At 53.6% G+C, this 54,435-nt stretch carries 53 protein-coding genes (1 of these 53 cut by a window edge); 21 read left to right on the top strand and 32 right to left on the bottom strand.

Features of this window, described 5'->3' with window-relative positions:
* Positions 1–135: 135 nt before the first annotated feature.
* From NYR02_RS07165 to NYR02_RS07155, 3 genes are read right to left on the bottom strand one after another with little or no spacing between them, the layout of a single operon-like run.
* Entirely contained in the window at positions 136–1,941 is a 1,806-nt protein-coding gene (locus NYR02_RS07165; protein WP_260975680.1) for an acyl-CoA dehydrogenase C-terminal domain-containing protein, read from the bottom strand.
* 50 nt (positions 1,942–1,991) lie between these two features.
* Positions 1,992–2,399 carry a hypothetical protein gene (locus NYR02_RS07160; protein WP_260975679.1) on the bottom strand — a complete coding sequence of 136 codons (408 nt, stop codon included), beginning with the start codon at positions 2,397–2,399 and terminating at the stop codon, positions 1,992–1,994.
* Between the two features lie 49 nt (positions 2,400–2,448).
* Complete coding sequence (locus NYR02_RS07155) at positions 2,449–4,173, bottom strand: AMP-binding protein (RefSeq protein WP_260975678.1); 1,725 nt, start codon at positions 4,171–4,173, stop codon at positions 2,449–2,451.
* Positions 4,174–4,305: 132 nt separating this feature from the next.
* On the opposite strand from NYR02_RS07155, the gene NYR02_RS07150 reads away from it, so the two are divergent.
* The 7 genes from NYR02_RS07150 (at position 4,306) to NYR02_RS07120 (ending at position 11,031) form a co-directional block, all read left to right on the top strand.
* Positions 4,306–5,382 carry an AraC family transcriptional regulator gene (locus NYR02_RS07150; protein ID WP_260975677.1) on the top strand — a complete coding sequence of 359 codons (1,077 nt, stop codon included), beginning with the start codon at positions 4,306–4,308 and terminating at the stop codon, positions 5,380–5,382.
* Positions 5,383–5,448: 66 nt separating this feature from the next.
* The gene (locus NYR02_RS07145; RefSeq protein ID WP_260975676.1) at positions 5,449–6,513 is read left to right on the top strand and encodes a fatty acid desaturase family protein; all 1,065 of its coding nucleotides are present in this window, start codon (positions 5,449–5,451) and stop codon (positions 6,511–6,513) included.
* A 125-nt stretch (positions 6,514–6,638) separates the two neighbouring features.
* Entirely contained in the window at positions 6,639–6,893 is a 255-nt protein-coding gene (locus tag NYR02_RS07140; RefSeq protein WP_260975675.1) for a DUF2789 domain-containing protein, read from the top strand.
* An 8-nt stretch (positions 6,894–6,901) separates the two neighbouring features.
* Positions 6,902–8,044 (top strand): FIST signal transduction protein, encoded by a 1,143-nt coding sequence (locus tag NYR02_RS07135; protein WP_260975674.1) that lies wholly within the window; start codon positions 6,902–6,904, stop codon positions 8,042–8,044.
* The gene (locus NYR02_RS07130; protein ID WP_260975673.1) at positions 8,029–9,969 is read left to right on the top strand and encodes a putative bifunctional diguanylate cyclase/phosphodiesterase; all 1,941 of its coding nucleotides are present in this window, start codon (positions 8,029–8,031) and stop codon (positions 9,967–9,969) included. The genes NYR02_RS07135 and NYR02_RS07130 overlap by 16 nt, the downstream gene beginning before the upstream one ends.
* 33 nt (positions 9,970–10,002) lie before the next feature.
* On the top strand, positions 10,003–10,467 hold the full coding sequence (locus NYR02_RS07125) for a 3'-5' exonuclease family protein (RefSeq protein ID WP_260975672.1): 465 nt from the start codon (positions 10,003–10,005) through the stop codon (positions 10,465–10,467).
* 75 nt (positions 10,468–10,542) lie between these two features.
* Positions 10,543–11,031 (top strand): P-loop nucleotide/nucleoside kinase family protein, encoded by a 489-nt coding sequence (locus tag NYR02_RS07120; RefSeq protein WP_260975671.1) that lies wholly within the window; start codon positions 10,543–10,545, stop codon positions 11,029–11,031.
* A gap of 139 nt (positions 11,032–11,170) precedes the next feature.
* On the opposite strand, the gene NYR02_RS07115 is transcribed toward NYR02_RS07120, so the two are convergent.
* The 3 genes from NYR02_RS07115 to pdhA are packed head-to-tail and all read right to left on the bottom strand — an operon-like array spanning position 11,171 to position 14,514.
* Positions 11,171–12,361, bottom strand: a complete 1,191-nt coding sequence (locus tag NYR02_RS07115; protein WP_260975670.1) for a dihydrolipoamide acetyltransferase family protein — start codon at positions 12,359–12,361, stop codon at positions 11,171–11,173.
* A 46-nt stretch (positions 12,362–12,407) separates the two neighbouring features.
* Positions 12,408–13,433 carry an alpha-ketoacid dehydrogenase subunit beta gene (locus NYR02_RS07110; protein ID WP_260975669.1) on the bottom strand — a complete coding sequence of 342 codons (1,026 nt, stop codon included), beginning with the start codon at positions 13,431–13,433 and terminating at the stop codon, positions 12,408–12,410.
* Between the two features lies 1 nt (position 13,434).
* Complete coding sequence (pdhA, locus tag NYR02_RS07105) at positions 13,435–14,514, bottom strand: pyruvate dehydrogenase (acetyl-transferring) E1 component subunit alpha (RefSeq protein ID WP_260975668.1); 1,080 nt, start codon at positions 14,512–14,514, stop codon at positions 13,435–13,437.
* Positions 14,515–14,984: 470 nt separating this feature from the next.
* Here pdhA and NYR02_RS07100 point away from each other — a divergent pair, with 470 nt between their 5' ends.
* Positions 14,985–15,533, top strand: a complete 549-nt coding sequence (locus tag NYR02_RS07100; protein ID WP_260975667.1) for a YaeQ family protein — start codon at positions 14,985–14,987, stop codon at positions 15,531–15,533.
* A 55-nt stretch (positions 15,534–15,588) separates the two neighbouring features.
* On the opposite strand, the gene NYR02_RS07095 is transcribed toward NYR02_RS07100, so the two are convergent.
* Genes NYR02_RS07095 through NYR02_RS07080 form a run of 4 tightly spaced genes read right to left on the bottom strand, consistent with a single transcriptional unit; the run spans position 15,589 to position 18,348 of the window.
* Positions 15,589–16,341 (bottom strand): substrate-binding periplasmic protein, encoded by a 753-nt coding sequence (locus NYR02_RS07095; RefSeq protein ID WP_260975666.1) that lies wholly within the window; start codon positions 16,339–16,341, stop codon positions 15,589–15,591.
* A gap of 24 nt (positions 16,342–16,365) precedes the next feature.
* Entirely contained in the window at positions 16,366–17,208 is an 843-nt protein-coding gene (locus NYR02_RS07090) for a M90 family metallopeptidase (RefSeq protein WP_260975665.1), read from the bottom strand.
* Between the two features lie 19 nt (positions 17,209–17,227).
* Positions 17,228–17,863 carry a hypothetical protein gene (locus NYR02_RS07085; protein ID WP_260975664.1) on the bottom strand — a complete coding sequence of 212 codons (636 nt, stop codon included), beginning with the start codon at positions 17,861–17,863 and terminating at the stop codon, positions 17,228–17,230.
* A 5-nt stretch (positions 17,864–17,868) separates the two neighbouring features.
* Positions 17,869–18,348, bottom strand: coding sequence for a BamJ family beta-barrel-assembly machinery protein (locus tag NYR02_RS07080; protein WP_260975663.1), 480 nt, complete (start codon positions 18,346–18,348; stop codon positions 17,869–17,871).
* 101 nt (positions 18,349–18,449) lie between these two features.
* On the opposite strand from NYR02_RS07080, the gene NYR02_RS07075 reads away from it, so the two are divergent.
* A complete protein-coding gene (locus tag NYR02_RS07075; protein WP_260975662.1) occupies positions 18,450–19,247 on the top strand; it encodes an alpha/beta hydrolase in 798 nt (265 codons plus the stop codon).
* A gap of 40 nt (positions 19,248–19,287) precedes the next feature.
* Here the strand turns inward: NYR02_RS07075 and NYR02_RS07070 are convergent, their stop codons facing one another.
* Positions 19,288–20,028 carry a DUF599 domain-containing protein gene (locus tag NYR02_RS07070; protein ID WP_260975661.1) on the bottom strand — a complete coding sequence of 247 codons (741 nt, stop codon included), beginning with the start codon at positions 20,026–20,028 and terminating at the stop codon, positions 19,288–19,290.
* A gap of 257 nt (positions 20,029–20,285) precedes the next feature.
* Between NYR02_RS07070 and NYR02_RS07065 the strand changes: the two genes are divergently transcribed.
* Positions 20,286–20,489 (top strand): hypothetical protein, encoded by a 204-nt coding sequence (locus NYR02_RS07065; protein ID WP_260975660.1) that lies wholly within the window; start codon positions 20,286–20,288, stop codon positions 20,487–20,489.
* 81 nt (positions 20,490–20,570) lie between these two features.
* Here NYR02_RS07065 and NYR02_RS07060 read toward each other — a convergent pair whose 3' ends face one another.
* From NYR02_RS07060 to NYR02_RS07040, 5 genes are read right to left on the bottom strand one after another with little or no spacing between them, the layout of a single operon-like run.
* Positions 20,571–21,110, bottom strand: coding sequence for a DUF6942 family protein (locus NYR02_RS07060; RefSeq protein ID WP_260975659.1), 540 nt, complete (start codon positions 21,108–21,110; stop codon positions 20,571–20,573).
* Entirely contained in the window at positions 21,107–21,817 is a 711-nt protein-coding gene (gene arsH / locus NYR02_RS07055) for an arsenical resistance protein ArsH (protein WP_260975658.1), read from the bottom strand. The genes NYR02_RS07060 and arsH overlap by 4 nt, the downstream gene beginning before the upstream one ends.
* A 25-nt stretch (positions 21,818–21,842) precedes the next feature.
* Positions 21,843–22,874 carry an ACR3 family arsenite efflux transporter gene (gene arsB / locus NYR02_RS07050; RefSeq protein WP_260975657.1) on the bottom strand — a complete coding sequence of 344 codons (1,032 nt, stop codon included), beginning with the start codon at positions 22,872–22,874 and terminating at the stop codon, positions 21,843–21,845.
* A 3-nt stretch (positions 22,875–22,877) separates the two neighbouring features.
* On the bottom strand, positions 22,878–23,342 hold the full coding sequence (locus NYR02_RS07045) for an arsenate reductase ArsC (protein ID WP_260975656.1): 465 nt from the start codon (positions 23,340–23,342) through the stop codon (positions 22,878–22,880).
* A gap of 18 nt (positions 23,343–23,360) precedes the next feature.
* Positions 23,361–23,699, bottom strand: a complete 339-nt coding sequence (locus NYR02_RS07040) for a metalloregulator ArsR/SmtB family transcription factor (protein WP_476756255.1) — start codon at positions 23,697–23,699, stop codon at positions 23,361–23,363.
* Between the two features lie 229 nt (positions 23,700–23,928).
* On the opposite strand from NYR02_RS07040, the gene NYR02_RS07035 reads away from it, so the two are divergent.
* Together NYR02_RS07035 and NYR02_RS07030 are read left to right on the top strand one after the other, a co-directional pair.
* Positions 23,929–25,209, top strand: coding sequence for a saccharopine dehydrogenase family protein (locus tag NYR02_RS07035; protein WP_260975655.1), 1,281 nt, complete (start codon positions 23,929–23,931; stop codon positions 25,207–25,209).
* Positions 25,210–25,307: 98 nt separating this feature from the next.
* A complete protein-coding gene (locus tag NYR02_RS07030) occupies positions 25,308–26,168 on the top strand; it encodes a PA4780 family RIO1-like protein kinase (RefSeq protein WP_260975654.1) in 861 nt (286 codons plus the stop codon).
* A gap of 129 nt (positions 26,169–26,297) precedes the next feature.
* Here the strand turns inward: NYR02_RS07030 and NYR02_RS07025 are convergent, their stop codons facing one another.
* The 3 genes from NYR02_RS07025 to NYR02_RS07015 form a co-directional block, all read right to left on the bottom strand.
* Complete coding sequence (locus tag NYR02_RS07025) at positions 26,298–26,507, bottom strand: cold-shock protein (RefSeq protein ID WP_145468155.1); 210 nt, start codon at positions 26,505–26,507, stop codon at positions 26,298–26,300.
* A gap of 232 nt (positions 26,508–26,739) precedes the next feature.
* Positions 26,740–27,693: a glutathione S-transferase family protein gene (locus NYR02_RS07020; protein ID WP_260975653.1), complete on the bottom strand. Its 954-nt coding sequence runs from the start codon at positions 27,691–27,693 to the stop codon at positions 26,740–26,742.
* Positions 27,694–27,763: 70 nt separating this feature from the next.
* Positions 27,764–28,210, bottom strand: a complete 447-nt coding sequence (locus NYR02_RS07015; protein WP_260975652.1) for a DoxX family protein — start codon at positions 28,208–28,210, stop codon at positions 27,764–27,766.
* Between the two features lie 129 nt (positions 28,211–28,339).
* On the opposite strand from NYR02_RS07015, the gene NYR02_RS07010 reads away from it, so the two are divergent.
* Positions 28,340–29,239, top strand: coding sequence for a LysR family transcriptional regulator (locus NYR02_RS07010; protein WP_260975651.1), 900 nt, complete (start codon positions 28,340–28,342; stop codon positions 29,237–29,239).
* Between the two features lie 64 nt (positions 29,240–29,303).
* On the opposite strand, the gene NYR02_RS07005 is transcribed toward NYR02_RS07010, so the two are convergent.
* From NYR02_RS07005 to NYR02_RS06995, 3 genes are all read right to left on the bottom strand, one after another.
* The gene (locus tag NYR02_RS07005) at positions 29,304–31,337 is read right to left on the bottom strand and encodes a bifunctional 2',3'-cyclic-nucleotide 2'-phosphodiesterase/3'-nucleotidase (protein WP_260975650.1); all 2,034 of its coding nucleotides are present in this window, start codon (positions 31,335–31,337) and stop codon (positions 29,304–29,306) included.
* A gap of 267 nt (positions 31,338–31,604) precedes the next feature.
* Positions 31,605–32,540: an MBL fold metallo-hydrolase gene (locus tag NYR02_RS07000; protein ID WP_260975649.1), complete on the bottom strand. Its 936-nt coding sequence runs from the start codon at positions 32,538–32,540 to the stop codon at positions 31,605–31,607.
* A 103-nt stretch (positions 32,541–32,643) separates the two neighbouring features.
* A complete protein-coding gene (locus NYR02_RS06995; RefSeq protein ID WP_260975648.1) occupies positions 32,644–33,192 on the bottom strand; it encodes a PadR family transcriptional regulator in 549 nt (182 codons plus the stop codon).
* 113 nt (positions 33,193–33,305) lie between these two features.
* Here NYR02_RS06995 and NYR02_RS06990 point away from each other — a divergent pair, with 113 nt between their 5' ends.
* Entirely contained in the window at positions 33,306–35,330 is a 2,025-nt protein-coding gene (locus NYR02_RS06990) for an NADPH-dependent 2,4-dienoyl-CoA reductase (RefSeq protein ID WP_260975647.1), read from the top strand.
* A 76-nt stretch (positions 35,331–35,406) separates the two neighbouring features.
* On the opposite strand, the gene NYR02_RS06985 is transcribed toward NYR02_RS06990, so the two are convergent.
* From NYR02_RS06985 to NYR02_RS06960, 6 genes are all read right to left on the bottom strand, one after another.
* A complete protein-coding gene (locus tag NYR02_RS06985; protein ID WP_260975646.1) occupies positions 35,407–36,729 on the bottom strand; it encodes a deoxyguanosinetriphosphate triphosphohydrolase in 1,323 nt (440 codons plus the stop codon).
* A gap of 713 nt (positions 36,730–37,442) precedes the next feature.
* Complete coding sequence (gene guaA / locus NYR02_RS06980; RefSeq protein ID WP_260975645.1) at positions 37,443–39,023, bottom strand: glutamine-hydrolyzing GMP synthase; 1,581 nt, start codon at positions 39,021–39,023, stop codon at positions 37,443–37,445.
* A 66-nt stretch (positions 39,024–39,089) separates the two neighbouring features.
* On the bottom strand, positions 39,090–40,574 hold the full coding sequence (guaB, locus tag NYR02_RS06975) for an IMP dehydrogenase (RefSeq protein WP_260975644.1): 1,485 nt from the start codon (positions 40,572–40,574) through the stop codon (positions 39,090–39,092).
* 53 nt (positions 40,575–40,627) lie between these two features.
* Entirely contained in the window at positions 40,628–41,593 is a 966-nt protein-coding gene (locus tag NYR02_RS06970) for an alpha/beta hydrolase (RefSeq protein WP_260975643.1), read from the bottom strand.
* Entirely contained in the window at positions 41,581–43,434 is a 1,854-nt protein-coding gene (locus tag NYR02_RS06965) for an Lnb N-terminal periplasmic domain-containing protein (RefSeq protein WP_260975642.1), read from the bottom strand. Before NYR02_RS06965 ends, NYR02_RS06970 begins: the two co-directional genes overlap by 13 nt.
* Before the next feature lie 126 nt (positions 43,435–43,560).
* Positions 43,561–44,034, bottom strand: a complete 474-nt coding sequence (locus NYR02_RS06960; RefSeq protein WP_260975641.1) for a DUF3015 family protein — start codon at positions 44,032–44,034, stop codon at positions 43,561–43,563.
* A 205-nt stretch (positions 44,035–44,239) separates the two neighbouring features.
* Between NYR02_RS06960 and xseA the strand changes: the two genes are divergently transcribed.
* The 4 genes from xseA to NYR02_RS06940 all read left to right on the top strand — a co-directional run bounded on the left by xseA (position 44,240) and on the right by NYR02_RS06940 (position 48,035).
* The gene (xseA, locus tag NYR02_RS06955; protein ID WP_420864300.1) at positions 44,240–45,658 is read left to right on the top strand and encodes an exodeoxyribonuclease VII large subunit; all 1,419 of its coding nucleotides are present in this window, start codon (positions 44,240–44,242) and stop codon (positions 45,656–45,658) included.
* Positions 45,659–45,660: 2 nt separating this feature from the next.
* Positions 45,661–46,551, top strand: a complete 891-nt coding sequence (locus NYR02_RS06950; protein ID WP_260975639.1) for a M23 family metallopeptidase — start codon at positions 45,661–45,663, stop codon at positions 46,549–46,551.
* Positions 46,544–46,735 carry a hypothetical protein gene (locus NYR02_RS06945; protein ID WP_260975638.1) on the top strand — a complete coding sequence of 64 codons (192 nt, stop codon included), beginning with the start codon at positions 46,544–46,546 and terminating at the stop codon, positions 46,733–46,735. The genes NYR02_RS06950 and NYR02_RS06945 overlap by 8 nt, the downstream gene beginning before the upstream one ends.
* Positions 46,736–46,823: 88 nt before the next feature.
* Positions 46,824–48,035 (top strand): HD-GYP domain-containing protein, encoded by a 1,212-nt coding sequence (locus NYR02_RS06940; RefSeq protein ID WP_260975637.1) that lies wholly within the window; start codon positions 46,824–46,826, stop codon positions 48,033–48,035.
* Positions 48,036–48,071: 36 nt separating this feature from the next.
* Here NYR02_RS06940 and NYR02_RS06935 read toward each other — a convergent pair whose 3' ends face one another.
* From NYR02_RS06935 to NYR02_RS06925, 3 genes are all read right to left on the bottom strand, one after another.
* Positions 48,072–48,632, bottom strand: a complete 561-nt coding sequence (locus NYR02_RS06935; protein WP_260975636.1) for an acyl-CoA thioesterase — start codon at positions 48,630–48,632, stop codon at positions 48,072–48,074.
* On the bottom strand, positions 48,629–49,522 hold the full coding sequence (locus tag NYR02_RS06930) for an acyl-CoA thioesterase (RefSeq protein ID WP_260975635.1): 894 nt from the start codon (positions 49,520–49,522) through the stop codon (positions 48,629–48,631). Before NYR02_RS06930 ends, NYR02_RS06935 begins: the two co-directional genes overlap by 4 nt.
* Before the next feature lie 299 nt (positions 49,523–49,821).
* Positions 49,822–50,640 (bottom strand): dienelactone hydrolase family protein, encoded by an 819-nt coding sequence (locus NYR02_RS06925; protein WP_260975634.1) that lies wholly within the window; start codon positions 50,638–50,640, stop codon positions 49,822–49,824.
* Positions 50,641–50,909: 269 nt separating this feature from the next.
* On the opposite strand from NYR02_RS06925, the gene trmA reads away from it, so the two are divergent.
* The 3 genes from trmA (at position 50,910) to NYR02_RS06910 (ending at position 54,266) form a co-directional block, all read left to right on the top strand.
* Complete coding sequence (gene trmA / locus NYR02_RS06920; RefSeq protein ID WP_260975633.1) at positions 50,910–52,073, top strand: tRNA (uridine(54)-C5)-methyltransferase TrmA; 1,164 nt, start codon at positions 50,910–50,912, stop codon at positions 52,071–52,073.
* A complete protein-coding gene (dbpA, locus tag NYR02_RS06915; protein ID WP_260975632.1) occupies positions 52,070–53,458 on the top strand; it encodes an ATP-dependent RNA helicase DbpA in 1,389 nt (462 codons plus the stop codon). Before trmA ends, dbpA begins: the two co-directional genes overlap by 4 nt.
* Positions 53,459–53,630: 172 nt before the next feature.
* Complete coding sequence (locus NYR02_RS06910; protein WP_260975631.1) at positions 53,631–54,266, top strand: GNAT family N-acetyltransferase; 636 nt, start codon at positions 53,631–53,633, stop codon at positions 54,264–54,266.
* 20 nt (positions 54,267–54,286) lie between these two features.
* On the opposite strand, the gene NYR02_RS19520 is transcribed toward NYR02_RS06910, so the two are convergent.
* Positions 54,287–54,435: the final stretch of a sensor histidine kinase gene (locus NYR02_RS19520; RefSeq protein ID WP_260975630.1), read on the bottom strand. 1,543 nt of this gene lie beyond the right edge of the window; 149 of the gene's 1,692 nt are visible here — the last part of the coding sequence; the start codon falls outside the window, past its right edge; the stop codon is at positions 54,287–54,289.

The raw sequence follows: 54,435 nt of genomic DNA, 5'->3' as shown, positions 1-54,435 counted from the left end.
TCGCTGGGTTCGCTTGGAGGTTGATAACATCACACTTTCCTGTTTTTGGGGTTGGAAAGTGTCAACTCTATTCAGGACGAGACACAACCCATAAAAAAGCCCGGCATCGCCGGGCTTTTTAGTGCTTCCTAAATATCAGAAAGCGAAGTGCTCTTCTTTCATCTGCATCAGCGTTTTAGGATCCTTAAGCATCATTTTCGCATGACCTTTCGCGCGCGGCAGCAGGCGGTCAAAGTAAAACTCTGCGGTATGAATTTTCGCCTGATAGAAATCACGGTCACCTTTGCCGGATTTCATGCCGGTGTAAGCTTTATCCGCCATCTGTGCCCAGAAAAAAGCCATCATGACGTAACCGGAGAACATCAGATAATCAACGGAAGCCGCACCCACCATATCGCGGTTTTTAGAAGCCTTGTAGGCCACGCGGAATGTGTTAATGCGCCACTGCAGCATGTAACGCTTCAGCTGCTTGATCAGCGGTTTCATTTCTGCACGGTTTTCATGGGTTTTAATAAAGGCCGTTACTTCAGCACGGAATTCATTAAACGATTTCAGTTTGCCCAACAGAATTTTACGCCCCAGCAGATCCAGTGCCTGCACGCCGGTGGTGCCCTCATACAGCTTGGCAATCTGCGTATCACGGACAATCTGTTCCATGCCCCACTCTTTGATAAAGCCATGCCCCCCGTAAACCTGTACGCCGTGATTAGCCGCTTCGTAGCCCAGCTCAGTCAGGAAGGCTTTCAGAACAGGCGTCAGGAAACCCAGTTTATCGTCAAACTGGTCATAGCCTTTTTTATCACCACGGTCGTGGGCCGCCATCATAAAGTCAGCCAGACGGGCCGCATGATAGAGCATCGCCCGGCCACCTTCAGCAATGGCCTTCTGTGTCAGCAACATACGACGCACATCGGGATGCACAATCAGCGAGTCAGCCACTTTATCCGGATGCTTAGTACCGCTCAGTGAGCGCATGGAACGGCGGTCTTTGGCATAAGGCAACGCGCCCTGGAACGATAATTCGGCAGCACCAACCCCCTGAATCGAGGTACCAATGCGGGCGGTGTTCATAAAGGTAAACATGCACATCAGGCCTTTATGCTCTGGCCCAATCAGGAAACCTTTCGCGGCATCAAAGTTCATCACACAGGTGGATGAGCCATGAATACCCATTTTCTCTTCGATAGAGCCACAGACCACCGGATTGCGATCACCCAGCGAGCCGTCGGCATTGACGTGGAATTTAGGCACAATAAACAGCGAAATACCTTTCGTACCTTCCGGTGCATTCGGCAGACGTGCCAGAACAATGTGAACAATCTGTTCGGTCAGATCGTGTTCACCGGAAGAAATAAAAATTTTGGTGCCGGTCAGGTTGTAACTGCCATCACCATTGGGTTCGGCCTTGGTTTTAACCTGCCCCAGATCTGTACCGCACTGTGGTTCAGTCAGACACATCGTGCCGGCCCAGCGGCCTTCGGTCATCGGCAGCAGAAAGGTTTGCTTCTGCTCTTCCGTACCGTGCATATAAATGGTGTTCATCGCCCCCAGAGAAAGCCCCGGATACATTCCCCACACCCAGTTAGCCGTGCCGATCATTTCAGATTTGATCACACCCAGCGACAGCGGCAGACCCTGCCCACCGTAAGCAACCGGTGCCGACATGCCCTGCCAGCCGCCTTCCACGTACTGACCATACGCTTCTTTAAAGCCTTTCGGTGTGGTGACTTCGCCATCTTTCCACACACAACCGTCGTCGCCGCTCTGATACAGCGGGGACACCACCTCTTCACTGAAGCGTGCCGCTTCGGTCAGAATGGCATCAACCATTTCCGGTGTGGCTTCGTCGCCACCGGGAATGGTTTTGTAGTGAGACTGAAAATCGAATACATCGTTAATCAGAAACTGAATATCTTTAAGTGGAGCCTTGTACTGAATCATTTGCACATCCTCAGAATAACGCGGAACTCAGGGCAATAATGGACTGCCCGCTAACGGGTAAAAATGTGCGGCGATTTTGGCAACAGCCAGCCCCAGCGCCATTGGCTACACGGCCGCGCCTGTCCGTCACTTGGGTAACTGCCATGGATGGCAGACATAGCATCAACGCCGGGAACGTTGATCAACATTGCACAGCAATGGCCCGCAGGGTGGCTGCCATGGATGGCAGACATAGCATCAACGCCGGGAGCGTTGATCAACATTGCACAGTAATGGCCCTCAGGGTGGCTGCCATGGATGACAGACATAGCATCAACGCCGGGAGCGTTGATCAACATTGCACAGCAATGGCCCGCAGGGTGGCTGCCATGGATGGCAGACATAGCATCAACGCCGGGAGCGTTGATCAACATTGCACAGCAATGGCCCGCAGGGTGGCTGCCATGGATGGCAGACATAAAAAAGCCCGCATCAGGCGCGGGCTTTTTTATTCAGGGTATGAGCCGGTCAGGCTGGCTCAGCCTGCTTTTTTGCTTCTTCATCCTTCAGCTCACGACGCAGAATTTTACCGACCGGAGTCATCGGTAATTCGCTGCGGAACTCAACATGACGCGGCACTTTATAGGCGGTCATATTTTCGCGGCAGTGTTTCTTGATTTCTTCTACGGTCAGGTTGGCATCGGTTGCCACCACAAACAGCTTAACCGCTTCACCGGTTTTTTCGTCTGGCACACCAATAGCCGCACAGTTTTCAACCGCCGGGTGCATGGCCACCACATCTTCAATTTCATTCGGGTAGACGTTAAAGCCAGACACCAGAATCATATCTTTAATGCGGTCAACGATTTTGACGAAACCATCTTCGTCAATCACAGCAACGTCACCGGTACGCAGCCATTCGCCATCCGGCGTAAAGCTGTCGGTCGTCGCTTCCGGACGATTCCAGTAACCTTTCATGACCTGTGGGCCTTTCACGCACAGCTCACCGCGCTCGCCCACAGCCACTTCGTTGCCGTCAGGGTCGATACATTTCAGTGCGGTACCGGGAACAGCCTGACCCACGGTGCCCATTTGCTCCAGACCACCGGATGGATTCATACACACCGCCGGAGAGCATTCGGTTAAACCATAGGCTTCAGAAATGCCGCAGCCGGTCAATTCTTTCCAGCGACGGGCCGTATCTTCCACCAGCGCCGTACCACCCGACAGGGTCAGTTTCAGCTGGCTGAAGTCACAGTTTTTAAATTCAGGATGGTTCAGCAGCGAGACAAACAGCGTATTCAGACCAATAAAGCCGGTCAGCTGGTGCGGCTTGATCATGCGCACAAACATATTGGCATCACGCGGGTTGGCAATCAGGATGCTGTGATCACCGGTTTCAAACAGCGCCATCAGATGCACGGTAAACGAGTAAATGTGGTAAAGCGGCAGCGGTGCCACCACCTTTACTCCGGTATCCGGTTTAATCTGCTGACCGGTTGTCGGGTCAATCTGGCTGAGCATGGCGCGAGATTGCATCATATTAGCAACGAGGTTGCGGTTGGTCAGTTCTGCGCCTTTGGCCACACCGGTGGTACCACCGGTGTATTGCAAAATAATCGTGTCGTTCGGGTTCTTGATGTAGTTGGCAACAAAACCACCGAACTTAGCGCCCTGCGACAATGCCTTACGGAACGGAACCGCATCCGGCAGGCTGTAAGCCGGAACCATTTTCTTCACGTATTTAGCAGCCGCATTGATCAGCGTACGCTTCGGGAACGGCAGCATATCGGCCAGACTGGTCACGATAATATGCTTGAGACCGGTTTCGGCGCGGATGTTCTGCACAGATTTGGCGAACACATCCATGCACACCAGCGCTTTCGCACCTGAATCGTTAAATTGATGCAGCATTTCCCGTTCGGTGTACAACGGGTTGGTATTCACCACAATCATGCCGGCACGCAGAGCACCGTACATCGCAATCGGAAATTGCAGAATGTTCGGCATCTGAATAGCGATACGATCGCCGGGTTGCAGACTGGTGTGATTTTGCAGATAGGCTGCAAACGCGGCACTGTATTCGTCGATCTGACGATACGTCAGGGTGTAGCCAATGCTGGTAAAAGCGTCGCGGTCGGCGTAACGCTGAAAAGCGCTTTCCACCACTTCCACTACTGCATTGTATTGATTCAGATCGATTTGATCCGTAACACCAGGTGCGCGCTTGCCGTCCCAGAAAGATGCTTCCACAGGGTTCCCCTTCAGAATTCAGGTTTTTGTTTTTTTAATGGCCAAAACTATGACCGAAAGCCGCGTTGAGTTAAAGAGGAAAACGTGACATGCTTCCGGTCATAACACGCCACGCAAAATTTTCCGCCCACTATGTCACACTCATCCGCTGCCAGCCGCGCATTTATCGGTACCGAATATCTGTCGCAATTAATCGAATTACTGGCTCAGCAGGGAATCAATACCTCGCAGTTAGCACAGGGCACAGGCCTGAGTGGTAAGACACTGGCATCGGCACAGGAATTTATTTCGCCGCTGCAGTATCACAAGGTGGTCGAGAACGCCCTTGCCCTGAGCGGCGACCCCTTACTGGGGCTTGAGCATGGCAAGCGCATGAACATATCCAGCCACGGTTTTCTGGGCTTTGCCATTATGGCCAGCGATACACTGGGTCAGGCATTGTCTCTGGCCATCCGTTACGCCCGCACCCGCACTCTGCTGGCGGATATCCGTTTTATTAACGACCACGATACCGCCATTATTCAGATCAACCGTTTGGCGGCGATGCCCAGCACCTTCAGCTTTGTCGTGCAGAACATTATTTCGACACTGGTGACCATTTCCCGCTTTCTTACCCAGAACAGCGAAGAGTTAACCGCGGTGGCCAAATTTACCGATATTGCCGTTCGGCCGGCCTCCTGTTACGAAGGCATTCTGGGTATTCCGGTGATGTTTAACCAGCCGCATAACCAGCTCTGCATTCCGGCCTGGTTACTGGATACACCGGTATCCACCGCCAACAATACTGCCCGGCGCATGGCCGAAGCCGAATGTGAAAAGCAACTGGCGGAGCTTGATCGTGGCCAGGATCTGGTCACACAGATACGCCGTCTCCTTGACCGTATGGATGCCTACCCGACGCTGACGGTTATGGCCAAAACCCTGAACTCCAGCCCGCGCACCATCAACCGTCAATTGGCGCAGCTGAATACCACCTACCAGAACATTATTGATGAAGCCCGGCGCGAGCAGGCACTGCACCTGCTGCTGGAAACCAATACTTCGGTGGAAGATATCGCCCACCAGCTGGGTTACAACGATCCGTCTAACTTTGGCCGCGCTTTCCGCCGCTGGCTGGGAGAGTCGCCGCGCGCCTTTCGCAAGAGAGCGCGGGAGCAGTATCCCGCTCAAGTGACAGAAGAAAGCATGACTGAAAACCCACCCTCCTGAGACGGGCGTTTTACAAAGCCTCAAACTCAGGTAGCATGGCGGCAACCATAACAATCATAATAAATCATGAATCAGGTTCATTTCTCCCCCGGTCAGCGCCCGGTTTATCAGCAGCTGTCGACTCAGGTTAACCAGTATTTCCAGCAGCAGAACATCGCCAAAAGCGGTGACCGCCGTCTGTTCCGTAAAGCCGTTGTTATTTTGCTGTTGTTCAGCAGCAGCTACGCCGCCCTGCTGTTGCTGCCGTCGCCCTGGAGTCTGATCGCCTGGTTTATTCATGGTATTGCCACCGCCCTGGTCGGTTTTAATGTCATGCACGACGGTGCCCACGAGTCATTCAGTGGTTCACGCCGCCTGAATCGCTTAGCAGCCCTCACCTTTAATCTGATCGGCAGTAACCGCTTTTACTGGGCACAAAAACACAACCGTAATCACCACAGTTTTACCAACGTCGATGATGTGGACGAAGACATCGATGCTCTGGGGCTGTTTCGTATGAGCCCGCACCAGCGACGTTTCTGGTTTCACCGTTACCAGCATATTTATGTCTGGTTGCTGTATACACTGACCAGCCTGTTCTGGTTTTTCGCACTGGATTACAAAGCCTATTTCCGCCAGAAAATCGCCCAGCGGGGCTTCAGTCAGCGCCTGTCGCTAACCGATCATGTTGAATTCTGGGCGAGTAAACTGCTTTATCTGCTGGTTTATATCGCCCTGCCCCTGAGCCTGTCGGATACGAGCACGGTGATCACCGGTTTTTTACTGATGCATGCGGTGCTCGGTTTTCTGTTCGCCGTTGTATTTCAACTGGCGCACATCGTTGATCAGGCCGAATTTCCGCAACCCGATGCAAACGGCGCCATGTCCGATGAATGGGCTGCTCACCAACTGCGCACGACGGTTGATTTTGCCACTCAGAATCGCTTTCTGACCTGGGCATTGGGCGGTCTGAATTTTCAGGTAGAGCATCATTTATTCCCCCGCGTCAGCCATGTTCATTACCCGGCATTGCATCAACTGCTGCAAGCATCCTGCAGCGCTCAGGGTCATCCTATCCGCAGCTACCCAAGCCTTTGGGCGGCCCTGAAAGGCCACTACTGCCATCTGCACCAGCTTGGCCGATATGACTGAAGCCTGCAGACTGACCGACACACAAGCGCTGACCTGCTAGACTGAACAATGAGTAATGTGGAGCTCTGATTTCTCAGATAAATCAGCGCTTTACCAGAAACACACTCATATTCAGAGGTATGCTTATGGAATCGCCGGTGCACAGCCTTAACGGCCTGTTTGCGCAGCTTGGTCTGCCCAACTCCGACCAGAAAATCGCTGACTTTATCGAGCAGCACAAGCCGGTTGCCGACAACACCAAACTGGCCGAGCTCGAATTCTTTAATCCGTCACAACAAGCTTTTCTGCGTGAGTCACTGGCTCAGGACGCCGACTGGGCCGAAGTGATCGACACACTCGACAGCCTGCTGCGCCATGAAGCCGATATCCGGCCAAGCTGACTGCTGCTATGCAAGTAAGCCAACATCTCTGGTGTGCTGACAGCGTCCCACCACATTGGTCACCTGCTCTGCCCACAGGACAGGCCGACCTGTTATTGCTGTTCACCTCGGCCGACCCCACCGCTGCCATCCATAACCTGACACAGCTCTTCCCAGCAACACCGCTATGCGGCTGTTCAAGCAGCGGTGAAATTCAGCAGCAGCGGGTGCTCGATAACAGCACGGTGCTCACCGTCCTGCGCTTTGCGCATACCCGGGTACAACTGGTGACCGAAAGCGTTAACGGCATGGCTGACAGTTATCAGGCCGGTGCCCGGGTCGCACAGCAACTGCGACAGGATGATCTGCGGCATCTTCTGGTGTTCGCCAACGGCATAAGCGTAAATGGCAGCCAGCTGGTCGCCGGGTTAAACCAGACACTGGCCCCTTTCAGCCGAATTTCCGGTGGCATTGCTGCCGATGGTGAACGCTTTCGCCATACCTGGCTGTATACCGTCGATGGCCGTTTCAGCCACCATGTCTGTGGTATTGGTTTTTACGGCCAGCATCTGCAGGTTCGTTGTGGCAGCTACGGCGGCTGGGATCCGTTTGGCCCCAGACGCCGGATTACCCGCGCACAAGGCAACCGTCTGTATGAACTTGACGGAATTTGCGCACTGGATCTGTATGAGAAATATCTGGGTGACTACGCCCAACAGTTACCGGCATCGGGATTACGCTTTCCACTGCTGATCTCGGGCGATGACAACGACCCCGTCGTCTGCTCAGTATTGGGTATCGACTGGCAGGAACGCTGCCTGCTGTTTGGCGCAGACATCCCCGAGCAGCACTATGCACAATTAATGCGTGCCAACGTCGACCGGCTGATTGATGGCGCTCATACCGCCTGTGAGCAGATCAGCCAGCAAAGTCAGGATGTGCCGGAGTTTGCCCTGCTGATCAGCTGCGTCGGTCGGCGGGCCATTATGCAACAGCTAATCGACGAAGAGCTGGAGGCCTTCAGTGAAACACTGGGCGCATCCATACCGGTCAGCGGTTTTTACTCCTACGGAGAAATTGCTCCTAACTGCGGCGTCGGTAAATGCAGCCTGCACAATCAGACCCTGACCATTACTACATTTACCGAGCACACGGCATGCATCGACTGCTGAAACGACAGTTAAAACGCCATCATCAGGGCACCGTCCCGGAAGCCTTCAGGCCGCTGTTGCAGGCCATCAGTGATGCCTACGAACAGGCCGATGTCGACCGGGAAATGCTGGAGCGCTCGCTGGCGTTAACGGCAGAAGAACTGCTGGAGCGTAATCAACGTCTGAGCCAGCACCTGCTTGAACAGCAAAAAGCCCAGTCTGATCTTGTAGCCTCCTATGAAATTCTGGATGCCACGCTGAATGCCTCCAAAGAAGGCATTCTGGTCGTCAGCGCCAATGATGACCGGCCAATCGCCGTCAACAAACACTATCTTTTCTTAATGGGACTGAACGAAGAGCGCATCAGTCAAATGAATGGTGCTGAATTATTCCGCAATTCTTTTCTGCAGTTATTTGAAGGTGAACAGCTTTACGATCAACTCAAAGAAATGCATCGCAATGAACAGGGCAGCCACCGTATCTACCCCATGCGCAAAGGGGGCTGGCTGGAAGTGTATGCGGTCAAGCACCCGGTCGCCGGCTATATCTGGATGCTGCGCGATATCAGCGAAATCCGCGAAAAAGAAGAAACCATTACCTATCAGGCTCAGCATGACAGCCTCACCGGTTTGCCCAACCGCGTGCTGCTGCAGGACCGGCTGGAGCTGAGTATTCACCGGGCTCAGGCGCAGCATTTGCGCATTGCGTTGTGTTACATCGACCTTGATGGCTTTAAAACCATCAACGACAGTCTTGGCCACGCCTGTGGCGACAAGCTGCTGATCGAAGTTGCGCAACGGCTGCAGCAAGCAATAAAAGTGCAGGATACACTTGCCCGGGTAGGCGGTGATGAGTTTGTGGTTATCATGGATGATATCAACGGTCAGGACGAAGTGCTGCAACGCGCCGATGCGATGCTCGAAGCTCTGATGCCACCGGTCGAACTGGAACAGCGCAGTTTCTTTGTTGGAGCCTCCATCGGGATTGCCATGTATCCGAACGACGGTGAAGAACCCGGCCTGCTGATGCGTAACGCCGACATTGCTATGTATCGCGCTAAAGCCAATGGCAAAAACTGTTTCCACTTTTTTACGCCGTCACTGGAACGCATCGCCCAGCACCGCCTGCAAATGGAAACCGAACTGCGCAAAGCCATCGAGCAAGACCTGCTCGAACTGCATTACCAGCCCAAAGTATTTCTGCAGAACAGTGTCCGCGGCATCCGCACCGGCCAGCTGCACAGCTTTGAAGCGTTGCTGCGCTGGCAACGGCCGGATGGCAGCTTTGTGCCACCGGAAAGCTTTATTCATATCGCCGAAGAATCCGGCATGATTGCGCAAATAGGCCAGCTGGTGATTGAAAAAGCCTGCCGCCAGGCGCGCTCATGGCTGAATGAAGGCTATGAGAGCAATATCAGCATCAATCTGTCGCCGCGTCAGTTTCTGATTCCCGGTTTTCATGAAGACATTGTCGACACCATCCGCTCTTACGGTATTCCCTCGTCCATGATTTCCGTAGAGATTACCGAAAGCCTGCTGATGCAGGACCTGGTCAGCGCCCGGGGCGTGCTGGAATATTTCCGTGCCCACGACGTGTTTGTTTATCTGGATGACTTTGGCAGCGGCTTCTCATCGTTAAATTATCTGAAAACATTACCGGTGGATGCGATCAAAATTGATCGTGCTTTTGTCCGCGACTTAAGCACCAGCAGTGCCGACCGGGCCATCGCCAACACCATCATAACCCTCGGTAAACAGCTGAATAAACTGATTGTCGCCGAAGGCATTGAAACCATTGAGCAAGCCAATTTCCTCATCGACAGCGGCTGCGATCTGGCGCAGGGCTACTTTTATGGCCGTCCGGTCAACGGTGATACCGCGCGACATTATTTTCAGCTGAACCCGGTACGGCCTTCTGCTCTTGCCAAACCCGGTGCATCTGAGTAGATTCGCCGCTTCTCTGAATCCTGTGAGGCCATTGTGAAATATCCGCAATTTATTGCCATCGACGGCAGTTCGTTTGAAGAACACGCCCACCCGGTTGCCATTGCCTGGTCACAGTCCGATGGCCAGATTAAAACCACACTGGTTCAGCCGGAAGATGATTGGGACGACTGGGATATAAGCCTGCAGGATCTGCACGGTATCACACCGGATACGCTGTATCAGCGTGGAGAAACCGCCTGGTCAGTGATGCGTGAGCTGGAACACGATCTGGAACAGCCTTATCTGTTCGCCGATGACACCGCACGGGTAACCGAACTGCTGGAAAAACTGTATGACGCCTGCAGCCGTGACCTGAGTATTGAAATCAGCGACTGCCGTGATGAATGGCAGGATACTAACGCGCTGGATGAAAGCGAACTGCACCATCTGCCCTGCGACGAACGGGTTCACCGTATGCTGCTGGCCTGGGCACAGGAACACGCCGGTCACAACGGCTAAGCAGCCTGATGTGATTGCCAGCCAGCTCCCCTCCTGATAAAACCGGATAATCACCAGACTTAACAGGAGAGACTCATGGGTGCGGGAACGCTGATTTTTTTCTGCGGAAAAATGGGGGCGGGAAAATCCACGTATGCACAACAATTAGCCCGGAAAGACAGCGCCATTCTGATCTCAGAAGATGAATGGCTTGCTACTCTTTATCCGCAACAAATCCATACTATAAAGGATTATCTGCGCTGTTCAGCACAGCTGAAGAATATTCTAAGCGAACATATCAGCCTGCTGTTAAAAAGTGGCCTGACACTGATTCTCGACTTTCCTGGCAACACGATTGAGCAGCGCCACTGGTTTAAAGACATCATTAACCGCAGCCAGTGCCAGCACCGTTTAATTTGCCTGAATCACAGCGACGAACGTTGCCTGCAGCAGCTTGCTCAACGCCGTAACGAACAACCGCAACGTGCTGCCTTTGATAACGAAGCAACCTTTTATCAACTCAGTCAGTTCTTTCAGCTACCGACAGAAGAGGAAGGTTTTATTCTGGAATGGCTGCAGAATTAAAGACCAAATACAGATACCGGACTAAAAACATAAACAATGGCCATCGGAACCGTGGCCATTTTTTATACCTGAATACCAGCGTCTGCACTGCCGGGCGATTACGTCAGAGCAAGCAGAACGCAACACGAAAAAATCGCAATTAACGATCAATCAGATCCGGTTCTTTCTGCAGGTCGGTAATAACCGCCGCTAAAAAACGACTGGCCTCGCCACCGGTAACCGCACGATGATCAAAGGTCAGTGACAGTGGTAACACTTTACCGGCAAACAATTCTCCCATCGCACACAACGGTTTTTCCAGCACTCGTCCGGCGCCCAGAATGGCCATGGTTGGCGGCACAACCACCGGTGTGCCGTAACGGCCGGCAATGGCGCCGTAATTCGATAAGGTAATCGTTGCACCCTGCATTTCCTGAGGCGGAATGGTACGCGCACGAACATCGGCCTTCAGACGGTCAAGCCCGGCGCGCAGATCATCAGCACCACGTGAACCCACGTCGCGTAACACCGGTACAAATAAGCCCTGCGCGGTATCGACCGCAATGCCCAGATCAATCTGGCTGATCAAGCGCCGGGTCATCTGCTGATGCTGCTCATCGCCATGAAACCAGCCGTTTAAATCCGGCACCGCAGCACAACCGGCGGCAATGGCCTGCACCAGCCGGATACTGACATCTTCATCGGCATCCCAGTGCGACACATCGGCTTCATCAAACAGGGTGACCGGCACCACCTGTGCATGGGCCAGAGCCATGGCCCGGGCCATGCTTTTACGCACGCCGGTCAGACGTTCGCCCTGCCCCAGTTGCTGATCCAGACGGCTGGCCTTTTCCACATCGTCGGCCGTAATCCGGCCATCCGGACCGCTGCCGCTGACTTGCTGAATATCCACAGTCAGACGCCGTGCCAACGCCCGCACACTGGGCGTGACCCGCACCCGGTCAGCGCTGCTGCCCTGACCGCCCTGGCCAATCACAAAATGATCTTCACTGCGCTCACGGGCAACCGGCATTTCGCCCACCACCGAGCCATTATCCGCAGCTTTAACCGGTGTTTTGTCCGATGTTGTGGCCTGGCTATCGTCTTCTGCCGCTGCGCTTTGTTCAAACTCCACCAGTGGCTCGCCGGTATTGACGGTATCGCCGGGCTCACCAAAACAGTGGCTGACCACACCCGCACAGGGGGACGGTAATTCAACAATGGCTTTGGCGGTTTCAACCGACAACAACAGCTGATCAAGCGCAACGCTGTCTCCGGCTTTTACGTGCCACTCCACAATATCGGCATCGGCCAGACCTTCACCTAAATCGGGCAAGCGAAAATAACGCATACACACTCCTGATTTACCGGCCATTAGAGATTTTTTTGTTACCAATTTAACGGTAGCTCATGCATTGCCCGGCTGCGGCAACAATGTCGGCCACCTGCGGCAGATACAACAACTCCTGACGGAAATACGGCATTGGCGTATCAAATCCTGTCACCCGGATCACCGGAGCCTGTAATAAATCGAGACTCTGTTCGCTCAGCCGGGCTGAAATATCGGCACCGATTCCACCGCTGCGGGCGGCCTCGTGAATGATCACACAGCGCCCGGTTTTTTCGACCGAGGCGCGGATGCTGTCCATATCCAGCGGACTGACCGTCGCCACATCGATCACTTCTGCGCTGATACCGCGCTGCGCCAGTTCCTGCGCTGCGGCCAGTGTTTCCTGAATGCAGGCCCCCCAACTGACCAGCGTGATGTCATGCCCTTCGCGCAGAATAAAAACGGTATCGAGTGGCAGACGAGCACCGTCGTCACTCAGCGGTTGCTTCAGTGCGCGGTAAAGGCGCTTGGGTTCGAGAAAAATCACCGGATCGGGGTTATCAATCGCACTCAGCAGCAGGCCATAAGCCCGCCGGGGGGATGATGGAATCACCACCCGCAGACCCGGAATATGCGCAAATAAAGCCTCGGTACTCTCGGAATGATGTTCAGGCGCATGAATGCCACCGCCAAACGGCGCACGCACCACCAGCGGACAATGCAACCGCCCGCGGGTGCGATTGCGCAACCTTGCTGCGTGGGTCACCAGCTGTTCCATGGCCGGAAAAATAAACCCCATAAACTGAATTTCGGCGACCGGTTTCAGACCTTGCGAGGCCATGCCAATGGCCGTACCGGCAATCAGGGCTTCAGCCAGTGGCGTATCCATTACCCGCTCGCAGCCAAACTGTTGCTGCAGCCCCTGTGTGGCGCGGAATACTCCGCCGTTAAGGCCAATATCTTCCCCCAGCAGCACAACGTCAGGGTCTTCGGTCATGGCCCGCGCCAAGGCCAGATTGACGGCCTCTACCAATGTCAGATCGTGGGATTCGGGCACGCCGGTGGATACTCCCGTTGTGGTTTTGTTGGTCATATCACACCTCCCGTGCGGCCATGCGCGCAGCAAACACATCGAGTTGCTCATCCAGCGCTGGGGGCCATTCCGCGTATAAGTGATCAAACATCGCTTCTGCTGCCTGTGCCGGCGTTGCCAGATACTGCTCTACCGCCTTACTCACGACGGTTTGGCAATGATCCTGCCAATGCGCATCCATGGCTTCGCTCCAGGCCCCCTGCGAGGTCAGAAACTGACGCAAACGCAGCAGCGGTTCCCGGCTCCAGGCGGCTTTGACTTCATCATCGGTACGGTAGCGGCTGGCATCGTCAGCGGTAGTGTGATCGCCAAGGCGGTAACTAACGGCTTCAATCAGGGTGGGGCCTTTACGATGGCGCGCCCGCTCCAGTGCTACGGTGACTACATCCAGCATCGCGATGATGTCGTTACCATCGACCTGCACACTGTGTATACCGGCACCCCAGCCTTTTTGCGCCAGCGTCGGCGCACCACATTGTGCGGCGCGCGGTACCGATATTGCCCATTGGTTGTTGTTGATGACAAACACCACCGGCAAATGCCAGGTGCCCGCCAGATTCAGGGCCTCAAGAAAATCGCCCTTGGAAGTTGCACCATCCCCCAGTGTGCACAGCACCGCCTGCGGCTGTTGGCGGATTTTCAGCGCGGCAGCAATACCCACTGCATGACCACACTGGCTGGCAATAGGGACGCATACCGGTAAATCCTGCGCCGGACCCGCATGACTGCCGCGCTCATCGCCACCCCAGTACAGCAGCAAATCATGCATCGCCGCACCACGAATCAGCTGCGTGGCGTGGTCGCGGTAATACGGCACAAACACATCCTCCGCTTCCAGCGCCAGACCACAGGCAACGCCAATGGCTTCCTGGCCGACAGAGGATGGAAAGGTGCCGAGCTGGCCGGTACGCTGCAATGCCACCGCCTTCTGATCAAACAGGCGTGTCAGCATCATCCACTCATAGGCCCGTAATAACGGCTCAAACTCACGTGCCCAAAGGGGAACGTCACCTACGGGAACACCATCGCAGCCCAGGTACTGCACCATAGCGCCGGGATCAATAGCAGGAATATCCGCCATAGCATTTTCCTCCGTCAGTCAGACGCTCATCAGGCTTACGTCCGTTAGGGGTTTTGTACTTATCAGAATATCGGTCGCTGCCGCGTCTGAAGAAGACGTGAGCAGGCGCACAGGCAGCGCGCTGGCAGCAAAGGCGCTGCGAATGAAATAACAGCAAAGACAGATCCATCCCCGTCGGGGGCGGAAAACGGTTTGACGAGACATTCAGCACCTCCGGCTTTTGGCCTGAGCGTCGCCCATTCAGGGCAAATGCCATTCTGCTTGTGGCAAAACGAACATGTTTAAAGCATCTCTGAATATGTAGCTGAGAAACGCTCGGGCAGAAAGGCAAAAGACCGCTTTAAACTAAGCAGAGCGAACGCAAATATCATGATCGAATATAAGTGCGCAGAGCCCCGTCCTGCCAAACCATAGCCGTCGGCAGACGAAACCATTAGAGTACGCACTTATTTTTTCTGGCAACGAGTCCCATGGCGCTGAAAGCAACCATTTTTAAAGCCGAGTTAAATGTATCCGATATGGATCGGCACCATTATCAGACCTACAACCTGACCATTGCCCAGCATCCGTCTGAAACCACCGAGCGGATGATGGTTCGCCTCGCAGCCTTTACCCTCAATGCCAGCGAGCAACTGGAATTTACCAAAGGCCTGAGCACCGATGACGAGCCGGACTTATGGGCGCATTCATTGAGCGATGAAATTGATCTGTGGGTTGAACTCGGCCAGCCCGATGAAAAACGCATCCGCAAAGCTTGTAACCGGGCGAAGCAAGTCATTATTTATGGCTACCACGGGCGCGCTTCTCAACTTTGGTGGCAACAGGTTGAAAACAGCTGTCAGCGTTTTAATAACCTGCAGGTGGTGGATTTTGATGCGGCCGCCATCGAGCAACTGCAACAACTGACGGGCCGCACCATGCGTCTGCAGGCCAGCATTCAGGATGGCATGCTGTGGCTGGGTGATAGCAGCCAGACCATTGAAATTGGCATGACGGTACTGCGAGAAAATAAGCGCTGAGGAAAGTAAGCGTCAGGGAGAGTGAGGACGAAGAACAATTAAGCGTTGAGAGAGTTCAGCGTGTCTGATTAAGAATGGCTGCCAGACGTCCGTCGGCGGCCATTCTGGCCAGCGCCTGATTAAAGCGCTGATGTAATTCACTACCGCGCGGAGTACGCTGAAAAGCGAAAAAAACCGGATGTTCACTCAGCGGCTGTGTACGCTCGTAATGCACCAGATCGTCAGCCTGTTGCTCTGCAATGGCCCGCAGCGCGGAACGCTCATCACCGATAAATACGTCGATACGTCCCGCCAACAGTTTTTTAATATTCTGCGGATCGGTGATCGTGCTCTGATAGCTGGCTCCGGCGACAGACAACACATCGTCGGAATAACTGAACCCGGCGGTATAACCGACACGTTTTCCGGCCATATCTGTGGCTTTTAAAACCCGCGGATCAGCGGTGCGGGTAAAAGCAAAAATACGTTTACTGTAAACGGCGGTTGTTGCCAGGTACGGCGAGTTCATAGAGACGTCGATCGCCGGAAAAATCACATCCAGATGACGCTCTACGAACTCTTCCCGCACGCGCTGGGTCGGAAACAATGCAATGTTTAATTCCTGTCCGGCTTCTTCGGCAACCGCTTCCGCCAGACGGATAAAAACGCCGCGATTTTCCGACTCCACCATCAATGGAATGGCAAAGGTGCCCATGCGAATAGGCTCGCTCTGTGCCGGCATCACCAGCAGCAGCGGCAATAAAGCATACATTGCGAGCAGTAACCGGCCTGTGCGCATAACCCGTCCATGAAAGGAATAAAGGCTCATGCTACATCAGAATCCGCAGGGTTACTAACGCCCTGCCGGCATGCAGCAACGCTTATATTTTTTACCACTGCCACAGGGGCACGGACTGTTTTTATGCGGCGCGGCATCCTGTTGAAGATCGGCCAGATTCTGCTGATAAAAATCACTCAGATACCCATAAAGCTGTGGGTGTTTCTTTTTCAGCAGTTGCGGCCGTTCAAAAAAGTATTCTGATGCCACGGCAAAAAACTCAACCTGATTGGTCGCACCGTATTCCGGTATGCCAGTTCTGTCCTGCTCCATTTCACCAATTTTTTGCTGCACCAGACTGAACCAGGCATCGCTGGTACGATAATTTTCCAGGCGCTCAGGAAAACCATCCAGCGCACCGTCGGCCATATCCACCAGGTGCACAAACTCATGGATACCCACATTGTGCTTGTCTTTTTGATTGGCAAATCCGGCGTGTAAATCCGGCTTGCTCAGAGCCACCTTCCCCACCATCGGCCCGGTACCGACCATACCGGTAATACGCGAATCCGGGGCGCCACACTGAAACTCCGCATTAAACGCCGCCGGTAATAAGAACACGGCCCGCACATTAAAATAATGCCAGCCCGGAAACCCCCAAACCGGAATGACAGCACTGGCGGCAACCAGCAAGCGATCTTCATCGGTTACTTCAACATCAACCCCACCCTCAACCGCAGTTGTGGCCAGAAACAACTGACAGCGCCGTTCAAACTCCCGACGCTGCGGTTCATCCAGGCGCTGATAAAACGCCACGCGAGCCGCTAAAAAGCCGGACCACTCAGGCTGCCAGACAGGTAATGCTTTAACCTCGGGCTTCGCCCAGATTGCCAGTTTATTTAACAGCCACTGCCACATTGTGTATTTTCCTTGTTGTTCAGAACATGTATCCGAGGCGCAGCGTTGACACGGCCATATTGGGATACCAGGTGAGTACGTTTTCGGCCTGACGGACATCGTCACGCTGATTTTCATCCGCCAGTTCGGCAGACGAGCGGGTTACCTCGCCCGATACCGGCATCACCAGCGTCAGCCAATCAACGGCCAGTGTCCATGGCCCCTGCTGCCAGTGGTTGGCAATGCTCAGCTGCGCCATATGGGCATAAGCTTCGCTGCGCACTCCGTGCTCACTCAACGGAAAGCCATACACTTCAGGGTCGAGATAAACTTCATTGGTGCGGTAAACATAACCACCGCTAAGATTGAAACTGTTGCCAAAAAAACGGCGCAATAACAGACCGGCATGGCGCTCTTTAAATCCGGCGAGTTTCAATTTAGAAAAATTCACCTCAAAACCGCTGTTCATATACGACAGCCCCAGCTGCCACTGGTCACTGAGGTTAATATTCAGCGCGGCGCCTTTGGCACCGGGAAAAGGCAGCGACAGCACTGACAATGCTGCGTCAATGCCAACATTATGAGTGGCACGAAATTCCCGTGAGGTTTCTGCCTGCAGCCCGGAAGCCCCGGCCAGCAGCAGGCAGAGTAAAACGCTACGAAATCCTTTTCTCATCAACTTCAACCTTCGATTTTTAATAATTCAACATCAAATATCAGTAACGAACCGCCCGGAATAGACCCCGCACGCTGATTACCATAAGCCAGCTCGGCCGGAATAAATAAGCGCGTTTTTTCGCCCTCTACCATCAGTTGTAAGCCTTCCGTCCAACCGCGGATAACCTGATTCAGACCAAAGGCAATGGGCTCATTACGTTCCACAGAACTGTCAAATACAGAACCATCGAGCAAGGTGCCGTGATAGTGCACCAGCACGCGGTCACGCGGCCCCGGGTGTTTTTCACCAGTACCCGGTTTCAGTACCAGATATTGCAGACCGGATGCGGTTTCTTTTACGCCATCCTGCTTTTTATTGTCCGCCAGAAATTCAGCACCCGCTGCGACATTCTCAACCGCGCTTTTGCCACTGCCCATACCGGCACGACGTAATGCATAGAACAACAGACCTGCAATGATCACTACCAGCAAAATATTGAGCATACGAACTCCCGGAGCAATAAAATAATCGGGCATTCTAGCGACTGGACGGCATCAGTACCATGCCGTTTAATGACCTTCGGTCGAATAACAGGAATATCACCATGCCAACCGTTCACAGCGCAGCAGAACCGCGCCCACCCATCGTTTTTATTCACGGCATGTGGTGCGGGCCAGAGGTGTTTGAGCCCTACCGGAAATTTTTCACCGAGCGCGGCTACCACTGCCATCTACCGGCATTACGGCTGCATGATATTAAGAACAACGAAAGCACAGCGCTTGGCCGACTCAGCCTGCTCGACTATGCCGCCGATCTGGAAGCCTTTATCCGTACGCTGCCCCAGCAGCCGATTCTGATCGGTCACTCAATGGGTGGATTGCTGGCGCAAATACTGTGTGCGCGCCAATTGGCAGTTTCTGCGGTATTGTTGTGCCCGGCATCCCCGGCGGGGGTACATGGCCTGACGGCCTCCGTTGTGCGCAGTTTCTTTAGTGTAATGACACGCTGGGGATTCTGGAAAAAACCGAACAAACTCTCTCCGGCGGCGGCACGTTATGCCCTGTTTAATCGCCTGCCGGATGACGCAGCACAGGATGCTTATCAGCAAATGCGTTATGAAAGCGGCCGTGCCGCCTTCGAAATTGGTTTCTGGTTGCTTGACCGGAATAAGGCCAGCCAGGTTGATAACCGCAAAGTGCGACAGCCGATGCTGGTGATATCTGGCGCCGACGATCATATAACCCCCGCCGCCATTAATAAGAAAGTCGCCAACCGTTACGACCAGGCAGAGTATCGCTGCTACCCTAACCATGCTCACTGGCTGATTGCTGAGCCTGGCTGGCAAACCATTGCCGCAGATATTGCAGAATGGCTTGAGCAGACGCACGGGCAGAACACATAAAAAACGCCGCAGATGCGGCGTTTTTTTAATGAATAGAACTTTAGTAACGCGACAGTTCTTTATCGTCCTTAAATACTTTGTCACCCACGTTTTCCACTTTTTTCAGGGCTTCCAGCGAATTGGATAAAAACTCCCGCTCATACAGCACCACCACAACCAGCGCAGCAGCAGCGACAAAGGCCCAGGGGTGAATAAACCAGGTAAGAATCGCCAGCGAAAAGTAAAAGGAACGCAACCCGTAGTTATAACTGCGGCTGGCCTGATCAATGATTTTGGCACCATAAATCGCAAAACTGCGACGCTCTGCAGCGGTCACCGAGTCATCACCCGGTAGCGGTGCCGCACCAACCAGTACCGAGGCAAAGCCAAACTGACGCATCGACCAGGTAAAAGTGAAGAAGGCGTAAATAAACACGCCAATTAAGGTCAGAATTTTCAGTTCCAGTGCCAGCAGGGTATCGACCACCGCGAACGAGACTCCGGACAACATGCCCTCAACTTTATCGACGGCGGTTAACGCTGTGAGCAGACCCGCCAGAATCAGTACACACGAAGAGGCAAAAAAATTCACGTTGCGCTCAAGGTTAGCCAACAATGCAGCATCGCCCACCCGTACTTCACGCTGCAGCAATCGTCTCATCCAGTTAATACGATGCACATGCAAAACAGACGACAGAGAGGCCGATGTTTTCGCCTTGTACTTGGCAAACTGGGTATACGCCACCCAGCAACCGATAAACCAGGCCAGGCTGAGCCAGTTAATTAAGCCAATTTCCGACATTCAGCCGCGCTCCAGATAAATAACAGAACCAAGATGCGTCAGCATAACCGGATTAACGCCCGGTATGAATACACCCGTACCGCAAGCCAAACTAAGTAGTTCTACCAGTGAGCCAGACGGACTGGCAGGAAAGTTCTGTTTTTATAAAGATAACGATTGAACTGCAGCGGCTTTCTGCAATCATAGCGCTGCGGCAGCAACTGCCGTCTAAAGATCTGAACAGAAAAGTCCTGATCAATAACACAGCGGAGACAGATATGAGCAAAAAATCCAATGCCCTGGCTGGCCAGCCAGTTCGGCGTAACCTGCATGCCTGTGCAGCCATTATGCGCAAAGGCGGTGTTCACGAAAGCACCACTAAGGCCAAACGTAATCAGGCCAAACGGCAACTGAACAAGGCAATGCGTGAGGGGGGCAACAGCTCCCCTTTTTATTGCCTGTTATTTGCCATCATTGCCTGAGTGGCTTACCTCTCTACACGACCCTCTACCTGAACAACTTACCCCTCTACCCGAACGGCTTATCGCTCCGTTCTGACCTTCTCACCGCTCCGCTCTCTGTTTTAACCAGTCAACCAAACGCTGAATTTTACTGTCCGATAACTGGCGGTAATCAAAATACGGGCACAGCACCAGCCCTGACGCTTTATGCAGCGCGAAGTCATTATCCAGCCAGATCAGTTCTGCGTTTAAACCCAGAGTCTGGGCATAGCCTTTAGCCAGTAATAAACGGATTTTGGTGCTATCAGGGCTCAGCGATGGCGGAGAAAATAACAATGCCTGTCCACTGCCCGCCTGCAATAACTGCTGATCGCGCAGATCCTGCCAGCGTGTAAAACCAGACACTTCCTGATTGTTATCTCCGTTAATACCGGCCTGCTGCAAGGCAAAGATCAGCTTGGCATAGACATTAAATATTTTCCGCCAGTGGTTGCCGGTTTCGCTGGCGATACGGGCAATATCCCCGCGCTTCAGCGGCTGCATTGTTTGCAGCTGCTGGTATTCCGCCAGCGGCGGACGGTTGGCGATAAATACCTGAATACCGGCGTTGTCGTCGCCGAGGCCTATACGATGGTTATTCATATTGAGCGTTGATTAACCCGTTTCATTAATTCCTCTGCGCTTTCTTTGCGCTCGGAATAACGGTCAAGCAGGTAATCGTTGCGATCGCGGGTTAACAGCGTGAATTTCACTAACTCTTCCAGCACATCGACAATGCGGTCGTAATATGGCGACGGTTTCATACGGTCATTATCATCAAACTCCGCCCAGGCTTTGGCCACTGATGATTGATTAGGGATAGTCAGCATCCGCATCCAGCGCCCTAACACACGCATCTGATTCACGGCATTAAACGACTGCGAACCGCCACAGACCTGCATCACCGCCAGCGTTTTACCCTGGGTTGGCCGTACCGCACCGATGTTCAGCGGAATCCAGTCAATCTGTGCTTTCATAATGCCGGTCATGGCACCGTGGCGTTCCGGCGAGCACCACACCATGCTTTCACTCCAGGTTACCAACTCACGCAATTCCTGCACTTTTGGATGACTCTCTTCGCAGTCGTCCGGCAGCGGTAGACCACTGGGATTAAATACCTGAGTTTCTGCCCCCATGGCCTCTAATAAACGCACACTTTCTTCCACCACCAGTCGGCTGAACGAACGGCTGCGCAGTGAACCGTACAGCAGCAGAATCCGCGGCTTATGACTCGCTGGCTGACGGGAAAATAATTCGTCAGCGGCCGGTACTTTAAATAACTCCGGTATCAGGTTCGGTAAATCGCTCATTGCTTATCCTCATTCACCTTTGTTTTTATTTACCAAGTGTTGCCGGAAACCAGTGACGGGTTTTATTGGCAAAGGCCACCAGCGATAACATCACCGGCACTTCCACCAGCACGCCCACTACCGTCGCCAGCGCCGCACCGGAATGCAGACCAAACAGCGAGATGGCCACTGCAACCGCCAGTTCAAAGAAATTACTGGTGCCGATCATGCAGGCAGGCGCAGCGATGTTATGCGCCAGACGCATTCTGCGGGCGATAAAATAGGCGATAAAAAAGATGCCATAAGTCTGCAGCATCAGCGGAATAGCAATCAGCAGAATGTCAAAAGGCTTGGCGACAATGGTCTGCGCCTGCAGGGCAAACAGAATCACCACAGTACTGATCAAACCGAGGACAGAGAACGGTTTAATCGCTGACATAAAATGAGTGAGACGTTCACTATGATGATCGGACGACAGCCACTGACGGGTCAGTACCCCAGCCAGTAATGGCAGAACGACATACAGCAGCACAGAAAATAACAGTGTCTGCCACGGTACCTGAATATCGGACACACCTAATAAAAAGGCGGCAATCGGCGCAAAGGCAAAAATCATGATCAGATCATTCACCGACACCTGTACCAGGGTGTAATTGGCATCGCCTTTGGTTAACTGACTCCAGACAAACACCATCGCCGTACAGGGTGCTACTCCGAGCAGAATCATCCCGGCAATGTATTCGCTGGCGGTCTGAGCATCGACCAGACCGGCGAAAAACACTTTAAAAAATAACCAACCGAGTAAGGCCATGCTGAACGGTTTAATCAGCCAGTTAATCACCAGCGTCAGCAGCAGGCCCTGCGGTTTTTTGCCAACGTCTTTGATAGCCGAAAAATCAATCTGAATCATCATCGGATAAATCATCAGCCAGATTAATACCGCCACTACCAGATTCACCCGCGCCACTTCCAGCGCTGCAATACTGGCAAACAGATCAGGCAATAACAGCCCCAGCACAACGCCCAATACCATACCGGCGCCCACCCACAGGGTTAAAAAACGTTCAAAAACACCCATGATTCAGACTCCGCTCTGCTGCTGAAATACATGCTGAATATCGGCCGCTGTTTTATCCGACCAGTCGATGGCGCTGAGCGCACGGATACGCTCACGTAAGACAGCCGCTACCTGAGTAAAAGCCGCGCTCTGTTCGGCCTCCGCTAATTTTGACGGATCAGGTAATCCCCAGTGCACTTTGATGCTGTTTCCCATCCACAATGGACAGGCCTCTCCGGCGGCACTGTCGCAGACGGTAATCACCACATCCGGGGCGAACTCTGCAAATTCATCCCAGCTCTGGCTGCGCAGATCATCGCTGCGGATTCCTTGTTGCTGCAGAAAATTCAGCGTACCCGGATACACCACTCCGGCTGGCTGACTGCCGGCGCTGCGCACCTCGAAAACACCATTGCTTTCAGCACGGCAAATAGCTTCCGCCAGAATGCTGCGGCAGCGATTATGGGTACAGACAAATAAAAGTTTCATAAAAATATCCGGATAGGCTCAGCAACAGGAGGACGAATTTGCCGCAGTCAGGGCGCTGCAGCGTTTGGTGTAAGGGGCAACAAAATCATGATTGGCCGTCAGTGTGGTTTCGAGCACCTGCACAGCCCATTCAGGCAGTTGCGGATGCAGGCGGTAATACACCCACTGGCCGCGTTTTTCGCTGCTGAGTAATTGCGCCGTGCGCAGTTGCGCCAGATGGCGGGAAATTTTCGGCTGGCTTTCTTCCAGCGCCGCCATTAAATCGCACACACACAACTCGCCGTGCTGTTGCAGCAGCAACACCATCACCAGCCGGGTTTCATCATTCAGGCATTTGAACAGGGTTAACGGGTTCACAACGCACACCATTAAGAATATCTGGAAAATCATATATATGTTTTTTCATATATACAATAACCAAACGCAGCTACTGACCCGGATGCCCTCTTCAGCGGTCTTCCCAGCCCTTACATTCCCCCGCTTTTAGAGGTAACTTGCCTGCTTCTGATAATAAAAAGTGCTGCCGTTACCAGGGTCTGTCGACCCTAACGCAGCAGCTCAATACAAAATAACAAGGAGCCCAGCTATGACAGCCACCAGCCCTGATGCAGCCACGCCTCATTTCGACCTGATTGTGTTTGGCGCCACCAGTTTTGTCGGTCAGATTCTGACCCGCTATCTGGCGGAAACTTACGGCCTTAACGGCGAATTGAAATGGGCCATTGCCGGCCGCTCAGAAAGCAAACTGCAATCGGTGCGCGGCAGCCTGGTACCGGCATTGGGTGATGACGCCAAGCATCTGCCGATTCTGCTCGCCGATGCCGCCAACGCCGAGCAGGTAAGCGCCCTGTGTGAACAAACCAACGTCATTGTTTCCACCGTTGGCCCTTACGCCCTGTACGGCGAACCGATGATCAAAGCCTGTGCCGAAAGTGGCACCGATTATTGCGATTTAACCGGTGAGCCACAGTGGATCAAACGCATGCTGGAAAAATACGAAGCCAGCGCCAAAGCCTCCGGCGCACGCATCGTGCATTGCTGCGGCTTCGACTCAGTGCCTTCCGATATGGGCGTTTATTTTCTGCAGGCTGAAGCGCAAAAGGCCTGGAACGGCAAAACCGCCAGCCGCATTAAAATGCGCGTAAAAGCCGCCAAAGGCGGTATGTCCGGCGGCACCGTGGCCAGTATTATTCAGCTCACCAAAGAAGTGATGGCCAACCCGGCGCTGCGCAAAGAACTGGCCAACCCGTATTCCCTTTGTCCGCCGGAGCATGGCTTCCGCGCGCGCCAGGTTAACCAGAAAGGCGTTGAAAAAGACACAGACCTGCTCAGCTGGTCTGTGCCATTTATCATGGCCGCTATTAACACCCGCGTAGTGCACCGCTCCAACGCCCTGCGCAATAAATTGTATGGCGAAAACTTTATGTACGACGAAGCCATGCTCACTGGCGGCGGCGCCAAAGGCTACGCACTGGCCGCCGCTCTGGTCGGCGGCATGGGCACCTTTATGATTGGTGCTGCCTTAAAACCCAGCCGCTGGCTGCTGGAAAAATTCGTATTACCCAAGCCCGGCGAAGGCCCGACACCCAAACAGCAGCAGGAAGGCTATTTTGATATCCGTTTTATCGGTCGTAACGACGATGGCCAAACCATCATGACCCGCGTAAAAGGCAAAGGTGACCCGGGTTATGGCTCCACCGCCAAGGTACTGGGTCAGGCGGCCAGTGGCATCGCCCTCGACTTTTACCGCGATGGTCAAAAATGCGACCGCGAAGGGGGATTCTGGACGCCAGCCTCCATGTTTGACGAACGTTTTATCCAGCGTTTGCAGGAAAAAGCCGATCTGTCCTTTGAAGTTCTGAGCTGATTCAGCCCGGCGCGCAGCAGGTCAGCCGCATGCTGACCTGCTGAATACTGCCGCCCACACAGATTCCATCTGCCCCTTATCTGGGGTATAACACGCCGATGAAAATACCAAAACGATTACAACCCCTGGTGGATGACGGTCTGATTGACGAAGTTATCCGCCCATTGATGAGTGGCAAGGAAGCTTCTGTTTACGTAGTACGCTGTGGAGATGAAGTCCGCTGCGCCAAAGTGTATAAAGAAGCCGATAAACGCAGCTTTAAACAAGCGGTGCAGTATCAGGAAGGCCGCAAAGTCCGCAACACCCGACGCCAGCGCGCCATGGAAAAAGGCTCAAAATTCGGTCGCAAACAGCAGGAAGATGCCTGGCACAACGCCGAGGTTGAAGCCCTGTACCGTCTGGCCAGTGCCGGTGTACGCGTGCCAACGCCTTATGGCTGTTTTGACGGCGTTTTATTGATGGAGCTGGTCACCGACGATGCCGGTAACGTTGCGCCACGCCTGAACGATGTCGCCATGAGCGAAGAACAAGCACTGGAAGACCATTACGAAGTCATGCATTACGTTAAATTAATGCTGGTCGAAGGTCTGGTACACGGTGATTTATCCGAATTTAACGTACTGGTCGACGATTACGGCCCGGTGATTATTGACCTGCCCCAGGCGGTTGATGCCGCTGCCAATAATCATGCACAAGCCATGCTGCAGCGCGACGTCGATAATATGACCAGTTACTACGCCCAGTACGCACCGCAATTAATGGCGACACGCTACGCGCAGGAAATGTGGGCACTGTATGAAGAAGGGGAATTATTACCCGACACTGAACTCAGTGGCGAATTTGCTGAAAGCGAAGAAGCAGCCGACGTGGCCAATGTACTGGATGAAATCAAAGCCGTACTGGCCGAAGAAGAAGCGCGCCGCGCACGCCTGAAAGAAGCGGAAGAAGACGACGACTGATATCGGGCGTCGTTTTTTACGTTTATTTTTACAAAGTACAGGCATAAAAAAAGCGAACATAAAGTTCGCTTTTTCTCTCTTAAATATTTAATCCATTATCCATCCCGTCGGAAGGATAACGGCAAATACTTACAGAGGGATAATGTCTTCTGCCTGAGGACCTTTCTGGCCCTGAGTAACAGTAAACTTAACTTTCTGGCCTTCAGCCAGAGTTTTGAAACCAGTACCAGTGATCGCTTTGAAGTGAGCGAAAACGTCTGGACCGTTTTCTTGTTCGATGAAACCGAAACCTTTAGCTTCGTTAAACCATTTTACAGTGCCGGTGATTTGATTAGACATAATCAATATTCCTGTTTTTTCAAAAGTTGGATGGCCAATTGGCCGGTATGCTGGAAGATGTACAAATAACTTATGAAAAACAAAACAGGATGAGGAGCTTCTGCAGATTGCTCAGAGACTGAGACAACATTGCGGGGGCGGACATCAAGCGGTGACCATAAATATAAGGACGAACTAACAAGCTGGGGGCAGTCTATACCTATCCCCCACCCTGTCAACGTTTATTTTCCGGTCAGTTCAGAATAGTGTCAGGCCCCAGCGGCACGATACCCGATGGGTTCAGTGCCCTGATGGAGTAATACCCGGCCTTGATATGATCAACATTCACCGTTGGCGCCACGCCCGGCAACGCGCCAACACACTGCATATAGGCCGATAAATACGTCATACTGCTGAGCGTATTACGGTTGCATTTAAACAGACCGTGATAGGCGGCATCAAAGCGCACCAGTGTCACAAAAGTGCGGATATCGGTTTCTGTTAAAACATCAGCCAATAAATACCTTCTGCCATCAGACAACTGACGTTCCAGCTCATCGAGCATCGCGAACACACGCCCATACGCCTCCTCATAAGCCGCCTGCGATGAAGCAAAACCGGCCTGATAAACGCCATTATTCAGCTCGCTGTAAATGCGTGCGTTCAGCTCATCAATTGCGCCCGCCAGTGCCGGCGGATACAGATTCAGCGTATTACCGGTCAGATGATCAAAAGCACTGTTCAGCATGCGCAGAATATCAGCCGACTCGTTATTCACGATGGTGCCGGTCTTTTTATCCCACAGCACCGGCACCGTCGCCCGCCCGGTAAACTGGCTATCAGCACGACTGTACAGTTCATGCATATACTGCGCGCCGTTAAGCGTGTCGGTATCAGCTCCCGGATAACCACCAAAGGCCCAGCCCTGCTCGGTCAGCACCGGATTCACCACACTGACGCTGATCAGTTCCTGCAGTTGTTTTAACTCGCGCACCATCAGCGTACGCGACGCCCAGGGGCAGATATAAGCCACGTACAGATGATAACGCCCGGCCTCCGCCTTAAAGCCGCCATTACCCGTTGGCCCGGCACTGCCATCGGCGGTAATCCAGTGACGGAACGACGATGTCTGGCGGATAAAACGCCCGTCTTTATCTTTTGCCTGCACCGGCTGCCAGTCGGCAGTCCACACACCATTCACTAACATAACGACCTCCCGCCGCGCTATTTACTGAGAAAAGAAAGCCCGCCAAAACGGGCTTGAGAATGCCTTAGACTCAGCGCAGACGCGCCGCCAGCACACGGTCAACCGACAGTGCACCACCGCCCTGAATCGCCAGCGCAACGGTCACAGCAAACAGCGTCAGCGCGTATTCGTAGCCGTTATTGCTCATAAAGAGACCATTGCTGATATGCACACTGAAGATTGCAATCAGCATGGTAAAAGCACTGACCAGAGCCGCCGGACGGGTAAGCAGACCAAAGACCAGCGCCAGACCACCGAAGAACTCGGCACTGCCGGCCAGCAAGGCCATCAGATAACCCGGTTCCAGACCGATGCTGGCCATCCATTGTCCGGTGCCTTCCAGACCGTAACCACCAAACCAGGCGAACAGTTTTTGCGCACCGTGAGCGGCCAGAATCAGGCCAACCGGAATACGCAGAGCCAGAGCGGCCAGACCTGCATTGGTGTTCAGTACGCGTTGAATCAGTTGAGTGTTCATAATGTGCTCCCGCTGAGATTTGTTTGGGCTGAGGGGAATTCCTCATGGCTTGAGTTCAATGTAGTTACTTTCAGTTTGAGGATAAATGGCACTATCATTGTTTAATTATCAACAAAATGAAGATAAACCATGGATCGCATCGACAGCCTGAAAGCCTTTGTTGCCGTAGTCAGCGAGGGTTCCTTTGCCCGCGCCGCCGAACGGCTCGATCTGAGCCCGCAGCTGGTCAGCAAATACGTGTCGCAACTGGAAGCGCATCTGAATACCCGCCTGCTTAACCGCACCACCCGTCAGGTCAGCATTACCGAGGCCGGCAGCGCCTGTTTTCAGCGCGCGCAGCAGATACTGGCCGATATGGATGATCTGGAAAATCAGCTGGGCGAACTGCAGAACACAGCGCGCGGCGTATTACGCATCAGCGCGCCGGTATCTTTTGCCATCAGCCATCTGGCAAAACCGCTGACCGAATTTCAGGCGCAATGGCCGGATGTGTGCATCGATCTGCAACTGAACGACCGCAAGGTGGATATTATTGAAGAAGGTTTTGATATTGCCCTGCGCATCGGCCGCCTGCAGAGCTCGTCATTGATTGCCCGACGCATTGCCCCGATCAGACTGGTGACCTGCGCCTCGCCGGACTATTTAAAACAGTACGGAACCCCACAAAGCCGCGCAGAACTGAAAGACCATCGTTATCTGCATTACAGCTACGCCACAGAAGATACCATTCTGGTGCCCGGCGCTGGTTTAAGCGGCCAACTTAACAGCGCCTTTCAGGCCAATAACGGTGATGTATTAACCCAGGCCGCCATTAACGGCGCAGGCATTGTGGTACAGCCAACCTTTATTGCCGGACCGGCGATCCGGCAAGGAAAACTGCAAATGATTTTACAAGACTCAGAACCCGAACCCATCGGTCTGTATGCGGTGTATGCGCACCGCCAGTTATTATCCGGCAAGGTGCGCAGTTTTCTCGACTTTATCAGCGATTATTACGGCGACAGGCCCTACTGGGATGATTTTTCCTGACGACCGCACCGCCCGCAATAAAAACGGGAGCCAGTGGCTCCCGTTTTTATTTCCGCAGCCGCGCTTATTGCAGATTCAGGCTGTAAACACCAAAACCATCGGCATCGGTGCTGTTATAGGTAACAGCGGCTTTACCGGCGGCAAAGGCTTTTGCCGAGTCTTTTGCCGAACTTCTGAACACCACACTGGTGTTGCTCAGCGAGGTAAACGACCAGTTGTTATCCGCCGATGGATCAAAACCCGTCGCCGGATTTTGCTCGGTCATGGCAATCAGGTAATCGGCAACGGTCTGACGATTTTCATTCGGCGCATCAATTACTATTTTATCGCTGCTGACGCCAGGGAAATGACCCCCGCCACCGGCACGGTAATTATTGGTGACCACCAGAAATTCATCAGCATCAACAATAGCGGCGTTGTTGTAGCGAACATTTTTAATGCGGTTATGCGCAGCATTAATCAGATTGCCGGAGACGTCGTAACGTGCTTCTTGGCTGACATCAATCTCGTAAGTAATGCCATCAATCACATCGAAGTTATAGCTTGGAAAACTGGTATTAATCAGTTCAGAACCTGAGCTGCCGGGCACAATGGTATTAAACTGACCGGCTGACATTTCCAGCCATTCTTTAACATCCGCACCGGTAAGCTTCATCACCTTCAGCGTGTTCGGGTAAATATACAGATCGGCCACATTACCGTAAGACACATTACCCGCACTCAGATCGGTAAAATCATCGGCGCCACCACGCCCGGCGCGGAACGGCGCACCGACCGACAGAATTGGCAGGCTGGCATATTCCGTACCCGCAACAATCGATTCCACATACCAGGTCTGGGCATCGGTGACGACCTGAATAGACGGATCATCCTGCACCAGCGCAAAAAAGCTGTTAACCGGAGCTGAGATTTTGGCAAAAGGCTCACTCACCCACTGACGCACATCGGCATGATCCGCCGCGACAGCCGCTTCAATACCGGCATGGTTCGCCACCAGTGAAGTAACGGAACGATCCGGATTACTCTGCGAAATGGGTTTAAGGGTCGACTGGCTGTCGCTTACCTGCCACTGGCCATCAGTATTCAGCGCCAGCGTCATGTCGATATAACCCAGATATTTGCCCCAATAACCCGGCATAACCGCCGGAATACCGTTTAACGTTCCTTTAACATTATCGATGCCTGCAACATTATCGTAGCCGCTGTCACCGGGGAAATTACGGTGCGCATGGCCGAACATAATGGCGTCAATGCCTTCAACCTGTGACAAATAAAAGCTGGCGTTTTCTTCACCGCCGGCACGGTTTTCAGTGGAGATACCGGAGTGCGCGATGGCGATAATAATATCGGCACCTTCCTGCTTCATTTGCGGTACATAATGTTTAGCCATATCGACGATGTCTTTGGCGATCACCCGCGTTTCCAGATTATTTTTATCCCATTGCAGAATCTGCGGCGGTACAAAACCGATATAGCCGATGGTTAACGTATGAGCCAGACCTTCGCTGTCCAGCACCTGCTTATCCTGCAGCACGTAAGGCTTAAAGTACGGAATATCGTTCGTGCTGTCGTTATCGGCATCATCGAAAAAAACGTTGGCGGAAATATAAGGGAAACCGGCATCGTCCAGCGCTTCTTTAAGGAAAGGCAAACCATAATTAAACTCATGGTTACCGATGTTCGCTACGTCGTAATCGAGCAGGTTCATCGCTTTATAAATCGGGTGAACCTCATTGGTATTCAGCCCCTTCACTTTGGCAACATAATCCCCCAGCGGGCTGCCCTGCAGTAAATCTCCGTTATCCACCAGTACGCTGTTTTTCACTTCGGCACGGGCGGCATTGATCAGCGACGCCGTTTTCACCAGGCCCACCGTGTCGTCCTGCCCGTTCTGGTAGTAATTAAAGTTCATGATATTGGCGTGCAGGTCGGTGGTTTCCATCACCCGCAGGGTTACGGTCGCAGCCTTGCCGGCAGCATCTGTATTGCCGTTATTGCTATTGTCGCTGTTGCCATCGTCAGAACCGCAGGCAGAAAGACCAAATGCAACGGCAGAATACAGGGCCAGACGGAGAAAAGGTGTACGTGTCGGTTTCATGGAGCGGGCTGTCCTTAATAAGAGAAGCACAGACCCTAAAAGAGTTTAATGACAGTAAAATTAATAAAAAATAACAGAATTAAGTCTGCCTCTGAGCAGCACAGCCAATAGAATTTACCTGTCTGAAACAGCAAAAAAATAAACCGGATTGCAAGTGACGATTGTCACCTGCAGTCTGGTTTATAACGCATCAGGCTCATAGCAGAAGGTTAATGTCTTAGAGTCGAAGAGGAAGAGGAAGAGCAGATGACAAAGAATTGATCAAACTTACTGACGACTGAGCCAGACCTCCAGCCCCTGCGCATTAAGCCGGGCATCGGTCGCCAGCCAGCGCCGTCTGAGCGCTTCATCCAGCGCCGGATTCAGCTCTCGCGCACGACTCATCAGCCAGTCGAGAATGGCAGCGGCCATACGCTCAACCCGCCCTTCTTTTTGCTCTTTTTCGGCGTTAGCAATAGCCACAAAAGCATCCAGTGACGCCAGCAGTTGCGCCACATTACTATCATCGGCAGTAACCGGGCCATAATGGGTGAGATAGACCGCCGCAGGTTCCAGAGCGGCAATCCGCTCAATACTGGCGCGCATCGCCTGCGGATCAAAATGCACCGGCGTGGTGGTCACAAATAACAGCACACCACCCTCTGCAGTATCGAAAATACGGTACGACACACCAAAGGTATCGCCGCTGAACAGCGCATTGCTCAGCGAATCGTGAATGCAAACATGGTGCAGTGCATGCCCCGGCGTATCGAAAAAGGTAAAGGTACGGCCATTAAAATTCAGCATAAAACCCTCAGCCGCCTCAACCACCCGCTCTGCGGCCACCGGAATTAACGCACCGTATAATTTGCGGTAATTTTCTTCGCCGTACACCGCCATCGTACCGACTTCGAGTTTTGCCGGATTAATCATATGCGCTGCACCACGCGGATGAACCACCAGTTTCGCGTTCGGACATTTCTCCATTAACGCCCCGGCACCGGCTGCATGATCAAGGTGAATATGGGTAAGAATAATCCAGTCCAGATGCTCCGGCGTTAAACCCAGTTCGGCAATCGCCGCCAGCACATGCGGCACCGTATGCGCGGTGCCGGTTTCGATTAATGCCAGACGGTCGCCCTGACGGATTAAATAAACACTGGCCAGACCGTGCGCAACGTAATCGGCGTCGATCTGCATAATACCTGCGGGATGCTGAATCATAGGGCTCTCCTGGTAAACATCGCTGGCGCTGGGGCGCAGACTAAACAACGGCGGCACGGCACACCATGCTCCGTTGGTTTACTACTAAAAGGATTGGCGGCGCTTAAACACCGGCGGTTTCCAGCGCCTCCAGCAGCGCCAGCGCCTTTTCGCAAAAACGGATGTGCTCGCGCTCCGTAGCCAGGCCGGACTGCAGAATCAGATATTGCAGTTGCTCAGCCGCCGACAATTCCCGGCCGGTGAAATCACGCTGTTCAATGTCTTCATACAAAGCCAGCTGCGTGCGGTGCCGGGCCATTCGATGGCGCAGATCATTCTCAACCCCGGCGCCTGTGCCCAGTGCCGCTTCGGCCCTTAAACGCACCATCATGGCATCGCGCAAAGGCGGTGGATCATCTGTCTCAGCCACCCAACGTTTAAGTTCCTGTTCCCCCGCAGGCAAGACCTCGTAGCACCGCTTCCGGCCACGCGCGCCCTCTTCTGCGCTTGAGCGGACCCAGCCCGCAGCCTCCAGCTTACCCAGCTCTTTGTATATTTGCTGATGCGTCGCAGGCCAGAAGAAGCCGATGGAACGCCCGAAGCGCCGCGCCAGATCCATACCCGAACAGGGCTGCTCCAGCAACGAGGTCAGTAACGCATGAGGCAGTGACATAGGTAACTCATTTAAGGATTTTCAACGCAGGATAATGCCTTTATGCAACAAGTTGCAATTAAAGACACCAGTGAGTATAAAGATGCAACTAATTGCATAAAAGGATCACCGTGATGACCTCGACGCTTTACCCTCACCTGCTTGCGCCACTGGATCTGGGCTTTACCACCCTTCGTAACCGCGTGCTTATGGGCTCCATGCACCTTGGGCTGGAAGAAGTCGAACATGGCTTTGAGCGTATGGCCGCCTTCTACGCCGAACGGGCCCGTGGTGGCGTTGGTCTGATCGTAACCGGTGGTATTTCACCGGATGAATACGGTGTTGTTTTTCAGGGTTCAGCCAAGCTCACGACAGATGAAGAAGCCGAACATCACCGCGTGGTTACAGACGCCGTGCACGCCAACGGCGGCAAAATTGCCATGCAGATTCTGCATACCGGCCGCTACAGCTACCAGCCGAACCAGATTGCCCCCAGCGCCTTAAAAGCGCCGATCAACCCTTTCGTACCGCGTGAACTGAGCCACGACCAGATTCTGGAAACCATCGAGAGCTTCGCCCGTTGTGCAGGTCTGGCACAGAAAGCAGGCTACGATGGCGTCGAAGTGATGGGCTCCGAAGGCTACCTGATCAACCAGTTTATTGCTGCGCGCACCAACCATCGTGACGATGAATGGGGCGGCAGTTACGAAAACCGCATCCGCTTCGCGATCGAAATTGTGCGCAAAGTGCGTGAACGTGTCGGACCGGAATTCATCATTCTGTACCGTCTGTCTATGCTCGATCTGGTTGAAGGTGGTTCAACCCTCGACGAAGTGATCCAGCTGGCCAAAGCCATTGAAGCCGCCGGTGCCACCATCATCACCACCGGCATCGGCTGGCACGAAGCGCGTGTACCGACCATTGCCACCAAGGTGCCGCGTGCGGCGTTCGCCTGGGTCACCAAACAACTGATGAGCGCCGTGAACATTCCACTGGTCACCACCAACCGCATCAACACGCCGGAAGTGGGCGAACAGATACTGGCGGACGGTTGTGCCGACATGGTGTCGATGGCACGTCCGTTCCTGGCTGATGCTTTCTTTGTTGAAAAAGCCGCCCAGGGCCGCGCCGACGAAATCAACACCTGCATCGGCTGTAACCAGGCCTGTCTCGACCAGACCTTCGCCATGAAGATCACCTCCTGTCTGGTCAACCCACGCGCCTGCCACGAGACCGAAATTCCACTGCAGGACACCACCGCCGCCAAACGCATTGCGGTGGTCGGCGCTGGCCCTGCTGGTCTGAGCTTTGCCGTTACCGCCGCCCAGCGTGGACACCATGTTGAGTTGTTTGATGCCGGCAGCCAGATCGGCGGCCAGTTCAACATCGCCAAAACCGTACCGGGCAAAGAAGAGTTCTACGAAACCCTGCGCTACTTTGGTAAGCAGATCGAACTGACCGGGGTAAAACTCAACCTCAATACCCGCGTTAGCGCCGAAGAACTGAAAACCGCAGGCTTCGACGAAGTCGTACTGGCAACCGGTATTGTGCCGCGCACACCACCCGTGCCGGGCATCGACCACCCGAAAGTCATGAGCTATCTGGACGTACTGCGTGACCGTAAGCCGGTCGGCAAAAAAGTCGCGATTATCGGCGCCGGTGGTATTGGTTTTGATGTGGCTGAATTCCTGACCCACGAAGGCGAAAGCGCCAGCCTCAACACCGCCAAATTCAATCAGGAATGGGGCATTGATACCAGCTACGCCACCGCCGGTGGTCTGAAAGCACCCGAAGTGGAAATGCCACCGCGTGAGATTTTCCTGCTGCAACGTAAGCAGAAAAAACTGACCGGGCCGGGCAAAACCACCGGCTGGATTCACCGTGCCGGACTGGAAGCACGCGACGTAAAACTGATGCCGGGCGTCAGCTACGACCTCATTGATGATCAGGGCCTGCACATCACTGTTAATGGTGAAGCCAAAGTGCTGGACGTCGATAACATCGTCCTTTGTGCCGGTCAGGAATCTGAGCGCAATTTATTTAACGAACTGCAGGACAGCGGCCTCAGCGTTCACCTGATTGGTGGTGCCGACGTTGCCGCCGAACTGGATGCACGCCGTGCGATTGATCAGGGTGTGCGTTTAGCAGCGAAAATCTGATGGTGATTTACCCGCCCCTTACTGTTTAAAGGTAAGGGGCGGTGTAAGAGATTAAACGCAATTCAGGATTGCCATATCATTCCCCGACACCATTCAGTTGATTGGCAATAAACTGAGCATAGTTGTCGGTCATACCCACCAGATAATCGATCACCCGGCGATACATTGAATAAAGATCCAAATCGTTTTCAGGTTTATCCTCGCCCATAAGCTCGAGTGCACGCCGGTTTTTAAAAGATAAACTGGTAATATCCTTCTCCTGATGAAGTTCGAATGCCGCCGGAATGAGGCAACTCAGAATGGTTTCAATGATATTGTAGGCGCCAAGTTCCAGTTCAATCTTTCTGCGATCATTAAAAATCTTTTCTCTCGCGATAGACTTTGACTGACTGATAATTTGTTTAAGGCCTGAGTCATTTTCGAATAAGGCAATGAGATCCTTTGGCTGATCCACTGACAAAAGCATTTCAGTATTTTTGTCAAAAACATCACTCACGCCTTCCGCAAGTCGGTTAATCGTCATCGCGGTCATTCTGGCTAGCCGACGACTATCGAAACAACCATTTTTATACAAGGCATTGATATCTAACTCACTGTTCGCCGGCGAAAAGATGCTGTTAACATCCTCAAAAGATATAAGTTTCAGTTCTGCCGCATCGAGAATATCCAGCATGCCATAACAAATATCATCAGCTGCTTCCATCAGATAGGACAGCGGATGACGAAGATATCTTCCGCTGACTTTAAGACCCATCTCATCGAAAATACGATCAAATAACACCTGTTCGCTAGCGAAGAAATTAAACTTATCTTTCTTAGCCTGAAGTGACGAATACGGATATTTAACCAGACATCCAAGCGTTGGCAACGTAAGCTGCATCCCACCATCAAACTGGTGATTTTCAAGCTGAGTCACAATCCGAAAACTTTGTGCATTACCATCCAGCTTTTGCAGGTCAAATACCTGCTGCTCTGTAAGTTCCTTTAAATACGAACTGTGATCAGACTTGCGAAACCACTCCTTGATAACCTCTTCTCCAGCATGCCCGAATGGTGGGTTGCCAATATCGTGTGCAAGACAGGCTGTTTGTACAATATATGCAACATCATGCTCAGTGACATCTGCTCCCATATGCGTTTTAAGAGAGAGACCTGCACGGAGGCCCAGCGACCTGCCGACGCTTGCAACTTCCAGGCTGTGAGTTAAACGATTATGAACGTGGTCATTCTTACTCAGAGGATGAACCTGAGTTTTACGCGACAGTCGACGAAAAGCGTTAGAAAATATCAGTCGGTCATAATCTTTATGGAAGCTGTTTCTATAAAATGTAGTGCTGCTATCGGCAACGATCCCCTGACAGCCCTTAAAGCGTTTACCATTGATCAGTCGGTTCCACATGACAGCACATCCTCGTGATATTTTTGTCACCATAAAATAAACTGGCAGATACAAAAAAGCCACCCGAAGGTGGCTTTCTGATTCAGCGAAGCGGAATTACTCCCATTGACTCAGTGCATCCCTGCCCTTCGGCCTGCGGCCAAACTGAAGTTTTCTCAAAAAGTCTGTCCTATATATGGCTTCTTGTAATGGTTTTTATGCGCCTGCAGGACGTCCATTTGAATAAATCTGCGCCGGTACGTCCCGGCATGGATGCCGGACGAGCGAATAGGCCCATGGACAATTTTGTCGGGAACAAAATTGAGCAGCCGCAGGCTGACCCGCAGGGCGAAGGGCAGGATGCCCGGAGTACCGCCCATTATTCGCGTTACCGAGATCGCAGAATTATTCAGATCGGATTAAGTCCTGCACAGCGCGAAGCTGGGGTCCGGGGAGAAGTTTCCCGGGTTGGGGCGCAGGGGCTTGCCCCGCATTGGCTTAAAATCAGACACAACAACCAGCCCGCACAGCGGTTGCCATTCAGAGCACCACCGCCAAGCAGCAGGCACTACCACGCGGAACGTGGGAGCGAGCCGGTGTGTGGGAGCGAGCCGGTGCGTGGGAGCGAGTAATTCCCGCCACCAATAAAAACGGCAGCCGAAGCTGCCGTTTTTTATCCCGTCACGACAAGCACTACCACGCAGAGCGTGGGAGCTAGCCGTAAACCTGTCGGTTTACTCCCACTCAATCGTCGCTGGCGGCTTGCTCGACACATCGTAGGTCACGCGGGAAACATGCTCGATCTCGTTAATAATACGGTTCGATACTTTTTCCAGCAGCTCGTACGGCAGGTGCGCCCAACGGGCCGTCATAAAGTCGATGGTTTCTACCGCACGCAGGGCGATAACCCACTCGTAACGGCGGGCATCACCCACCACGCCCACGGATTTCTGCGGAATAAATACCGCGAAGGCCTGGGAGGTTTTGTGGTACCAGTCGAAGTTATGCAGCTCTTCAATAAAGATGGCATCGGCTTCACGCAGAATATCAGCGTATTCTTTTTTCACTTCACCCAGAATACGTACACCCAGACCCGGACCCGGGAACGGATGACGGTAAACCATATCGTATGGCAGACCCAGTTCCAGACCGATTTTGCGCACTTCGTCTTTAAACAGTTCGCGCAGTGGTTCAACCAGTTCCATCTTCATATCGTCCGGCAGACCGCCGACGTTATGGTGGGATTTAATCACGTGGGCTTTACCGGTTTTGGAAGCCGCCGATTCAATCACGTCCGGGTAAATCGTACCCTGGGCGAGGAAGTTTACGTCGGTCAGCTTGGTCGCTTCTTCATCGAATACTTCGATGAATTTTCCGCCAATAATTTTGCGTTTGGCTTCTGGTTCAGCCACGCCAGCCAATGCGCCGAGGAACAACGCTTCAGCATCCGCACGGATCACTTTAACGCCCATGTTCTTAGCGAACATGTCCATCACCATATCGCCTTCGTTTTTACGCAGCAGGCCGTTATCGACGAATACACAGGTCAGCTGATCGCCGATGGCTTTGTGCAGCAGTGCGGCAACCACAGAAGAATCGACACCACCGGACAGGCCCAGCAGAACTTTCTGCGTGCCCACCTGAGCGCGGACTTTTTCGATCTGATCTTCGATAATTTTTGCTGGCGTCCACAGCGCTTCACAGCCGCAGATTTCCAGTACGAAATGTTCGAGCAGACGCTTACCCTGCAGAGTGTGGGTTACTTCCGGGTGGAACTGCACACCGAAGAAGTTTTTCTCGGCATGGTACATACCGGCAATCGGGCAGCTGGGCGTTGAGGCCATCAGCTCGAAGCCTTCCGGCATTTTTACCACTTTATCGCCGTGGCTCATCCATACATCAAGCAGTGCTTTGCCGTTGGCCGCATCGACATGATCTTTAATGTCGTGCAACAGGCGGCTGCTGCCTTCCACCGCAATCTGGGCGTAACCAAATTCACGGATGGTGGAGCTTTCTACCTTGCCGCCCATCTGTTCAGCCATGGTCTGCATGCCGTAGCAGATACCCAGTACCGGCAGACCCATGTTGAACACGATTTCCGGCGCGCGTGGCGAACCTTCTTCGGTGACCGACTCAGGGCCACCGGCCAGGATAATACCGGTCGGGTTGTATTCGCGGATTTCCGCTTCGTCCATATCCCAGGCGCGGATTTCAGAGAAAACACCAATTTCACGCACACGACGGGCGATCAGCTGGGTGTACTGTGAACCGAAATCCAGAATCAGGATACGTTGAGCATGAATGTCTTGAGACATAACTAATTCCCGTAAAACGAAAGCGGGGATGCAGTGCATCCCCAGAAAAATCAAAGCCCGTCGGTGTTAACCCAGACGGTAATTTGGCGCTTCTTTGGTAATCTGCACATCGTGCACGTGGGACTCTTTCATCCCTGCGGCAGTAATGCGTACAAACTGTGGTTTGGTACGCATTTCATCGATGGTGGCACAACCGGTATAGCCCATGGAGGCACGCACGCCACCCATCAGCTGATGCACGATATTGGTCAGCGGACCTTTAACGGCGATACGGCCTTCGATACCTTCAGGTACCAGTTTATCGGCACCGGCTTTTTTATCCTGGAAGTAACGGTCGGAAGAACCCTGCGACTGATCCATCGCACCCAGAGAGCCCATACCACGGTAAGACTTATAAGCACGGCCCTGGAACAGTTCCACTTCACCCGGTGCTTCGTCGGTACCGGCCAGCATGGAGCCAACCATAATCACGCTGGCACCGGCGGCAATGGCTTTGGAAATATCACCGGAAAAACGAATACCACCGTCGGCAATCACCGGGATGCCGTATTTTTCCATCGCTGCAGCCACGTTAGCCACGGCGGAAATCTGTGGCACACCGACACCGGCAACAATACGGGTGGTGCAGATAGAACCCGGACCAATACCGACTTTTACGCCGTCGGCACCGGCTTCTGCCAGCGCAATTGCGGCTTCGGCCGTGGCGATGTTGCCGCCTACAACCTGCACCTGCGGGAAGTGTTCTTTTACCCAGCGTACGCGGTCAATAACACCGGTACCAAAGGCGTTGGAGGTATGGCCGTGGGCGGTATCGACCACAATCACATCAACACCGGCTTTCACCAGCGCGGTCACGCGCTCGTCGGTGCCAGCGCCGGTACCGACGGCTGCGCCCACCAGCAAACGACCCTGGTCATCTTTGGCGGCGTTCGGGTAAGCGCGGGCTTTATCAATGTCTTTTACCGTCATCAGACCGGCCAGTTTGCCTGCAGCATTCAGTACCAGAATTTTTTCGATGCGGTTAATGTGCAGCAGATTCTGAACTTCCTGCTCGCTGGTGCCTTCCGGCACGGTAACCAGCTGATCTTTAGGGGTCATCACACTGGCAACGGTAGCGTCGAGGTTTTTCTCGAAACGTACGTCACGGCTGGTCACAATACCGACCAGGTCGTCGCCATCAACCACCGGCATACCGGAGATATTGTGCAGCTGAGTCAGCTCCAGCAGTTCGCGGATAGTGGTGGTACTGGGGACGGTAATCGGGTCTTTAACCACACCGCTTTCGAATTTTTTAACCTTGCGGACTTCCGCGGCCTGCTCTTCGATGGTGAGGTTTTTATGCACGATCCCCAAACCACCTTCCTGTGCGATGGCAATCGCCAGACGGGCTTCGGTTACGGTATCCATGGCGGCGGAGATCAGCGGGATGTTGAGCTGAATGCCACGGGTCAGGCGGGTTTTCAGGGTAACCTGATTGGGCAGAACTTCGGAATAACCGGGAACCAGCAGCACGTCATCAAAGGTGAGTGCATCCTGAGCGATTCGCAACATAAAGTGCCTTCCAGAACGAGGGTATGGGAAAGGCGCAGCATTATAACGAAAGCTCAGGGAGCGGTAAACGCCGGACAGCGTTGAGTTTGCAGGAAACTGAAGGTTGCTGCGCGTAAATCGGCAAAGGCAAAGGAGGCAATGTGCGGTCCGCGGCTGTCCAGCCAGCATAGGGGCGGCGTTTCGGCTCCCTCCTGATGCTGTTGTTGGTATAGCCGCTGTTGCTGACGTTGTTGCTGACGTTGTTGTTGACGTTGTTGTTGCAACCGGGCAAAAACTTCACGCCCCTGTTGATAAGGAATCACGTCATCGTCAGGGCTGTGCATGACCAGCGTCGGAATATGAATTGCAGCCACATGGTCAACCGGGTCCCAGTCGCCCGGCACCAGTACGGTAAATGGCCAGATCAGCCAGCCCAGAAGGTTACTGCTCATGGCATGGCGCGCCACCGCACCAAAGCCGCTAAAAGGAGCATCCAGCACCAGCGCCTGAATCTGGTATTCATCCTGTGCACGGGCAACAAAATTGATGGCCAGCGCCGCACCAATACTCTGCCCTAACACCACCAGCTGTTTCTGCGGATGTTGCGTACGCAGCCATTGTGCGGCGGCTTCGATATCCTGCAGCACATCGGGCATTAACGCCTGCCCTTCGGAAGCGCCAAATCCCCGGTAATCAAGCGCCAGCACGCTTACGCCCTGTTGCGGCAACCAATAAATGCTGCGGCTGTGACTGCTGATGTTCTCGGCATTACCGTGCAGATACAGCACCATGATGCCGCTGTCTTCCCCCTGTGCCGGCAACCACCAACTGTGCAGGCGGGTGCCGTCATGGGCGGTCAGGGTAATGTCTTCGTACGGCAGCGGCACATCGGCGGGAGTCGCAATCCACACCGTCTGCGGATAAAAAAACAGCCCGGTGGTGGCGGTACAACCACCCAGCATCAGCACAATAAGCAGTGCCGGTGCCAGACTGATGGGTCTGCGTAATACCCGCACCACCCGCGCCATCAGAAATACCACTGCATACCAGCAGAGACTTCACTGATACCGGCCGTGCCTGCGCCGGCGGAAAACAGCTGACGCTCGGCTTTTATCCGCAACTGCAGATTCTGCCCCAGCGCATAGCCAGCTTCGGCGCGCAGACTGCGGCGCACGGTATCGTCGCCGACGTTCAGTGGTTGCCAGTTGGCTTCAAGCTGCGCCTGCACCTGTTCGTGCTGCAGCAACCAGCCAACACGCGGGCCGAAGCTGAGCTGGTAGCCATCATCAAACTGGTTATCCGCCAGCATCTGGGTTTCGGCCAGGCCATACCAGCGTCCGAGCGCCGTCTGATAAGCGCGGCCAAAGGCCACTTTTAAATAGCCATGCAGCTCAGCCTCGGCACCCAGAAAACGCTCGGCACCGGCGGTTACCGCCCAGGCTACCGGACGCTGAAAATAGGTTTGATGACTGAGCGACAGCACATCCACCACTTTAAAGCGTTGCAGCTTAACGCCTTCGTCTTCCCAGACGCGCAGATCCCACTGCCCCATCTGAATCTGTGAGCCAGGCACAAAGCCCTGCGGCAGATCGAGAATATCGTGATAGGCAATGCGCCAGCTCAGATCGCTATAGGCCTGAGTCTCACCAGATGCACTGACCTGCCCGCCCCAGAGACCGGCGCGGGAAGTCAGGTGACCCTGATCGTCACGGATAGCGGGCATGGGGGTATCGGTAAAATCAGCTTCGGCCGGACGTTTTGCCCGTGCCGATAACAGCGCCAGCGTGCGTTTACGCAACACAGGATTGGCCTGTTTTTTCTTGATTGCCAGATAACGGGCATAAGCGTGACTGAGCTCCAGTGCACGCACCTGATCCTGTGCATTTAATCCGGCGATCAGGCTTTCGATATCCTCGTCGCTATCAACCAGCGCCTGCGCCGCAACCAGCACCTCTTCATTCACCTGAGTGCTTTTAAATTCCATAGCGGTCGCCGCAGACGGACGGTACTCGGTATTTTCCACCAGGTCGTTTTGCCATAACGCGCGGATGGTATCGACTGGCACGGCTTTGTATGTAAACGCCTCGGCTAAATCGGCGCGTTCTGAGCTGGCATCGAGCAATGCCAGCAAACGGTATGAGCAGTTTTCATCAAAGAAAAAATAATCGTAATAGGTTTCTTTGGTTTCCCAGATATGACGGACAAACTGCGCGACTTCGGCTTCAGTAAAATTCAGCCGGTACTCCCACACATCACGATATTCCATATGCTGGTATTCGTTGGTTTTTACATAGTACGGCATCACCGATACCACACCGGGATAACCGCCAGTTAACCCTTTATAGCTGAATACTAATTCGTTATCGGTTGGGTCGGCATTGGCGGCAAAATTCACGCTATAAGCCAGCAATTTGCTGCGCGAATCGTCGGCACGGTCCATACGCACCAGCGTGTGACCATACATCGATGACGGCGAGTTAATATGGGATGCTGGAAAAATAAGGGTTAATGCATGAGCGTCGAGTTCGTCGCGCCATTCTTCAAATTCCGGACAGCGCTGATCGGTAAATGCAACGTCCGGTAATTGTTGTTTCAGCCAATGATAACGCGCAGGAAACTGACACTGCGCCGATTCATTATCCGCCTGATTGGTTTGTAAAAAAGCAATAAAATCGGCTTTTAATTCAGCCGTAAGATCTTCTTTTCCATGTTCGGCCAAAAAGAATTCCGGACTGTCATTCTGGCTCAGATAACGCCCTTTAAGCGGGTGAAGTCGATAGTGCAGCAAATGCGCCCATTGTGGTTTTTCAGCCAATGATTGCAATGCGCCCTCATCTGGCAGAGATGTTGTTCCGGCACGCGCTGCGAACGATGCAGCCATTAAAAATCCACAAAGCCCCAGTATCCCTGACCAGCGCATAGCGTTATCTCTCCTTCTTTATTTAATGCATAAAATTCAGACAATAAAAAAGCGCGCCGGGGCGCGCTTTTTTATCAATACCGGGAATTAACCCAGGTATTTCTGCAGAGCAGCGTCTTGTGCCATTGCAGAAGTCATAGCTTCATAAGCAGTAGCAGAAGTAGCGTCTGCGTTGAACATGCTGTCGAAGTTAGACTGCATAGTGCGGTTGAAAGCAGCAGAATCCTGAGCGTCAACACCGATCACTTCAGCCAGAGCAGCCAGAGTTTCGCCTTGACCTTTAGCAGCGTCCAGAGCCAGTTGATCCATGTTGTCTTCCATGAATGCCTGAGCCAGTTTCAGAGGGCCGTTAGCGCCTTCACAACCCAGAGTACCGGAAGTCATACCGAAAGTTTGGTTACCGGAAGTACCGTTGGTGGTAGCAGCCAGTACGTGCTCGTGCCATTCGTTAGCATCTGGGAAAACAACTGCAGTACCCAGACCACAACCAGCCAGGTCGTTACCAGCGAAAGCCAGTGTGGAAGAAGAAACCAGAATTGCACCTGCGATAAACTTTTTCATGGGCTATATCCTTGTGTCAGCCTATTTCAAATTTGATTCAGCTTGCGCTGAAGCCGTTAACACTAGCGCGTTATAAACCTTCTGTCTACGTCATCAATAACGACATAAGCACAATAGTGAACTCGCGCACATCCTTGATACACAAAAGAAAATCTCTGGCCAATACGGTCTGAGCGTGGCAACCTCTCGACACATCTTACAACCGATATCTTTCACTTTTGTGCAAGCCACCAATATTTTCACCGTCAGCCAGCTGAACCAGCGTGCCAAACAATTACTGGAAGTTTCTTTTGCCAACGTGCGCGTTGAAGGAGAAATTTCTAATTTGTCACGCCCGTCTTCCGGGCACTGGTACTTTACCTTAAAAGACAGTGGCGCTCAGGTGCGTTGCGCCATGTTCCGCTCGCGTACCGCCCTGCTGAAATTTATGCCGAAAGAAGGCGACAAGGTCGAGCTGCGCGCCAAGGTCAGCCTGTACGAAAACCGTGGCGATTATCAGCTGATTGTCGATGCCATGAAGCCCGCCGGTGAAGGTGCACTGCTACTGGCTTTCCAGCAGTTAAAAGACCGCCTGGCGATGGCCGGATTGTTTGATGAGCAATACAAACAACCGCTGCCGTCGGTACGCCGGGTCGGTATTATCACCTCCCCCACCGGCGCCGCCATCCACGACATGCTCACGGTGTTCCGCCGCCGCTGCCCTGCCATCGAAATCGATATCTATCCCACGCCGGTACAGGGACGTGATGCCACCGCGCACATCGTGGCGGCCATTGAGCGCGCCAACCGTGATAACAATGTCGATGTGCTGATTATTGGTCGCGGTGGTGGTTCGCTCGAAGATTTATGGTGCTTTAACGAAGAAGCTGTCGCCTGGGCGATTCATCAGTCACGCCTGCCGATTGTCAGCGCCGTCGGTCATGAGGTCGACTTTACCATCGCCGACTTTGTTGCCGATGCCAGAGCACCAACCCCATCCGCCGCTGCCGAACTGCTCAGTCCGGATCAAGGCCAGCAACTGCGTCAGATACAGTTAATACGCCAGCGCCTGAACCGCGCCATGCAACGGCAATTACAGCAACAACAGCAACGGCTGTTACGTATTCAGCAACGTCTGCGCGCTCCCGGTCGCTTACTGCAAAGCCGCGCCCAGCATCTGGATCAACTGGAAATCCGCCTGCAGCGCGCGCAGCAACAGAATCTGCAACAGCGTCATCACCGCTTGCAAAAACTGCAACAGGCACTGGTGCATCAGCATCCGCAACGCCTGTTACGTGAACGCCAGCAACAGGTCGCGTTACTGGAAAAACAATTTACCCGCCTGATTCAGCAACGCCTGAATCAGCGTCAGCAACAGTTGGCCACTCAGGCTCACCTGCTCAACAGCCTGAGCCCGCTGAACGTTCTTGGCCGCGGCTACTCTATTACCCAGCAGGCCGATGGCCGTGTCGTACAGCAAACCGCTGACGTCTCGGTCGGCACACGTATTCACAGTCGGCTGCACAGCGGCTGGCTGGAATCAGACGTGGTTGCCGTACATACAGACAATGCTGCAACTCAGACAGACAGCGTGAAAAAGACCCGCACACGAAAAGCCCCCAGGAAGAAAACCAGCGAGGATTAAGCATGGCCGAACTCTTTCACAGCATGATGCAGTTTATTGTCTCGCTGTTCGCTGCCGGTTCGATCCAGAGTGCCACTCCTATACCCGCAGAAAGCCCCCTGCCGTTACAGCAGAGTATTCCCGGCGGTCTGACGATGATTCCCGTCGGTGATGGCATCCAGCCACCGGCGGTCAGTTTTAATGGTCGGCCGGTAATGGTCATCCGCCCGGACGAACAGCAATCCTGGCTGGCCATGGTCGGTATTCCGCTCAGTCAGAAGCCCGGAGAGGCGAGCATCAAAGCCGGTAATAACAACATCCGCTTCGGAGTGCATGATCACCCTTACCCTGAGCAGCACCTGACCGTTAAAAAGAAACACGTTAACCCCAGCGCCGCAGAACTGGCGCGTATCCGCAAAGAACAGGCCCAGATGGCGGCGGTTTATACCAGCTTCAGTCCGCCCCGCCCCTGGCAGCCAATGGCCTGGCCCATTCGTGGCGATATGAGCAGCGCCTTTGGCCTGAAGCGCTTTTTTAATGGCGAACAGCGTAATCCGCACAGCGGACTGGACATTGCCGCACCCACCGGCACCCCCATTCTGGCGCCGGCCGATGGTAAAGTCGTGCTGACCGGTAATTTCTTCTTCAACGGTAACAGTGTATTTATCGATCACGGCCAGGGGTTGGTCACCATGGTCTGCCATATGAGCGCCATTAATGTTCAGGAAGGCGAAGAAATCCGTGCTGGCACGCTTTTGGGTAAGGTCGGAGCCACCGGCCGTGCAACCGGCCCACACCTGCACTGGACCGTCAGCCTGAACAACGCCCGCATCAACCCTTTGCTGCTGATGTCACCGCTGCGCAGTGGCAAACTGCTGTCGGGCACCAGACAAACAGGAGCTGCACATGAGTGATAAAAAACACCCCGGCACCGCCGGTCTGCTGCCGGTAAAAGGCAGCGGTTGCGGTATCCGGCCCGACCCGGACGCCATGAACGACGACACCGGTTTTGATTTCAGCGGCGCCCGCTCGCTGCTCGAAAAAGAGCAAAAAAAAGCCGAAACAGCCGCCGATAACCAGCCCGAAAGCGCAGAATAAATCCTGTTTTAAGCCGCTGCAGCCGATAAAACTGGCAGCCAACGGTGAAGGTCTATACTCAGATAAGCCCCTTTTCTGAAAGACCGTCATGATCAAAAAAATCTCTGTCGACCAGCTCAAACCGGACATGTATGTCTCAGATCTGAACTGCGATTGGATTCCCCACCACAATTTCCAGAAAGAAGGCCGCATCCCTGATCAGAGCATTATCGATGAGATCCGCCGCCGCGGAATTCACGAAGTGTATATTGATACCGCTCGCGGCCTGGATGCCGGCGACGATGCCCTGACCGCCACGGAGGTCGACCGTAATAATCAAGCGGCACTCGATAAAGCCGCCGCTCTGAAACCCGACCACAAAGCCCGCAACGGTGTGCAGGAAGAGCTGCTGAAGGCGAATAAAATTCATACGCAGGCTAAAGGTCTGGTCAGCAACGTACTGAAAGATGTGAAGCTGGGCCGCGCCATCGATGTAGAAGCCTTCGACCGTCTGGCCGATGGTATGGTCGATTCGGTACTGCGTAATCACAACGCCCTCGCCTGCCTCGGCCGCATCCGCGAAAAAGACAATTATCTGCTGGAACATTCCATCAACCTGGCGGTACTGATGGGAATTTTTGCCAAAAGCATGAAGATCGACCGCGAGACCATGCACCAGACCATCGTCGGCGCCATGTTGCATGATATCGGTAAAGTCATGATTCCCGACGAAGTGCTGCATAAACCCGGCAAGCTGAGCGACGATGAATTCGCCATTATGCGCAACCATGTGGTGTTCAGCCGCGAGCTGTTAAAAAAGACACCCGGAGTGAGCGAGCTGACCATTAAAGTCGCCGCCCAGCATCACGAGCGCATTGATGGCAGCGGCTACCCGGAAGGCCTGCACGACTGCGATATCTGCCGCGAAGGAAAGATGTGCGCCATTGCCGATGTCTACGACGCCATCACCGCCGACCGCGTTTACCACAAAGGCTTGCCACCGACGATGGCGCTGAAAAAACTGCTCGAATGGAGCGGCACCCACCTCGACCAGACCCTGGTACACCGCTTTATCCGCTCGATGGGCATTTACCCGGTGGGTTCACTGGTCAAACTGAAAAGCCAGCGCCTGGCGGTGGTGATTGAAGCCTCAGAAAGCGATCAGCGCTTGCCGCTGGTAAAGGTTATTTATAGCACCAGCAGTCAGCGCTACCTGCCGGTTGAGATCATCGACCTGAGCAAACCAACCACTCAGGACGAAATTCTGCAGGCCGTAGACCCGGCCCGCTTTGGTATCCGCCTGAACGATTTTATCGCCTGAGCGACGGTTTAACGCGGCATCATAAACCGCACAGAGTCACAAGCCGCGCTCTTCTTCCGCCTGCCGCTTAGCGCCCAACAGTTCGATTTTAGCCAGCACTTCCAGCGGTGCCGGTGGCGCTTCCTGCAGTTCATCCGGCTCATTTTTCAGACGCGCTACAGCCTGCAGCATGCTCGCTAATGAACGCACCCGCCCCCCCTTCAGCACCGCAATGCGGGCCAGCGCTTTGGCGTGTAAGCGGCCATCGACCAGAAAACGGTGCTCCATATAGAAATACTTACGGTCCCAGTGCAGCACCCGGCTTTCCACATCCACCAGCGCCAGCGGTTTGATCTCACGTACGAAGGTTAAAGTCTGGCTGGCCAATACCGAGCGCCAGCCCTTGCGCACAAACAACGGGCCGGTGCCCAGGCGCAGAAAAAACTCGGTGCGCGCCAGATCCAGCCAGGCCGGGTAACGGGTGTTGGTTAAATGCAGATTCAGGTCACAATCCCAGGGCAGGACGCGGAAACGGGTGTGAAACACATCCAGCGCGGTTGCCGGTTTAGCCCAGGGACGGCGGGCAAACATCAGGGCCGAACGCAACATCTGGCTCATGCTTTGCCTTCGCCGGATTTGGCGTTCAGATCAATCTTGCGCATCAGACCTTCCTGCGCCACCGAAGCCACCAGTTCGCCCTGTTGGTTAAACAGCTGACCGCGGCAGAAGCCGCGCGCACCACCGGCATTCGGGCTGTCGATGGCGTACAGCAGCCATTCATCCATACGCAACGGACGGTGGAACCAGACGCTGTGATCGAGGCTGGCCACCTGCATATCTTTCTGCGAGACCGATACCGCATGCGGGTGCAGCGCGGTGGTAATCAGGTTGAAGTCGGAGGCATAGGCCAGCATGGTGGCGTGCACATGCGGGTCATCGCCCATGGGCGCATCGGCCTTCATCCAGGCGTATTTCACCGGCTCTTTTTTCTGTGGCGCAAAAATATTCACCGGATCGAGCACACGGATTTCAATCGGCTGGTCGGCGGTGTAAATATCCCGTACCCGCTCCGGGAAGTAATCGCGGAACATGCGCGCCAGTTCCAGCTGCGACGGAATGCCCTCCGGGCCTTTGATGTCCGGCATCGGATTCTGATGGTCAAAGCCCGCTTCCGGATGCTGAAAGGAACACATCATGGTCAGAATCGCCTTGCCGTTCTGACTGGCTTTTACCTGACGGGTAGCAAAACTACGGCCGTCGCGCAGCACTTCCACTTCAAACTCGACGCTGTCGGTCACGGTACCGGGGCGCAGAAAGTAAGCATGCAAGGAATGCGGTGCCCAATCGCCCTCAGTCAGCGTCTGAATGGCTGCCGATAAACTCTGCCCCAGCACCTGTCCGCCAAATAAATTACGAAAGCCAAGATCCTGGCTCTGGCCACGGAAGCGGTTAACGCCAATGGCTTCCAGCTTTAACAGCTCAATCAATTCTGCCAATACATTACTCATAAAAACCCTGCTCTGGCTGGCGGACGCGGGCCGATGCTGCTGCACTCACGCCACCATTTTCTTATTAAAATCATCGCTGGCCGGCGCTGTTGTTCGGCCTGACCCGCTTATCTCTGTGTGTAAACACTTTGTACAATACGGATTCACCACTGCGGCACATTGGCCGGGATGACATCCTGTTGACGAAGCTCTGATTGGATAAACCAATCTTTCACCCGCGCCTTTATCTCACAACACAGCAGCGCAGCCCAGTGCCACATCTGACAACCAAGCCCGCCACAAGGCCAAAAATGCCACCCTCAGTCAGATACAGGCTGACGTTGAACCGCCGACAAAAACGCCATAAACCGGGCCCAGGATTTCTGATCGGCCTCGGCACGATAATTGGCTCCGCCAAATACCGTAAACGCATGGGGCGCGCCACTGTAGGTGATCATTTCATGGCTGACACCGGCCTCTTCCAGCTCAGTCGCCAACTGAGCAAACTGGCTCATAGGAATCGCACTGTCAGCGCTGCCATGCAGAATCAGCAATGGTGCACGGGTAGCGCTGTAAGACTGACCTTCCGGGGTTTGCAGACCGCCATGAAATGTTACAAATCCCTGGGCCGCCATACCGGAACGCGCCGCCTCCAGTACGGCGGCACCGCCAAAGCAATAGCCCATCACCACACGGTTAAGCGGATCTCCGCCCTGCTGCGCGACCTGCGCCAGTGCCGCTGTAAGCCCGGCCTCCATTAAGCGGCGCAACCTGGCACGGTCTTTATACAACTCACCGGTATGTTGACGGCGATCTTCAATGCGCTCGGGTCTGATCCCCTGGCCGAACAGATCGACAGCAAAAACGTTATATCCGGCGGTACTGAGCATCTGCGCCCGCTGCCGCTCGTAATCGGTTAAACCATCCCAGTCATGTACCAGCAAAACCAACGCCGCCTGAGATGCCGAATGGTCGGCCGGTTGCCAATAACCCTCATAGGCCTTGCCGCCGGACTGATAGACCACCGTTTTCGATGCCGGCGCTGCCAACGCCTGCCCGGCGATCACGCTGCATCCAAGCAGCGTGCAGATTGTCTTTGCCAAGCGCGGAAATGCGCGGTTTATGCTGCGATAGTTCATACCCTTGCTCCTCAATTAATCATTCCTGTGGCTTCCAGTGTATGCACGGCCGGTGTAACTGTCGCTCAGCAGCGCTGTGCTTTGGCCTGCGGCACGACAGAAGACGGCTAAAAGATGCACAATGTTGTGCAATCCGTATAATACGCGGCCTTTTTGCAATGGGATTTCATTGCCGGTAGCGTCGGAACAGACACTACAGGCAGGCCGTTCTATGCGCACAAGCCCGATGCACACGACTTCCGCACAACCCGATTTCACACAGGCGACCTATGCAACAGCGTGACCCCTACCAGCACCATGTAAACCCCGAGCGTTATGCCGAACTGCTGGAGGTAAAAGCACAGCGTCTGCGTGATCTGTTTGCCGACTTTAATCCGCCGTCATTGCAGGTACACGCCAGCGCCCCGAGCCACTTCCGCCTGCGCGCAGAATTCCGCCTGTGGCACGATGGCGACCGTTGTTTTTACGCCATGTTTGAGCCGGGCGATAAAAGCAAAGTGTATGAAGTGACCGAGTTTCCTATTGCCTCGCGCCTGATTAACGAGCTGATGGTTCGCCTGCTGGATGATATTCAGCCCAACGAATTGCTGCGCCGCAAACTGTTCCAGGTTGAGTTTTTAACCACCTTAAGCGGTGATGCCTTAATCACGCTGATATATCACAAGCCATTAGGGGATGAATGGCGCGCCGAAGCGGAAGCGCTGCAGGCACGGCTGGGTTTCCCGATTGTGGGCCGCTCACGTAAACAAAAACTGGTGTTAGAGCGCGATTATGTCAACGAAGCCCTGCAGGTGGACGGCAAAACCCTGCACTACCGCCAGATTGAAGGCGGCTTCACCCAGCCGAATGGCGAGATGAATCAGCAGATGCTGAGCTGGGCCCGTTCTGCCGCTGCCGAGATTAACCATAGTGATAACAACGGCGAGAACAGCAGCGATAACAGCAGCGAGCCGCCATCCGACCTGCTGGAACTGTATTGCGGTAACGGTAATTTCTCCATGGCGCTGGCCGATACCTTTCGTCGCGTACTGGCAACCGAAATATCCAAAACATCGGTCGCGGCGGCCCAGGTCAATATTGCCGACAACCAACTCGACAACGTGGTGATTGCGCGTTTATCCAGCGAAGAGTTTGTGCAGGCACTGCGCGGTGAACGTACCTTCGAGCGTTTGTCCGGGGTCGATTTAAGCAGCTATGATTTCCGTACTGTACTGGTTGATCCACCCCGTGCCGGTCTGGACGACGAATCGGTCAAACAGGTGCAGGGCTACGACAACATTATTTATATTTCCTGCAACCCCAATACGCTGCACGACAACCTGCAGGTGCTGTGCAATACCCACGAGATCAAAGGCTTTGCCCTGTTTGATCAGTTCCCCTATACCGACCACATCGAAACCGGTGTGATCCTGACCCGGAAAAACCCTCAATGAACAGCACCGAATCTTCAGCCTTCAGTCAGTTAGACCTGCCCGCCAGCCAGCTGGAAAACCTTGAGCGCATGGGGTACACCCAGATGACGCCGGTACAGCAGCAGACACTGCCAGCCGCCCTGGCCGGGCAGGACATTATTGCTCAGGCAAAAACCGGCAGCGGCAAAACCGCCGCTTTTGGTTTGCCATTATTAAGCAAAATTAATCCGCGCTTTTTTGGCGTACAGGCGCTGGTGCTGTGCCCGACCCGTGAACTGAGCACTCAGGTCGCGGAAGAGATCCGTAAGCTGGCGCGCTTTCAGGCTAATATTAAAGTGGTCGTGCTGTGCGGCGGAATGTCCATTGGCCCGCAAATTGGCTCGCTGGAACACGGCGCGCACATCGTTGTTGGTACTCCGGGGCGGATTAAAGACCACCTGCGCAAAGAAACGCTGAAAATCGATCAGGTGCAAACCCTGGTGCTGGATGAAGCTGACCGTATGCTCGATATGGGCTTTACCGACGATATTCACCACATTGTGGCGCACACCCCGGCCAACCGTCAGACGTTACTGTTTTCGGCTACCTACCCGGAAAACATCGGCCAGCTGAGTGCCGAATTTCAGCACAACCCGCTGAATGTAAAAGTGGAAGCGGTGCATCAGAGCAGCAGCATTGAGCAGCACGTGGTTATCTGCGAGCGCAATGAAAAAGAACAGGCACTGGCGCGGGTATTGAGCCACTTTGGTATTCAGCAGGCCGTGGTGTTCTGTAATACCAAACAGGCGACGGAAGAAGTGACCCAGATTCTGCGCGATATGGGTTTTATTGCCCTCGCCCTGCACGGTGATCTGGAACAGCGTGACCGCGATCAGGTCTATGTGCAGTTCAAACAGAACAGCACCAACTTTCTGGTGGCGACCGATGTTGCCGCCCGTGGTCTGGATGTCGATGATCTGCCAGCGGTGATTAACTACGAATTACCGCGCGACCCGGAAGTCTATGTACACCGTATCGGCCGTACCGGCCGCGCCGGTAAAGAAGGTCTGGCGATTTCCATTGCCACCGAACGCGAAGACTACAAACGTGCCGCCATTGCCGAACAACAGGGCCGCAATATTCCGTTAATGCCGATCAGTGAGCTCAGCGATGTCATGTTGCAGGCTGAAAAACCGGCTAACGTCAGCCTGTGTCTGGCGGCGGGTCGTAAAGATAAACTGCGCCCCGGTGATATTCTTGGTGCCCTGACCTCCCCCGGTGGTATTGCCGGTAGTGCCGTTGGTAAGATTGAGGTGTTGGATTATGCCGCCTATGTGGCAGTCCAGCGCGATCAGGCCAGAGCTGCCCTGAACCATTTGCAGAAAACCCGCATTAAAGGCCGGGCAATTAAAGTACGCCGGGTATAATAACGGCGTACGACGGATCAATAAAAACGGCTGCCGATGCAGCCGTTTTTATTTAGGGCAGCCATCATTCCCCTGCGTATCAATACAATGTTTACCCGCTATAATCCGGTCAATTTCTGTTTAACTGTTCCTCTTAACGGTTCCTATTAACAACAGACGATGAATACCATTTATGAATAATGCTATCCAGCCAGCTACCGATGCCGATGTTCCGGCGCTCAGTAAACTGATTAATCTTTGTTACCGTGGCGGCGAAGCCGGCACTGAATCAGAATTACAGGGCTGGACCTCCGAAGTGGGTCTGGTCTCTGGCCTGCGCATTCAAACAAACGATTTACTCACCTTTATCCATCGCCCGGATGTGCATTTCTTCTGCATTAAGAATCATGCAGCCATCATTGCCTGCTTTTCTTTAACTCTCAAAAGCACACAAGCGCTTTCATCAATAGCGCCTGATACCCAGAGTATCTGCGAATTCGGCAGTTTTGCAGTACATCCATCGTATCAGGCGCAGGGGTTGGGTAAGCAATTACTATCCTTGGCAGAAGCGTTTGCCCGCAACCAGTTTCACTGCACCCTTATGCAGATGCAGGTACTGTCACCACGCGAAGATTTAATTGCCTATTATCAGCGCCGGGGTTATCAGTTAACCTCAGCGCATGCACCCTTTCCGAAACATCTGCCCGTTGGAACACCCATTCAGGATGATCTGAATCTGGTAATGATGGAGAAAGACCTGTCAGCGCCCCAGGCGCCTGTTAACACGGATGAAACAGGCCCTGATATCAACATTGAACGCGACCGATAAGAACCTGAATCAACGATGACTTAATCCGTACTGATCTCGCGCGGAAAAACGATCACAAACGATAATCCGCCTTCTGTCGGTTCTTCTGCACGAATACTGCCATGCAGCAGATGAGTCACCCACTGATGGACCAGATGTAAGCCCAGACCGGTGGAGCCCTGACCGCGGG

The organism is Thalassolituus pacificus, from assembly GCF_025318105.1.
Taxonomy (GTDB): domain Bacteria; phylum Pseudomonadota; class Gammaproteobacteria; order Pseudomonadales; family Oceanobacteraceae; genus Venatoribacter; species Venatoribacter pacificus.
Note: the sequence above shows the minus strand (reverse complement) of the source record. Positions and strands in the feature narration are given on the sequence as shown.

Coding starts and splice junctions, on each gene's coding strand:
- NYR02_RS07165 (WP_260975680.1), bottom strand. CDS start 1,941: ATGATTCAGTACAAGGCTCCACTTAAAGATATTCAGTTTCTGATTAAC.
- NYR02_RS07160 (WP_260975679.1), bottom strand. CDS start 2,399: ATGTCTGCCATCCATGGCAGCCACCCTGCGGGCCATTGCTGTGCAATG.
- NYR02_RS07150 (WP_260975677.1), top strand. CDS start 4,306: ATGTCACACTCATCCGCTGCCAGCCGCGCATTTATCGGTACCGAATAT.
- NYR02_RS07145 (WP_260975676.1), top strand. CDS start 5,449: ATGAATCAGGTTCATTTCTCCCCCGGTCAGCGCCCGGTTTATCAGCAG.
- NYR02_RS07140 (WP_260975675.1), top strand. CDS start 6,639: ATGGAATCGCCGGTGCACAGCCTTAACGGCCTGTTTGCGCAGCTTGGT.
- NYR02_RS07135 (WP_260975674.1), top strand. CDS start 6,902: ATGCAAGTAAGCCAACATCTCTGGTGTGCTGACAGCGTCCCACCACAT.
- NYR02_RS07130 (WP_260975673.1), top strand. CDS start 8,029: ATGCATCGACTGCTGAAACGACAGTTAAAACGCCATCATCAGGGCACC.
- NYR02_RS07120 (WP_260975671.1), top strand. CDS start 10,543: ATGGGTGCGGGAACGCTGATTTTTTTCTGCGGAAAAATGGGGGCGGGA.
- NYR02_RS07115 (WP_260975670.1), bottom strand. CDS start 12,361: ATGCGTTATTTTCGCTTGCCCGATTTAGGTGAAGGTCTGGCCGATGCC.
- NYR02_RS07110 (WP_260975669.1), bottom strand. CDS start 13,433: ATGACCAACAAAACCACAACGGGAGTATCCACCGGCGTGCCCGAATCC.
- pdhA (WP_260975668.1), bottom strand. CDS start 14,514: ATGGCGGATATTCCTGCTATTGATCCCGGCGCTATGGTGCAGTACCTG.
- NYR02_RS07100 (WP_260975667.1), top strand. CDS start 14,985: ATGGCGCTGAAAGCAACCATTTTTAAAGCCGAGTTAAATGTATCCGAT.
- NYR02_RS07095 (WP_260975666.1), bottom strand. CDS start 16,341: ATGAGCCTTTATTCCTTTCATGGACGGGTTATGCGCACAGGCCGGTTA.
- NYR02_RS07090 (WP_260975665.1), bottom strand. CDS start 17,208: ATGTGGCAGTGGCTGTTAAATAAACTGGCAATCTGGGCGAAGCCCGAG.
- NYR02_RS07085 (WP_260975664.1), bottom strand. CDS start 17,863: ATGAGAAAAGGATTTCGTAGCGTTTTACTCTGCCTGCTGCTGGCCGGG.
- NYR02_RS07080 (WP_260975663.1), bottom strand. CDS start 18,348: ATGCTCAATATTTTGCTGGTAGTGATCATTGCAGGTCTGTTGTTCTAT.
- NYR02_RS07075 (WP_260975662.1), top strand. CDS start 18,450: ATGCCAACCGTTCACAGCGCAGCAGAACCGCGCCCACCCATCGTTTTT.
- NYR02_RS07070 (WP_260975661.1), bottom strand. CDS start 20,028: ATGTCGGAAATTGGCTTAATTAACTGGCTCAGCCTGGCCTGGTTTATC.
- NYR02_RS07065 (WP_260975660.1), top strand. CDS start 20,286: ATGAGCAAAAAATCCAATGCCCTGGCTGGCCAGCCAGTTCGGCGTAAC.
- NYR02_RS07060 (WP_260975659.1), bottom strand. CDS start 21,110: ATGAATAACCATCGTATAGGCCTCGGCGACGACAACGCCGGTATTCAG.
- arsH (WP_260975658.1), bottom strand. CDS start 21,817: ATGAGCGATTTACCGAACCTGATACCGGAGTTATTTAAAGTACCGGCC.
- arsB (WP_260975657.1), bottom strand. CDS start 22,874: ATGGGTGTTTTTGAACGTTTTTTAACCCTGTGGGTGGGCGCCGGTATG.
- NYR02_RS07045 (WP_260975656.1), bottom strand. CDS start 23,342: ATGAAACTTTTATTTGTCTGTACCCATAATCGCTGCCGCAGCATTCTG.
- NYR02_RS07035 (WP_260975655.1), top strand. CDS start 23,929: ATGACAGCCACCAGCCCTGATGCAGCCACGCCTCATTTCGACCTGATT.
- NYR02_RS07030 (WP_260975654.1), top strand. CDS start 25,308: ATGAAAATACCAAAACGATTACAACCCCTGGTGGATGACGGTCTGATT.
- NYR02_RS07025 (WP_145468155.1), bottom strand. CDS start 26,507: ATGTCTAATCAAATCACCGGCACTGTAAAATGGTTTAACGAAGCTAAA.
- NYR02_RS07020 (WP_260975653.1), bottom strand. CDS start 27,693: ATGTTAGTGAATGGTGTGTGGACTGCCGACTGGCAGCCGGTGCAGGCA.
- NYR02_RS07015 (WP_260975652.1), bottom strand. CDS start 28,210: ATGAACACTCAACTGATTCAACGCGTACTGAACACCAATGCAGGTCTG.
- NYR02_RS07010 (WP_260975651.1), top strand. CDS start 28,340: ATGGATCGCATCGACAGCCTGAAAGCCTTTGTTGCCGTAGTCAGCGAG.
- NYR02_RS07005 (WP_260975650.1), bottom strand. CDS start 31,337: ATGAAACCGACACGTACACCTTTTCTCCGTCTGGCCCTGTATTCTGCC.
- NYR02_RS07000 (WP_260975649.1), bottom strand. CDS start 32,540: ATGATTCAGCATCCCGCAGGTATTATGCAGATCGACGCCGATTACGTT.
- NYR02_RS06995 (WP_260975648.1), bottom strand. CDS start 33,192: ATGTCACTGCCTCATGCGTTACTGACCTCGTTGCTGGAGCAGCCCTGT.
- NYR02_RS06990 (WP_260975647.1), top strand. CDS start 33,306: ATGACCTCGACGCTTTACCCTCACCTGCTTGCGCCACTGGATCTGGGC.
- NYR02_RS06985 (WP_260975646.1), bottom strand. CDS start 36,729: ATGTGGAACCGACTGATCAATGGTAAACGCTTTAAGGGCTGTCAGGGG.
- guaA (WP_260975645.1), bottom strand. CDS start 39,023: ATGTCTCAAGACATTCATGCTCAACGTATCCTGATTCTGGATTTCGGT.
- guaB (WP_260975644.1), bottom strand. CDS start 40,574: ATGTTGCGAATCGCTCAGGATGCACTCACCTTTGATGACGTGCTGCTG.
- NYR02_RS06965 (WP_260975642.1), bottom strand. CDS start 43,434: ATGGCTGCATCGTTCGCAGCGCGTGCCGGAACAACATCTCTGCCAGAT.
- NYR02_RS06960 (WP_260975641.1), bottom strand. CDS start 44,034: ATGAAAAAGTTTATCGCAGGTGCAATTCTGGTTTCTTCTTCCACACTG.
- NYR02_RS06950 (WP_260975639.1), top strand. CDS start 45,661: ATGGCCGAACTCTTTCACAGCATGATGCAGTTTATTGTCTCGCTGTTC.
- NYR02_RS06945 (WP_260975638.1), top strand. CDS start 46,544: ATGAGTGATAAAAAACACCCCGGCACCGCCGGTCTGCTGCCGGTAAAA.
- NYR02_RS06940 (WP_260975637.1), top strand. CDS start 46,824: ATGATCAAAAAAATCTCTGTCGACCAGCTCAAACCGGACATGTATGTC.
- NYR02_RS06935 (WP_260975636.1), bottom strand. CDS start 48,632: ATGAGCCAGATGTTGCGTTCGGCCCTGATGTTTGCCCGCCGTCCCTGG.
- NYR02_RS06930 (WP_260975635.1), bottom strand. CDS start 49,522: ATGAGTAATGTATTGGCAGAATTGATTGAGCTGTTAAAGCTGGAAGCC.
- NYR02_RS06925 (WP_260975634.1), bottom strand. CDS start 50,640: ATGAACTATCGCAGCATAAACCGCGCATTTCCGCGCTTGGCAAAGACA.
- trmA (WP_260975633.1), top strand. CDS start 50,910: ATGCAACAGCGTGACCCCTACCAGCACCATGTAAACCCCGAGCGTTAT.
- dbpA (WP_260975632.1), top strand. CDS start 52,070: ATGAACAGCACCGAATCTTCAGCCTTCAGTCAGTTAGACCTGCCCGCC.
- NYR02_RS06910 (WP_260975631.1), top strand. CDS start 53,631: ATGAATAATGCTATCCAGCCAGCTACCGATGCCGATGTTCCGGCGCTC.